This window comes from Erythrobacter sp. JK5 (assembly GCF_018205975.1).
In the GTDB taxonomy this organism is placed as follows: Bacteria; Pseudomonadota; Alphaproteobacteria; order Sphingomonadales; family Sphingomonadaceae; genus Erythrobacter.
Window position 1 is genome coordinate 57,672 of sequence record NZ_CP073577.1, and the last position, 54,429, is coordinate 112,100.

60 protein-coding genes and 1 pseudogene (2 of these 61 running past the window's edge) are annotated in these 54,429 nt (G+C 63.7%); 30 read left to right on the plus strand and 31 right to left on the minus strand.

Annotated features, from left to right (window positions below; translation table 11 throughout):
• Nucleotides 1-285, minus strand: the beginning of a protein-coding gene (dapD, locus tag KDC96_RS00270; protein ID WP_212449708.1) for a 2,3,4,5-tetrahydropyridine-2,6-dicarboxylate N-succinyltransferase. Its footprint begins 552 nt before the window's first position; only the first 285 of its 837 coding nucleotides appear in the window; the start codon lies at nt 283-285; its stop codon lies off the left edge, out of view.
• 206 nt (nt 286-491) lie between these two features.
• Here dapD and KDC96_RS00275 point away from each other — a divergent pair, with 206 nt between their 5' ends.
• Nucleotides 492-2,921, plus strand: coding sequence for a S8 family peptidase (locus tag KDC96_RS00275; protein WP_249171849.1), 2,430 nt, complete (start codon nt 492-494; stop codon nt 2,919-2,921).
• 33 nt (nt 2,922-2,954) lie between these two features.
• On the opposite strand, the gene KDC96_RS00280 is transcribed toward KDC96_RS00275, so the two are convergent.
• The 4 genes from KDC96_RS00280 to KDC96_RS00295 form a co-directional block, all read right to left on the minus strand.
• A complete protein-coding gene (locus KDC96_RS00280; RefSeq protein WP_212452237.1) occupies nt 2,955-4,028 on the minus strand; it encodes a phosphotransferase family protein in 1,074 nt (357 codons plus the stop codon).
• 35 nt (nt 4,029-4,063) lie between these two features.
• The gene (locus KDC96_RS00285) at nt 4,064-5,152 is read right to left on the minus strand and encodes a Zn-dependent alcohol dehydrogenase (RefSeq protein WP_212449710.1); all 1,089 of its coding nucleotides are present in this window, start codon (nt 5,150-5,152) and stop codon (nt 4,064-4,066) included.
• A gap of 26 nt (nt 5,153-5,178) precedes the next feature.
• Nucleotides 5,179-6,516, minus strand: coding sequence for an acyl-CoA dehydrogenase family protein (locus tag KDC96_RS00290; protein ID WP_212449713.1), 1,338 nt, complete (start codon nt 6,514-6,516; stop codon nt 5,179-5,181).
• Between the two features lie 95 nt (nt 6,517-6,611).
• Nucleotides 6,612-8,075, minus strand: coding sequence for an MFS transporter (locus KDC96_RS00295; protein ID WP_212449715.1), 1,464 nt, complete (start codon nt 8,073-8,075; stop codon nt 6,612-6,614).
• Nucleotides 8,076-8,288: 213 nt separating this feature from the next.
• Here KDC96_RS00295 and KDC96_RS00300 point away from each other — a divergent pair, with 213 nt between their 5' ends.
• The 5 genes from KDC96_RS00300 to KDC96_RS00320 all read left to right on the plus strand — a co-directional run bounded on the left by KDC96_RS00300 (nt 8,289) and on the right by KDC96_RS00320 (nt 12,895).
• Nucleotides 8,289-9,482 carry an acyl-CoA dehydrogenase family protein gene (locus KDC96_RS00300; protein WP_212449717.1) on the plus strand — a complete coding sequence of 398 codons (1,194 nt, stop codon included), beginning with the start codon at nt 8,289-8,291 and terminating at the stop codon, nt 9,480-9,482.
• 123 nt (nt 9,483-9,605) lie between these two features.
• The gene (locus tag KDC96_RS00305; protein ID WP_212449719.1) at nt 9,606-10,745 is read left to right on the plus strand and encodes an acyl-CoA dehydrogenase family protein; all 1,140 of its coding nucleotides are present in this window, start codon (nt 9,606-9,608) and stop codon (nt 10,743-10,745) included.
• A gap of 2 nt (nt 10,746-10,747) precedes the next feature.
• Nucleotides 10,748-11,554, plus strand: a complete 807-nt coding sequence (locus KDC96_RS00310) for an SDR family oxidoreductase (RefSeq protein WP_212449721.1) — start codon at nt 10,748-10,750, stop codon at nt 11,552-11,554.
• Nucleotides 11,555-11,695: 141 nt separating this feature from the next.
• On the plus strand, nt 11,696-11,965 hold the full coding sequence (locus KDC96_RS00315) for an usg protein (protein ID WP_212449723.1): 270 nt from the start codon (nt 11,696-11,698) through the stop codon (nt 11,963-11,965).
• Nucleotides 11,966-12,136: 171 nt separating this feature from the next.
• Nucleotides 12,137-12,895, plus strand: coding sequence for a hypothetical protein (locus KDC96_RS00320; RefSeq protein ID WP_212449725.1), 759 nt, complete (start codon nt 12,137-12,139; stop codon nt 12,893-12,895).
• Between the two features lie 140 nt (nt 12,896-13,035).
• On the opposite strand, the gene gmk is transcribed toward KDC96_RS00320, so the two are convergent.
• From gmk to KDC96_RS00335, 3 genes are read right to left on the minus strand one after another with little or no spacing between them, the layout of a single operon-like run.
• Nucleotides 13,036-13,698 carry a guanylate kinase gene (gene gmk, locus KDC96_RS00325; RefSeq protein WP_212449728.1) on the minus strand — a complete coding sequence of 221 codons (663 nt, stop codon included), beginning with the start codon at nt 13,696-13,698 and terminating at the stop codon, nt 13,036-13,038.
• A gap of 56 nt (nt 13,699-13,754) precedes the next feature.
• Nucleotides 13,755-14,147 carry a hypothetical protein gene (locus KDC96_RS00330; RefSeq protein ID WP_212449730.1) on the minus strand — a complete coding sequence of 131 codons (393 nt, stop codon included), beginning with the start codon at nt 14,145-14,147 and terminating at the stop codon, nt 13,755-13,757.
• Between the two features lie 49 nt (nt 14,148-14,196).
• Nucleotides 14,197-14,706: an SspB family protein gene (locus tag KDC96_RS00335; protein ID WP_212449732.1), complete on the minus strand. Its 510-nt coding sequence runs from the start codon at nt 14,704-14,706 to the stop codon at nt 14,197-14,199.
• Nucleotides 14,707-14,816: 110 nt separating this feature from the next.
• On the opposite strand from KDC96_RS00335, the gene hisB reads away from it, so the two are divergent.
• The 13 genes from hisB (at nt 14,817) to pal (ending at nt 23,551) form a co-directional block, all read left to right on the plus strand.
• Nucleotides 14,817-15,434 carry an imidazoleglycerol-phosphate dehydratase HisB gene (hisB, locus tag KDC96_RS00340; RefSeq protein ID WP_212449733.1) on the plus strand — a complete coding sequence of 206 codons (618 nt, stop codon included), beginning with the start codon at nt 14,817-14,819 and terminating at the stop codon, nt 15,432-15,434.
• Nucleotides 15,427-16,053, plus strand: coding sequence for an imidazole glycerol phosphate synthase subunit HisH (hisH, locus tag KDC96_RS00345; protein WP_212449734.1), 627 nt, complete (start codon nt 15,427-15,429; stop codon nt 16,051-16,053). The genes hisB and hisH overlap by 8 nt, the downstream gene beginning before the upstream one ends.
• Nucleotides 16,050-16,778 carry a 1-(5-phosphoribosyl)-5-[(5-phosphoribosylamino)methylideneamino]imidazole-4-carboxamide isomerase gene (hisA, locus tag KDC96_RS00350; protein ID WP_212452239.1) on the plus strand — a complete coding sequence of 243 codons (729 nt, stop codon included), beginning with the start codon at nt 16,050-16,052 and terminating at the stop codon, nt 16,776-16,778. The genes hisH and hisA overlap by 4 nt, the downstream gene beginning before the upstream one ends.
• Before the next feature lie 151 nt (nt 16,779-16,929).
• Complete coding sequence (locus KDC96_RS00355; RefSeq protein WP_212449735.1) at nt 16,930-17,211, plus strand: hypothetical protein; 282 nt, start codon at nt 16,930-16,932, stop codon at nt 17,209-17,211.
• Nucleotides 17,208-17,972 (plus strand): imidazole glycerol phosphate synthase subunit HisF, encoded by a 765-nt coding sequence (gene hisF, locus KDC96_RS00360; protein WP_212449736.1) that lies wholly within the window; start codon nt 17,208-17,210, stop codon nt 17,970-17,972. Before KDC96_RS00355 ends, hisF begins: the two co-directional genes overlap by 4 nt.
• Nucleotides 17,973-18,089: 117 nt before the next feature.
• Nucleotides 18,090-18,422: a phosphoribosyl-ATP diphosphatase gene (locus KDC96_RS00365; protein ID WP_212449737.1), complete on the plus strand. Its 333-nt coding sequence runs from the start codon at nt 18,090-18,092 to the stop codon at nt 18,420-18,422.
• Nucleotides 18,423-18,425: 3 nt separating this feature from the next.
• The gene (locus KDC96_RS00370) at nt 18,426-18,806 is read left to right on the plus strand and encodes a histidine triad nucleotide-binding protein (RefSeq protein ID WP_212449739.1); all 381 of its coding nucleotides are present in this window, start codon (nt 18,426-18,428) and stop codon (nt 18,804-18,806) included.
• A gap of 213 nt (nt 18,807-19,019) precedes the next feature.
• Nucleotides 19,020-19,472 carry a YbgC/FadM family acyl-CoA thioesterase gene (locus KDC96_RS00375; RefSeq protein ID WP_212449741.1) on the plus strand — a complete coding sequence of 151 codons (453 nt, stop codon included), beginning with the start codon at nt 19,020-19,022 and terminating at the stop codon, nt 19,470-19,472.
• A 4-nt stretch (nt 19,473-19,476) separates the two neighbouring features.
• The gene (tolQ, locus tag KDC96_RS00380; RefSeq protein ID WP_212449742.1) at nt 19,477-20,172 is read left to right on the plus strand and encodes a protein TolQ; all 696 of its coding nucleotides are present in this window, start codon (nt 19,477-19,479) and stop codon (nt 20,170-20,172) included.
• 97 nt (nt 20,173-20,269) lie between these two features.
• Nucleotides 20,270-20,719 carry an ExbD/TolR family protein gene (locus KDC96_RS00385; RefSeq protein ID WP_212449743.1) on the plus strand — a complete coding sequence of 150 codons (450 nt, stop codon included), beginning with the start codon at nt 20,270-20,272 and terminating at the stop codon, nt 20,717-20,719.
• A gap of 12 nt (nt 20,720-20,731) precedes the next feature.
• Nucleotides 20,732-21,538: an energy transducer TonB gene (locus KDC96_RS00390; RefSeq protein WP_212449744.1), complete on the plus strand. Its 807-nt coding sequence runs from the start codon at nt 20,732-20,734 to the stop codon at nt 21,536-21,538.
• Nucleotides 21,535-22,953 carry a Tol-Pal system beta propeller repeat protein TolB gene (gene tolB, locus KDC96_RS00395; RefSeq protein WP_212449745.1) on the plus strand — a complete coding sequence of 473 codons (1,419 nt, stop codon included), beginning with the start codon at nt 21,535-21,537 and terminating at the stop codon, nt 22,951-22,953. The genes KDC96_RS00390 and tolB overlap by 4 nt, the downstream gene beginning before the upstream one ends.
• A 70-nt stretch (nt 22,954-23,023) precedes the next feature.
• Nucleotides 23,024-23,551 (plus strand): peptidoglycan-associated lipoprotein Pal, encoded by a 528-nt coding sequence (gene pal / locus KDC96_RS00400; protein ID WP_212449746.1) that lies wholly within the window; start codon nt 23,024-23,026, stop codon nt 23,549-23,551.
• Nucleotides 23,552-23,566: 15 nt separating this feature from the next.
• On the opposite strand, the gene KDC96_RS00405 is transcribed toward pal, so the two are convergent.
• Nucleotides 23,567-23,719, minus strand: coding sequence for a hypothetical protein (locus tag KDC96_RS00405; RefSeq protein ID WP_212449747.1), 153 nt, complete (start codon nt 23,717-23,719; stop codon nt 23,567-23,569).
• A 174-nt stretch (nt 23,720-23,893) separates the two neighbouring features.
• Between KDC96_RS00405 and KDC96_RS00410 the strand changes: the two genes are divergently transcribed.
• A complete protein-coding gene (locus KDC96_RS00410; RefSeq protein ID WP_212449748.1) occupies nt 23,894-24,427 on the plus strand; it encodes a J domain-containing protein in 534 nt (177 codons plus the stop codon).
• A gap of 12 nt (nt 24,428-24,439) precedes the next feature.
• Here KDC96_RS00410 and KDC96_RS00415 read toward each other — a convergent pair whose 3' ends face one another.
• Nucleotides 24,440-25,264, minus strand: coding sequence for an SDR family NAD(P)-dependent oxidoreductase (locus KDC96_RS00415; RefSeq protein ID WP_212449750.1), 825 nt, complete (start codon nt 25,262-25,264; stop codon nt 24,440-24,442).
• Nucleotides 25,265-25,531: 267 nt separating this feature from the next.
• Between KDC96_RS00415 and KDC96_RS00420 the strand changes: the two genes are divergently transcribed.
• Both KDC96_RS00420 and KDC96_RS00425 read left to right on the plus strand, forming a co-directional pair.
• Nucleotides 25,532-26,488, plus strand: coding sequence for a tudor domain-containing protein (locus KDC96_RS00420; protein WP_212449752.1), 957 nt, complete (start codon nt 25,532-25,534; stop codon nt 26,486-26,488).
• 47 nt (nt 26,489-26,535) lie between these two features.
• On the plus strand, nt 26,536-27,015 hold the full coding sequence (locus KDC96_RS00425; protein ID WP_212449754.1) for a hypothetical protein: 480 nt from the start codon (nt 26,536-26,538) through the stop codon (nt 27,013-27,015).
• Between the two features lie 35 nt (nt 27,016-27,050).
• Here the strand turns inward: KDC96_RS00425 and KDC96_RS00430 are convergent, their stop codons facing one another.
• The 7 genes from KDC96_RS00430 to pdeM form a co-directional block, all read right to left on the minus strand.
• The gene (locus KDC96_RS00430) at nt 27,051-28,370 is read right to left on the minus strand and encodes a cystathionine gamma-synthase family protein (protein WP_212449756.1); all 1,320 of its coding nucleotides are present in this window, start codon (nt 28,368-28,370) and stop codon (nt 27,051-27,053) included.
• A 182-nt stretch (nt 28,371-28,552) separates the two neighbouring features.
• Complete coding sequence (locus KDC96_RS00435) at nt 28,553-29,965, minus strand: DASS family sodium-coupled anion symporter (protein WP_212449758.1); 1,413 nt, start codon at nt 29,963-29,965, stop codon at nt 28,553-28,555.
• Between the two features lie 140 nt (nt 29,966-30,105).
• A complete protein-coding gene (locus KDC96_RS00440) occupies nt 30,106-30,333 on the minus strand; it encodes a hypothetical protein (RefSeq protein WP_212449760.1) in 228 nt (75 codons plus the stop codon).
• Between the two features lie 40 nt (nt 30,334-30,373).
• Nucleotides 30,374-31,561: a DUF547 domain-containing protein gene (locus KDC96_RS00445; protein WP_249171850.1), complete on the minus strand. Its 1,188-nt coding sequence runs from the start codon at nt 31,559-31,561 to the stop codon at nt 30,374-30,376.
• A 146-nt stretch (nt 31,562-31,707) separates the two neighbouring features.
• On the minus strand, nt 31,708-32,847 hold the full coding sequence (locus tag KDC96_RS00450) for a DUF547 domain-containing protein (protein WP_212449762.1): 1,140 nt from the start codon (nt 32,845-32,847) through the stop codon (nt 31,708-31,710).
• A 331-nt stretch (nt 32,848-33,178) separates the two neighbouring features.
• Nucleotides 33,179-33,697, minus strand: coding sequence for a translation initiation factor IF-3 (infC, locus tag KDC96_RS00455; RefSeq protein ID WP_212449764.1), 519 nt, complete (start codon nt 33,695-33,697; stop codon nt 33,179-33,181).
• Between the two features lie 100 nt (nt 33,698-33,797).
• Nucleotides 33,798-34,505, minus strand: a complete 708-nt coding sequence (gene pdeM, locus KDC96_RS00460; RefSeq protein ID WP_212452243.1) for a ligase-associated DNA damage response endonuclease PdeM — start codon at nt 34,503-34,505, stop codon at nt 33,798-33,800.
• A 45-nt stretch (nt 34,506-34,550) separates the two neighbouring features.
• Between pdeM and hemF the strand changes: the two genes are divergently transcribed.
• Genes hemF through KDC96_RS00475 form a run of 3 tightly spaced genes read left to right on the plus strand, consistent with a single transcriptional unit; the run spans nt 34,551 to nt 37,933 of the window.
• Entirely contained in the window at nt 34,551-35,405 is an 855-nt protein-coding gene (hemF, locus tag KDC96_RS00465; protein ID WP_212449766.1) for an oxygen-dependent coproporphyrinogen oxidase, read from the plus strand.
• A gap of 55 nt (nt 35,406-35,460) precedes the next feature.
• Nucleotides 35,461-37,551, plus strand: coding sequence for a bifunctional (p)ppGpp synthetase/guanosine-3',5'-bis(diphosphate) 3'-pyrophosphohydrolase (locus tag KDC96_RS00470; protein WP_212449767.1), 2,091 nt, complete (start codon nt 35,461-35,463; stop codon nt 37,549-37,551).
• A gap of 13 nt (nt 37,552-37,564) precedes the next feature.
• On the plus strand, nt 37,565-37,933 hold the full coding sequence (locus KDC96_RS00475; protein ID WP_212449768.1) for a VOC family protein: 369 nt from the start codon (nt 37,565-37,567) through the stop codon (nt 37,931-37,933).
• Here the strand turns inward: KDC96_RS00475 and KDC96_RS00480 are convergent.
• The 3 genes and pseudogenes from KDC96_RS00480 to KDC96_RS00490 form a co-directional block, all read right to left on the minus strand.
• Nucleotides 37,930-38,451 (minus strand): CBS domain-containing protein, encoded by a 522-nt coding sequence (locus tag KDC96_RS00480; protein ID WP_212449769.1) that lies wholly within the window; start codon nt 38,449-38,451, stop codon nt 37,930-37,932. The genes KDC96_RS00475 and KDC96_RS00480 overlap by 4 nt on opposite strands.
• Before the next feature lie 56 nt (nt 38,452-38,507).
• Nucleotides 38,508-38,810 (minus strand): DUF1905 domain-containing protein, encoded by a 303-nt coding sequence (locus KDC96_RS00485; protein ID WP_249171851.1) that lies wholly within the window; start codon nt 38,808-38,810, stop codon nt 38,508-38,510.
• 106 nt (nt 38,811-38,916) lie between these two features.
• Nucleotides 38,917-39,971: pseudogene (locus tag KDC96_RS00490) on the minus strand (peptidylprolyl isomerase).
• Between the two features lie 243 nt (nt 39,972-40,214).
• Between KDC96_RS00490 and KDC96_RS00495 the strand changes: the two are divergent.
• The gene (locus KDC96_RS00495; RefSeq protein WP_212449772.1) at nt 40,215-40,721 is read left to right on the plus strand and encodes a tetratricopeptide repeat protein; all 507 of its coding nucleotides are present in this window, start codon (nt 40,215-40,217) and stop codon (nt 40,719-40,721) included.
• 263 nt (nt 40,722-40,984) lie between these two features.
• Entirely contained in the window at nt 40,985-41,959 is a 975-nt protein-coding gene (locus KDC96_RS00500; protein WP_212449773.1) for a nucleotidyltransferase family protein, read from the plus strand.
• A gap of 13 nt (nt 41,960-41,972) precedes the next feature.
• Here KDC96_RS00500 and KDC96_RS00505 read toward each other — a convergent pair whose 3' ends face one another.
• On the minus strand, nt 41,973-42,644 hold the full coding sequence (locus KDC96_RS00505) for an FkbM family methyltransferase (RefSeq protein ID WP_212449775.1): 672 nt from the start codon (nt 42,642-42,644) through the stop codon (nt 41,973-41,975).
• Nucleotides 42,645-42,673: 29 nt separating this feature from the next.
• Between KDC96_RS00505 and KDC96_RS00510 the strand changes: the two genes are divergently transcribed.
• Nucleotides 42,674-43,432 carry a hypothetical protein gene (locus tag KDC96_RS00510; protein WP_212449777.1) on the plus strand — a complete coding sequence of 253 codons (759 nt, stop codon included), beginning with the start codon at nt 42,674-42,676 and terminating at the stop codon, nt 43,430-43,432.
• 19 nt (nt 43,433-43,451) lie between these two features.
• Here KDC96_RS00510 and KDC96_RS00515 read toward each other — a convergent pair whose 3' ends face one another.
• From KDC96_RS00515 to KDC96_RS00550, 8 genes are all read right to left on the minus strand, one after another.
• Nucleotides 43,452-44,609, minus strand: coding sequence for a JmjC domain-containing protein (locus tag KDC96_RS00515; protein WP_212449779.1), 1,158 nt, complete (start codon nt 44,607-44,609; stop codon nt 43,452-43,454).
• Complete coding sequence (locus KDC96_RS00520; protein WP_212449781.1) at nt 44,606-45,481, minus strand: glycosyltransferase; 876 nt, start codon at nt 45,479-45,481, stop codon at nt 44,606-44,608. The genes KDC96_RS00515 and KDC96_RS00520 overlap by 4 nt, the downstream gene beginning before the upstream one ends.
• Nucleotides 45,474-46,406 (minus strand): radical SAM protein, encoded by a 933-nt coding sequence (locus KDC96_RS00525; RefSeq protein ID WP_212449782.1) that lies wholly within the window; start codon nt 46,404-46,406, stop codon nt 45,474-45,476. Before KDC96_RS00525 ends, KDC96_RS00520 begins: the two co-directional genes overlap by 8 nt.
• Nucleotides 46,394-47,533 (minus strand): DUF6365 family protein, encoded by a 1,140-nt coding sequence (locus tag KDC96_RS00530; RefSeq protein ID WP_212449784.1) that lies wholly within the window; start codon nt 47,531-47,533, stop codon nt 46,394-46,396. The genes KDC96_RS00525 and KDC96_RS00530 overlap by 13 nt, the downstream gene beginning before the upstream one ends.
• Nucleotides 47,530-48,783, minus strand: a complete 1,254-nt coding sequence (locus KDC96_RS00535) for a DUF6365 family protein (RefSeq protein WP_212449786.1) — start codon at nt 48,781-48,783, stop codon at nt 47,530-47,532. Before KDC96_RS00535 ends, KDC96_RS00530 begins: the two co-directional genes overlap by 4 nt.
• A complete protein-coding gene (locus tag KDC96_RS00540; RefSeq protein ID WP_212449788.1) occupies nt 48,780-49,823 on the minus strand; it encodes a radical SAM protein in 1,044 nt (347 codons plus the stop codon). Before KDC96_RS00540 ends, KDC96_RS00535 begins: the two co-directional genes overlap by 4 nt.
• A 1-nt stretch (nt 49,824) precedes the next feature.
• Nucleotides 49,825-50,790 carry a radical SAM protein gene (locus KDC96_RS00545; RefSeq protein WP_212449790.1) on the minus strand — a complete coding sequence of 322 codons (966 nt, stop codon included), beginning with the start codon at nt 50,788-50,790 and terminating at the stop codon, nt 49,825-49,827.
• Nucleotides 50,791-50,953: 163 nt separating this feature from the next.
• The gene (locus tag KDC96_RS00550; protein ID WP_212449793.1) at nt 50,954-51,271 is read right to left on the minus strand and encodes a hypothetical protein; all 318 of its coding nucleotides are present in this window, start codon (nt 51,269-51,271) and stop codon (nt 50,954-50,956) included.
• A 514-nt stretch (nt 51,272-51,785) separates the two neighbouring features.
• Between KDC96_RS00550 and KDC96_RS00555 the strand changes: the two genes are divergently transcribed.
• Nucleotides 51,786-52,229 (plus strand): potassium channel family protein, encoded by a 444-nt coding sequence (locus tag KDC96_RS00555; RefSeq protein ID WP_212449795.1) that lies wholly within the window; start codon nt 51,786-51,788, stop codon nt 52,227-52,229.
• A 14-nt stretch (nt 52,230-52,243) separates the two neighbouring features.
• On the opposite strand, the gene KDC96_RS00560 is transcribed toward KDC96_RS00555, so the two are convergent.
• Complete coding sequence (locus KDC96_RS00560) at nt 52,244-53,347, minus strand: serine protease (RefSeq protein WP_212449797.1); 1,104 nt, start codon at nt 53,345-53,347, stop codon at nt 52,244-52,246.
• Between the two features lie 5 nt (nt 53,348-53,352).
• On the minus strand, nt 53,353-54,000 hold the full coding sequence (locus tag KDC96_RS00565) for a hypothetical protein (RefSeq protein ID WP_212449799.1): 648 nt from the start codon (nt 53,998-54,000) through the stop codon (nt 53,353-53,355).
• Nucleotides 54,001-54,145: 145 nt separating this feature from the next.
• On the opposite strand from KDC96_RS00565, the gene KDC96_RS00570 reads away from it, so the two are divergent.
• Nucleotides 54,146-54,429 carry the 5' end (the start) of a WD40 repeat domain-containing protein gene (locus KDC96_RS00570; RefSeq protein WP_212449801.1) on the plus strand. It continues 2,908 nt past the right edge of the window, so 284 of the gene's 3,192 nt are visible here — the first part of the coding sequence; it begins with the start codon at nt 54,146-54,148; its stop codon lies beyond the right edge, outside the window.

Sequence of the window (54,429 nt, forward strand, 5' to 3'; positions counted from 1 at the left end):
GCCCCACCCGGCGAACTTGGTCGGCACCTTGTCGTAGGCGGCTTCGCCCGCAGACGCGCATTCCATGACGCGATTGTCGTTCAGACGAAAAGAGAGAAGGACCGCCTTCTTGAGCCACTGGTGGACCCGCCAACCGCCGTCGCCATCGGGTTCGGCGACCCGCGCTTCTCCGCTGTCGAGCAGCGCCAGCGCTTCGTTGACGGCATTGCGGACATCGCTGCCGGGGGTGAGGTCGGCGCGGTTTTCCCAGGCGGCTTCGATATCGGCGATCAGGGTCTCGGTCATGGTAACTCCGGCAACAGGCCTGGTGGAAAGGCCATTCAACCACGGCCGCAATGCCGCGCTCGCGCTGCTAGCGGGGCAGGAAGGGTGCGGCAAGGCCGGAACGTGGGAAATGCCGTCTCTGCTGGCGAATGCGTCCATTCACTTGTCAGCGCGTTAATCCTATGCCTATGAGCGCCCGGCTAGGGGGTTGTTTCAGGAAGGACCCGATGCCCGAATCCCTTGAGCCCGATCCCCTCGGCCATGCCGCACCCCGAATGGATCGCGCTGCGCCGATCCGGTGGAAGGTCATTGCGGGTGCCGCCGCCTGTGCCGCGTTGACAGCGTGCGGCGGCGGTGGGGGCGGGATCGCCCCGGGACAGATTGCAGCGCCGCCGCCGGTCCCTCCGCCTCCCCCTCCACCACCTCCGCCGCCACCTCCCCCTCCGCCCCCCACCAATTTCGACACGGCGGAGTTCCGCCGATCGGACGGGCCGGGCTTTCACGGCGCGGTAAACGCGTGGCAGGCCAATTTCACCGGTGCGGGCGAAGTGATCGCGGTGATCGATACCGGGATCGACAGCGACAGCCCCGAATTCGCGGGCCGGGTGCATCCCAATTCGCGCGACGTGGCCGGCAATCGCGGGATCGACCCCGACGACGATCACGGCACCAATGTCGCGCTGGTCGCAGCGGCAGCCCGCAACGACACCGGAGTGCTCGGCATCGCGTTCGACGCGCAGCTCCTCGTTGCTCGCGCCGATCGGCCGGGATCGTGCGGAATGGATACGCCGCAGGACGCGACGCTGGGCTGCGCCTTCGCCGATACCGATATCGCTGCCGGAATCGACCTCGCGATCGACAATGGCGCGACCGTGATAAACCTCAGCCTCGGCGGGGGCGGGGCATCGCAGCGCCTGCTCGATGCGATCGCGCGCGCGGCCGGTGCCGGCATCATCGTGGTGGTGGCAGCCGGAAATGGCGGCGACGGTTCCGAACCGGGGATCGATCCCAACCAGCCCGATCCGTTCGCCTCGAGCATCGTTCAGGCCGGCAACGGCAATGTCATCATCGTCGGCTCGGTCAATGCTGCTGGACAATTGTCCGGCTTCAGCAACCGGGCGGGCGATTTCGCCGGGTCGTATCTTTCGGCGCTCGGCGAACGGATTTGCTGCGTCTACGAAAACGGCCAGGTATTCGTCGAGAATATCGGCGGCGACCAGTTCGTGACGCTGTTTTCGGGCACCAGCTTTGCGACACCGCAGGTCGCTGGCGCGGCGGCAATTCTCGCGCAGGCTTTTCCGAACCTGACCGCGCAGGAGATCGTGACGATCCTGCTCGACACAGCCCGCGATACGGGCGCGACGGGTGACGATCCGGTATTCGGCAGAGGCATTCTGGATATCGCGGCGGCAATCGCGCCGCAGGGTACGACCACCCTGGCGGGGACCGGCAATACGCTGGCGCTGGCCGACGATTTCGCGCTGGGTTCGGCAGCGATGGGCGACGCGCTGGGCGGCGCATCGCTCAAGACGATCATCCTCGATCGCTACGATCGCGCCTACACGGTCGCGCTCGGCAACAACGCGCGCAGCGCCGCACAGGTTCAGCGCCTTCGCGGCGCGGTCGAGCATAGCGGGATCAGCCGCTCGGTGGCGGGTGATGGTTTCGCTGCGGCGGTGACCGTCGGCGAAGGACAGCGGGCCGCAGGCCTCGGCTGGACCGCAAACCTGCAATTGACGCCCGAAGAGGCCGACGGTGCACGGGTGCTGGCGGCGCGGGTTGCAGCGCGGATCGCGCCCGACCTGCAGCTCGGCTTCGCCGTATCGCAAGGCGCAAAGGGCCTCGTCGGACAATTGCAGGGTGCGACCCGTCCAGCCTTCGCGATCGCGCCGCAGGCGGGCGGCGATGCGGGTTTCCTCGACAGCAGCGAAGTCGCGATCGCCGCGCGGCATGCGGTCGGACCGTGGGGACTGACGCTTTCCGCAGAGCGCGGGCGCGCATGGCTTGGCGACAATCGCCGCGCGGGCGATGTGGTCTATGGTCTGCGCGAACGGCGCCCGACTTCAAGCGTCAGCCTGGCGGCGGATCGCCGCTTTGGCGGGTGGGACACGGTGCTGTCCGCCACCTGGCTGAGCGAGGAAGACACGCTCCTCGGCGCGCACTTCAACGCGGCGCTGGGATTGCGAGGCGCGGACACGGTCTTTGTGGATGGGCAGCTGGGGCGCGAGTTTGCCCGCAACTGGCGCATCGGCGCGGCCTACCGCGCCGGTCTCACAACCCCTCGCGGCGGCGCATTGATCGGCGAGGGCTCGCAGCTGTTCAGCGAGGGTTGGTCGCTCGACCTTGCAAAGCGCAATACATTCTCGTTCGGTGACAGCCTGGGTTTGCGATTGAGCCAGCCCTTGCGGGTGAGCGGCGGATCGATCGCTTTCGACCTGCCGGTTGCCTACGATTACGCGACCGAAAGCCCGATTATCGGGCGGCAGACGCTGTCGCTGTCGCCCGAAGGTCGCGAGATCATGGGCGAACTGGCCTGGGCTTCGCCGCTGGTGTTCGGCTATGCCAATGCGAGCCTGTTCTACCGCCACCAGCCGGGACATTTCGCCAACGCACCCGCCGACATGGGCGTGCTGGTCGGCTTCAACGCCTCGTTCTAGCTACTCCGGCATAAGTCTTTGTCGTTGGATGCCCTATTCGGGCATCCCGGCATCGCGCGCGAACCTGTAGGCGCGCGCGACCAGCGGCTGCACCCGGTCGCTCATCGCCTTGGCGTGGGCTGAGGACGCCGTGCCGTCGATCACGCGCTTCTTGATCCCCTGCATGATTCCCGCGAGGCGGAACAGGTTGTAGGCGAAATACCAGTCCATCGGCGGGACCGGATAGCCGGTTCGCGCGACGTAGCGCTCGACCGCTTCTTCCTGCGAGGGAATGCCCAGCGCCCCCAGATCGAGCCCGAGCAATCCGGCACGGCCATCGGCGGGGTTGTGCCAGTTGAGCATCAGGTAGCTGAAATCGGCGATCGGATCGCCAAGCGTCGAAAGTTCCCAGTCGAGCACCGCGATGATCCGGTTTTCGTCACGCGCGAAGATCACGTTGTCGAGCCGGTAGTCGCCGTGCACCACGCTGCTTTCGTGCTGCGGCGGGATCGTTTCCGGCAGCCATTCGATCAGCCGCTCCATCTGCGGCATGTGCTCGGTTTCTGAGAGCTTGTACTGCTTCGACCAGCGCGCGATCTGCCGCGCGCAATAATCGGTCGGCTTGCCGTAATCGCCAAGGCCGATTGCGTCCGGCTTGTTGAGGTGCAGCTCAGCCATCGTGTCGATCAGCGCGTGGTAGATTTCGCGCCGCTGGTCGGGCTCCATGCCGGGCAGCGCGCCGTTCCACAGCGAGCGCCCGTCGGCCATGCTCATCACGAAGAATTTCGATCCGATGACGTCCGGGTCCTCGCACAGTCCATAGGTGCGCGGGACGGGAAAGCCGGTCGGATACAGGCCGGTCATCGCCTTGTATTCGCGGTCGACCGCGTGCGCGCTCGGCAACAGCTTGCCGAAAGGCTGGCGGCGCAACACGTAGTTCGCGCCGGGCGTTTCGATCTTGTAGGTCGGGTTGGACTGCCCGCCCTTGAACTTGGTGTAGCTGATCGGGCCTGCAAAGCCTTCGACATTGGCTTCGAACCAAGCGGTCAGTGCATCGAGATCGAGCTTGTCGGCCTCGGGCACATCCACCGTGCCGACCATTTCCTTATCGAAGTCGATGTCGGGCATGCCCGTTTCGGGATTGGTCCTGTTCGTTTCTGGCATCAGTCAAACACCACCACGCTGCGCGCCGAATGTCCCTCGCGCATCTTGTCGAAACCGGCGTTTACGTCCTCAAGGCCGATCCGCTCGGCGATGATCGTGTCGAGATCGAGCAGCCCGCGCAGGTAAAAATCGACAAGGCGCGGCAGATCGACCGGGAAATGGTTCATCCCCATGATCGCGCCCATCAGCTTCTTCCCACTGAGCAGGTCCATAGCGCCCAGACCAACCTTGCAATCCAGCGGCATCATCCCGAGGATCACCGCCGTGCCTCCGCGCCGCAACGAAGCGACCGCAAGATCGGCGGAGGCCTGGCGCCCGACCGCTTCGATCGCCCAATCAACCCCGCCGTCCGAAAGGGCGAAGATCTGCTTGATCACATCGTCTGCCAGCGCATCGACGGTGTGCGTCGCACCGAGTGTTTCAGCCAGCGCACGCTTTTCCGGCAGCGGATCGGCGGCGATCACCTTGCCCGCGCCGGCAATCTTGGCGGCGTTGATCGTCGCGAGGCCAACGCCTCCGCAGCCGACCACGAGCACCGTTTCGCCCGGCGTCACCTTGCAGGCATTGAAGATCGTGCCGGCACCGGTCGTCACCGCGCAGCCGATAACGGCCGCCCGGTCGAGCGGCATGTCCTTGTCGATCGCGACGCAGGCGTTTTCGTGGATCAGCATCTGTTCGGAAAGCGCCGAGAGGTTGAGCATCTGATTCACCGGTTCCCCGCCCGCACGCGTAATGCGCGGGGGATCGTCCTTGCCGCGCCGCGTCGCTCCGCCAAGGCACAGCGCCATCCGGCCGGTGACGCAGAATTCGCACTGGCCGCAAAAGGCGCTCAGGCACGTGACGACATGGTCGCCCGGCTTGACTGTCCGCACTTCCGAACCCACCGCACGCACCACGCCTGCCGCCTCGTGCCCCGGAATGCAGGGCAGGGGATGCGGATAGGCGCCGTCGATGAAGTGCAGGTCCGAATGGCACAGCCCGCAGGCCTTGGTATCGATCAAGACCTCATGCGGGGCCGGATCGGAATACTCGACGTCTCCGATCACGAGCCCTTGGCCCGGGGTCTCCAGGATTGCCGCTTTCGCCATGTTTGGCCTCTCCCCCTGGTGTGCGCCTAGCGCGCGACGCCCATGTCGCCCGAACTGAACGCGCCGCCATCGTTGGCCGCGCGACCGGCACCGCCACGCAGGGCGTTGGCGGTCGGGCCTTCTTCGGGCACATGCTTGCCGAACTCCATCCGCGCGATCGAGCGGGCGTGGACTTCGTCGGGGCCATCGGCGAGCCGCAGCGTGCGCTGATGGGCATAGGCCGAAGCGAGGCCGTAATCCTCCGACACGCCGCCGCCGCCATGCGCCTGGATCGCATCGTCGATGATCCGCAGCGCCATGTTGGGCGCCTGCACCTTGATCATCGCGATTTCCTGCTTGGCAGACTTGTTGCCGACCTTGTCCATCATGTCGGCCGCCTTGAGGCAAAGCAGGCGGGTCATGTCGATATCGATGCGGGCGCGCGCGACGCGCTCTTCCCAGACCGAATGCTTGTAGATCGGCTTGCCGAACGCCTCGCGCTCCTGCAGGCGGCGGCACATCTTGGCGAGCGCCTCTTCGGCGACGCCGATGGTACGCATGCAGTGGTGGATGCGGCCCGGGCCGAGGCGGCCCTGCGCGATCTCGAAGCCGCGTCCTTCGCCAAGCAGCATGTTGGTGACGGGGACGCGCACGTCCTTCATCTCGACCTCCATATGGCCGTGCGGCGCGTCGTCGTATCCGAACACGGGCAGGTGACGGATGATGTTCACACCCGGCGTTTCGATCGGCATCAGCACCATCGATTGCTGCGCGTGGCGCTTGGCTTCGAAATCGGTCTTGCCCATCACGATCGCGACCTTGCAGCGCGGATCGCCGAGGCCCGAAGACCACCACTTGCGCCCGTTGATGACGTATTCGTCGCCATCGCGCTCGATCCGGGTCTCGATATTGGTCGCGTCGGACGAGGCGGTGTAGGGCTCGGTCATCAGGAAGGCGCTGCGGATCTCGCCGTTCATCAGCGGTTTGAGCCATTCTTCCTTCTGTTCGCGCGTGCCGTAGCGGTGAAACACTTCCATGTTGCCGGTGTCCGGAGCGGAGCAGTTGAACACCTCGCTGGCCCAGCCGATCCGGCCCATTTCCTCGGCACACAGCGCGTATTCGAGGTTGGTCAGGCCCGGCCCGTCGAATTCGAACGTGTCGTCGACATGGTGGTGGCTGTCATTGCGCGGCGGCATGAACAGGTTCCAGATGCCCGCTTCCTTGGCGAGCTTCTTCTTGTCCTCGATGATCTGGATGACCTTCCAGCGATCGCCCTCGGCGTCCTGAGACTTGTAGGTGTCCATGTTGGGGCGGACATGCGCTTCGATGAAGTCGCGCACGCGGTCGCGCCAATAGGCCTGGCGTTCTGTGGGTTCGAAATCCATGGGGGCGTTCCTCTCGTCGGTCCTGAATTGCAATCGAATCTGTTGCGCGCGACCGTGGCAGAGCACGGATGGCGCGCCAAGCTCTCATTTGTGCGCTAGCCCATGCCCGGAGCATGCGTTTCGGCTGCCAGGGCGGCGGCACGCGCGGCGATGCGAGCTTCGTGGTCTTCGCGGCTGATCGGAAAGCGACCGAGCCAGTAGGCGGCGATCAGTGCGAGGACGACGACCGCAATTCCGAAGGTAACGATCATGGTCGCCAGGACCTCGAACGGAACGGTTGCGGGATCGGCTCCCGTTTCGAGTTGCGAAAAAGCGATGATCTGCCCCGTCAGCGCCGCGCCCAGCCCGGTCGCGCATTTCTGCACCAGCCAGTTGCCCGAGTAGAACGCCGCTTCCGCCCGACGACCCGTGCGATCCTCGAACGCTTCGACGATTTCCGCGATCATGGACGATGCCGAGATCATGATGACCACCCCGAACATGTTCGAAAAGATCGTGAACCCGAAATACAGCGCGGTCGATGCAATCGTCCCGGTAGCGGGCCAGAAGCCGAGCACGAACATCGCGTAGGGTGCCAGCCCGATGACGAGCGCGGCGATTGCGCTGATTGCGGCGCTCTTCGGCTTGCCGAACCGGTGATGCATCGGTCCGACGATCAGAAACATGCCGATCACCGAAATCGCCAGTACTAAGGGGTATGCGGTCAGACCGTTGAGCCATTCGGGTGCCCGCTCAAATGTGACGCTGTCCAGCCGCCACACGAAGATGTTGAGATAGTTCGAGATCGAAAACGTCATTCCCTGGCTGATGTAGGCGGCGAGCCCACCGGCGGCGAAAACCAGAAATGCCTTTTCGCTGAAGGCTTCGTAGATTTCCGCGAAGGCATCCTTCAGATTGAACGGCGGGGGTTTAGTATCGGGCAGATGAGCCACGATGTGATGCTGCCCGATCGCCGAACCGAGCACAGCGATCGCCATCAGGATCGCGCCGAACGTACCGAACGCGGGATAGCCTTCTTGCTGGAGCAACCCGTTCTCGCCCGGCATGAAGACCGTATAGGCCAGCACCATCATCAGGATACCGCCCATCCAGCCCGAAAGGTAGCGATAGCGGAACAGCGTGGTGCGTTCGTGATAGTCGGATGTCAGTTCCGGGACGAGGCTGACCGATGGCACTTCGCAGGCGGACAGCAGGACGCGCACTGCGACCATAATGCCGAGCAAGCCGAGGGCAGTGGGTGCCTCTCCGCCCGGAGGAGACCACAGAACGACCCATGCGAACGCCAGTGGAATGGGCGCGGCGTAGAGCCACGGCAATCGTCGGCCCCAGCGCGTGTAGGTCCGGTCAGACATGTATCCGATGATGGGATCGACGAATGCATCGATCAGCAGTGCCGCAAGCAGGATCAGGCCGACGAGCCCTGCATCCATCCCGAGTACCTGGCTGTAATAGAACAGCAGGAAGAACAGAAAGCCGCCATCCTTCACGCCGAAAGCCACGGCTCCGAAGCCGTGAATCAGTTTGAGGCGCATCGGCAGTTTGCCCTCGATACGGCTCATAGGGCGTGACCGTGAATGACCACGCCAGCATCGAATCCCGGCACAAATCTCTCCTCAGCTCCCGTCCCGAACGTAAACGGCGAACGTTTCGCGTCAACGGAAACCGGGTGACGCTACGGAACGCTGCGCTCGTATTTCTGCGCTTGCAGGCACCCCGACTCATCCCATAACGTGAACGTCAAGTGGGAGCTTATCGAGAGGAGAGTCGGCATTATGTCCGATCTGGAAACATTCCGCACTGAAACCCGCGCGTGGCTGGAAGCGAATTGCCCGCCCGAGATGCGCGAGCCGGTGCGCGACGAGGAAGACGTCTACTGGGGCGGCCGCAACGCCAGCTTCAAGAGCGACGCCCAAAAGGCATGGTTCGAAGCCTGCCTCGCCAAGGGCTACACCGTCCCGGCCTGGCCCAAGGATTATGGCGGCGCAGGCCTGAACCCGGCCGAAGCCAAGGTGCTGCGGCAGGAAATGAGCCGCATCAATGCGCGCCCGCCGCTGTCGAGCTTCGGCATCTGGATGCTCGGCCCCGCGCTGCTGCATTTCGGCACCGAAGGCCAGAAGCAGCGCTTCCTGAACGAAATCGCGCGCGGCGAAATCCGCTGGTGCCAGGGCTATTCCGAACCGGGTTCGGGGAGCGATCTCGTCTCGCTTCAGACCTACGGCGAGGACAAGGGCGATCACTGGGTGGTCAACGGCCAGAAGGTGTGGACCTCTTACGCCGACAAGTGCGACTGGATCTTCTGCCTCGTCCGCACCGACAAGACCAACAAGTACCAGGGCATCACCTTCATGCTGTTCGACATGGCGAGCGAAGGCGTGTCGACCAAGCCGATCAAGCTGATAAGCGGCAATTCGCCGTTCTGCGAGACCTTCATGGAAGACGTCTCGGTGCCAAAGTCCTACGGTGAGGATGTTCCGGCCTATGTCGGTGAGATCAATCGCGGCTGGGACGTTGCCAAATATCTGCTCGGTCATGAGCGCGAGATGATCTCGGGCGCGGGCGGCGGCGATCGCACTGCGGCAATCGGTGCGGCGATGAAGCGTCACGCAGCAAAAGCCGGCGACGAGATCGACCCGGTGCTGCGTGCCGAGCTCGCGATGTTCGATGTCGACGCTCTGGCTTATGCCGCAATGGGCGAGAAGTTCCTCGACGAGATCAAGGTCGGCAAGGCGCATCCCGCTCAACCGAACATGATGAAATATGTCGGGACCGAGCTCAACAAGCGCCGCCACGAGCTGATGATGGCAACCGGAGGTTCGCGCGCGCTCGAATGGGAAAGCGACGAAACCGATGGTGGCAAGCCCTCGCGCAACTGGCTGCGGACCAAGGCGAACTCGATCGAGGGCGGAACGTCGGAAGTCATGCTCAACGTGATCTCGAAGCGCATTCTCGACCTGCCGGGATCGTAACAAATACAAAAGAAACCCTCGTCACCCCGGCGGAAGCTGGGGTCTAGAGCCACCAGCCCAGCGCCTGGCTGTCTGAGATCCCAGCTTTCGCTGGGATGACGAGATGGGAGAGGAAAAGAGCCAATGCCCCTTTATCACGACGACGATCAGGCCATGCTGGCCGACACGGCCACCAGCTTCATGGCCGAAGAAGGCAGCATTGCGAAACAGCTGCGCCACTGGCGCGATCGCGATTGCAAGGACGGTTTTGGCCACGAGCTGTGGAAGCAGATGGCCGAAATGGGCTTTACCGGGATGCTGGTGGGCGAGGATGATGGCGGGCTCGGCATGGGCCATGTCGAAGCCGGGATCGTACTCGAGGAAATCGGGCGCAACCTTACCCCGTCTCCGTTCCTGACTTCGTCGGTGCTGGCCGCGACCGCGCTCAAGCATGGCAGCAACGATCTCAAGGGTCGCTACCTGCCGGGCCTGATCGAGGGTGAAAGCGTGTTCGCCGTCGCGATCGACGAAACCGCCAAGCACCGCCCAAGCCGCATCGCCTGCCGGGCCGAAAAGTCTGGCAACGGGTTCAAGCTGACCGGCTCGAAGAGCTTCGTCATCCACGGCGCGAGTGCGGACATGATCGTGGTGGCGGCGCGCACCAGCGGTTCGGACGAGGACGCGGACGGGATCACGCTATTCGCCGTGCCGAAGGACGCCGCGAATATGAGCCATAACGCGGTGCGCCTCGTCGACAGCTCGGTCGCAACGCACACCAAGTTCGACGGGGTCGAACTCGATGGCGACGCGGTGATCGGCGAGGTCGATGGCGGTCGCGAAATTCTCAACGCTGTCCTCACCGCAGGCCGGGTCGGCGCTGCCGCCGAAGGCGTTGGCGTCGCGCGGGGCGCGATGGACATGACCATCGATTACCTCAAGCAGCGCAAACAGTTCGGCAAGCTGATCGGCGAATTCCAGGCGTTGCAGCACCGCGCCAGCCACCTCTATTCCGAAGTCGAGATCGCCCGCGCTGTCGTGATCAAGACCCAGCAGCTGCTCGACGGCGGCAGCGAACAGGCTGAACTGATGAGCTCGGTCGCCAAGGCCAAGGTCGCCAAGGCCGCCGGCCTTGCGGTCAAGGAAGGCGTGCAGATGCATGGCGGCATCGGCATGACCGACGAATACGATATCGGCCTCTACATGAAACGCGACCGGGCGCTGCAGGAATTCCTCGGCGATGCGTATTTCCACGCCAACCGGGTCGCCGAAATGAGCGGGTATTGATCATGGACCTTCAATCGCTCTTCAGCCTCGATGGCCGCGTCGCCCTCGTCACCGGCGGTTCGCGCGGGATCGGCAAGATGTTCGTCGAGGGCCTGCTCGCGGCCGGTTGCGCCAGAGTCTACATCTCGGCCCGCAAGGTCGAGCAGATGGACGAGACCATCGCCGAGTTCGGAGAGGACAAGGTAATCGGCATCCCCGCCGACCTGTCGCAGATGGAGGGTATCCAGCATCTCGCCGACGAGATGGCGAAGCGCGAGAAAAAGCTCGACATCCTGATCAACAATGCCGGGGCCGCATGGGGCCAGCCCTATCTCGAATTCAACGAGGCCGGCTGGCACCGGACCATGGACCTCAACGTCAAGACGCCGTTCTTCCTCACCCAGAAGCTGCACGACCTGCTGGTCGCGGCGGGCAAGGGCGACCACCCGGCCAAGGTGATCCACGTCTCCTCGATCGACGGGCAGCGGATCAATCCGTGGGAAACCTACGCCTACCAGGCATCGAAGGCGGGTGTGATCCAGCTGACCCGGCGAATGGCCGCGCGGCTGATCCAGGACAATATCGTCGTCACCACCATCGCGCCGGGCGCGTTTGCCAGCGAGATGAACAAGGCTGCCAAGAACGCGCCCGACGCCAGCGCTTCGATGATCCCCGCCAAGCGGATCGGCTCGGCCGAGGACATGGCAGCGGCTGCGATCTACCTGTGCAGCCGCGCGGGGGATTATGTCGTCGGCGAAACGCTCACCGTGGATGGCGGGGTGGTCAATGCCGCGCTGCCCAACATGTTCAACGATCCCTCCGGCGGCTGAGTCTCTCCCGCATGGGCTGGCACTCTCGCAGCGAGAGTGCCAGATTATCCTGTTGAATCAGGGCTTTGACAATATTGACCGCGTTTAAGCGTTTTGACAGCTTTTCCATGGTTTCATGATCGTTGAAGGAGCGAAGCGTTTATGGCGGATCGTGATTTCGAACTTCAGCTGAAGGGCTACGGCCTGCTGACGGCGGAAATCTTCTACTTCCTGCCGGACTACCCGTCGCTGTTGCAACAGTATGTCTGGCAGGAATACGACGAAGCACCTGATTACCCGGTTCTTTTCGGGTTTCTCGATCACTGGCGGCGTGAAATCGAGGCGGCGATCCACTCGGTCCGCATCGCGCACGACCGCTCGCTCGGAGCGCGAGAAATCCGCAAGGTCGATGGAGTGTTCACGCTGCAGTAGCGGCAGAAGCCCTGCCGCAGCGGTTCACGCCGCGTTGATCGGACATCGCCGAACTGATATCCGTTCGGCTATCGGGCGCAGAACATGTGCGGAGCCTCAAACAGGGCCCGTCGTTTTGGCGCGAGAGGCCCGATCGACATGCCATTCACCTTCACACCCGGCAACATCATCGTGGACGAGACGTCCGATTTCGCGGCGCGCGCGCACAGCGGATCGGGCACGGGCAACTGGCCGGACAGCCGCCAATGGCTCGACGCAATGCGATCGCTGCTGAATCTCGCGAACCGGAGCGTCGGTGCGAGCCAAAGCGTCGGCCATATTCTCCTTCGGCAGATCCAGCGGCATCGACCGGCAAACCACGAAGTGCGAATAGTCCGCAGCCCGGCAACGAGCTTTGAGGTCTGGACCGATGGCCCGATCCAAACGTCGACCCGGCCACCGCGATGGACGACCTACGTTACCTTCTCGCCGCACTCGGCCCGGACGCAAGGGATACCCCTGGGACCGAACGACAATGGCGTGTCGATCCTGGTTCACGAACTGACGCATGTGTACATGAACATGAACGGCGTGGGTGGGGTGCAAAGGCGGCGCGACGGAAGTCTGTCGGAAGTCGGTGCCTACGGCACGTCGGCCTATCCCAACCACAACGAATTCTGCGCCACGACGGTCCAGAACATGCACCTGTCCCAGCACGGGGTGGTCCTGATGGACGGCTATGGTGACACGGCCGACGATCCGCACATCGAATCGACGCCGGCGCAGACCAGCAGGCTCAGCAGCATGGGCAGGAGTGCGGTGACGCAATTCGACCGGGCCGGGTTTCTGGCCGCCAATCGCGTGCCGCTGGATTTCCTGCGGCGCAGGCTGCCGGACTTCACCCGGGCGCTCGGCCGACTGCCGATCCAGTTCAATCCGTTCGCGCCGTAGGATCTGTTTCTCTCGGGACGAGAGCCGTACGGTCGAGAAAACCGCGCCAGAGCGTTCGGGAGTGTTTCGGGGTGGGGGGCAGCGAATTTCGCAAGACTTTACCTGCCCCAGGCCCTGCCTCAGGGGCGTTACGCTCGCCTCTACCCGCCCATCAGCTCCCGTACGAACGGGATCAGCCCGGTCTGGCGCGTGCGCCGCATCCGTTCGGCATCGAGAATTTCGCACACACGTTCGAAGCACTCATCGACGTCGTCGTTGATCACGACGTAGTCGTATTCCGCCCAGTGGCTGATTTCCGCCCGGGCGCGTTCCATGCGGCTGTCGATCACGTCGTCGCTGTCCTGCGCGCGCTCTTCGAGCCGGCGGCGCAATTCGGTGAGGCTCGGCGGCAGGATGAAGACGCTGACCACGTCCTGCTGGTCCTTCTGGTAGAGTTGCTGAGTTCCCTGCCAGTCGATGTCGAACAGGTAATCCTGCCCGTCCTTGAGCCCGGCGCGGATATGCCCCTTGGGGGTGCCGTAGCGGTGGCCGAACACCTCGGCCCATTCGTAAAACTCGTCTTCGTCGATCATCCGGTCGAATTCGGAATCGTCCACGAAATGATAATGCACGCCGTCTTCCTCGCCCGGACGCGGCGGCCGGGTGGTCGCGGAAACCGACAGTTTGATATCGGGATCGGCGGCGAGCAGCATGCGGGACAGCGTCGTCTTGCCCGCGCCCGAGGGCGAAGACAGGATGAACAGCAAGCCGCGACGATGCAGCTTGTCGGTGGATTTGAAATCGGTGGTTCTGGCGTCGCCCATGGGCCCCGATGCCGCAAAGCGTGGGCGAAAATCAAGGGCGCGACATCGGTCCGCCCTCAGTCTTCCGCGATTTCCTTGCGCCGTCGGCGCAGCTGGAGCGCCCTGCCGCGATCGTACAGCGCCTTGAGAACGAGCCCTCCAGCCACCACGCCGAGGCCAACGGGTGACCGGGTGGCGAGCTTGCTCGCGCTGTAGAGCCCCAGCGTCGTGATGAGCGTGCGACCGTCGAGAAGCTCCTGCGCCTGTTCTTCGTTGTCGGCGCTGGCCTTGGCGACCCGCTGTTCGATCTTGCGGCGAAACAGCGTCGATGCACCGCGGATCACGATGTCGGCGATCAGCAGGTTGGTCGCGGGATTGGGGCTGGGGACGGTCAGGTTGCCGCGCGTGTCGTTCGCTTCGGCCTGCTTCACGAGCTGCTTCGAAAGGCGATCGGGGCGATGCTTGGCCATATCGTTCCTGACACGTTCGGGACCGGGGAGCGATCCGAAACGCTCGTCGTCACTTTTTCCGGCCGAAATCGACGGTTACGACGTTCGAACCGTCGCCGTCGTCTTCGGGATCGTCACCGTTCGAGACCGGGCGATCGCTCAAATCGTTCTCGGCGTCCTCGTGTTCCTCGGGTGCCAATTCCACGACTGAGGCCTGGAATTGCAGTCCGAAATCGACTGCCGGATCGACGAAGGCCGTGATCGCCGCGAACGGGATCGAAAGCTTGGCAGGGATCTGGTTGAACGACAGCCCGACCGAAAACCCGTCGTCCCGCACTTCGAGCTCCCAGAACTTGTTCTGCAGCACGATCGTCATCTCGTCGGGGAAGCGTTCGCGCAGGTGCGGCGGGATCGAGACGCCCTGCGCCCCGGTCTTGAAGGTGATGTAGAAGTGGTGATTGCCGGGCAGCTCGCTGCCGCCCTGCTCGATTTCCCCGAGCACGCGGCCGACCACGGCGCGCAGCGCCTCCTGAACGATCTCGTCATACGGGATCAGGCTATCGGGGGTCTCGTCGGTCATGACGCTGTGAATCGTGGCGAGGGTCGGGGCGCTGGTCAAGCGTTTCGTGATGCAGCTTGCATATTGTGCACCGGCTTGCGTCAGTGCACGACAGGCCTATAGCGCGGGACATGTCAACGAGCCCTGATATCGCCCCCCGTACGGGCACGATCGAGCGCAAGACCGCCGAGACCGCAATCGCGATCGCGGTCAACCTGGATGGCACCGGCGCTTATGAGGTTTCGACCGGGATCGGCTTCCTCGATCACATGGTCGAACAGTTCTCCAAACACTCGCTGATCGACGTAAAGATGACCGTGAAGGGAGACCTTCACGTCGACCAGCACCACACGACCGAGGATTCGGCGATCGCGCTGGGTCAGGCGCTGTCGGAGGCGCTTGGCGACAAGGCCGGGATCGGGCGCTACGGCAGCGCCTATTCGCCGATGGACGAGACGTTGAGCCGCGTCTCGCTCGACATTTCCGGGCGGCCGTTTCTGGTGTGGAAAGCGGGCTTCACGCAGGAAAGACTGGGCGAATGGGACACCGAGCTGATCGAGCACTGGTTCCACTCGGTCGCGCAGACCGCCGGGCTGACGCTGCATTGCGAATTGCTCTACGGCACCAACAATCACCACATCTGCGAGAGCCTTTACAAGGGGTTCGCCCGTGCGATGCGGATCGCGGTCGAACGCGACCCGCGCAAGCGCGGCGCGATCCCGAGCACGAAAGGGCAGCTCGGTGGCTGAAGTCGTCGCTCTCGTCGATTACGGCGCGGGTAACCTGCAATCGGTCTGCAACGCGCTGAAAACGGTCGGGGCCGAGGTCACCGTCACTTCCGATCCCAACATCGTACGCGCCGCGGATCGGATCGTGCTGCCCGGGGTCGGCTCGTTCAAGGCGTGCGCCAGGGGTCTGAGGGCGGTCCCGCACATGATCGAGGCGATGACCGAGCGGGTGCACATCGGCGGCGCACCTTTTCTCGGCATCTGTGTGGGCATGCAACTGCTGGCGGATCGCGGGCTCGAACACGGCACAACGAGCGGGCTTGGCTGGATTGCCGGCGAGGTGCACCGCATCCGACCCAGCGATCCCGCGATCAAGATCCCGCATATGGGCTGGAACGACGTCGCGATCATGCCGCATGCGCGGCGTCATCCGGTGTTCGAGAATGGCGAAGCGTATTTTCTCCATTCGTATCACTTCGCGGCGGACAATCCTGCCGACGTCGCAGCCATGACCGATCACGGCGAGGGGTTGGTCGCCGCAGTCGCGCGCGGCAATGTGCTCGGCGTGCAGTTTCACCCGGAAAAGAGTCAGGCCTTTGGCCTGGGAACGCTCGAACGGTTTCTGGAGTGGCAGCCGTGATCGTCTTCCCCGCCATCGACCTGAAGGGCGGCGACGTCGTGCGTCTGGCCGAAGGCGACATGGACCGCGCGACGATCTATGGAGACGATCCGGCGGCGCAGGCGATGCTGTTTGCCGATGCGGGGGCGGAGCATCTGCATGTCGTCGATCTCGACGGCAGCTTCGCGGGCGAGGGGCGGAATATTGAGGCGGTCAAAGCGATCGTCGAGCGTTTTCCCGGTCACGTCCAGCTCGGCGGCGGTATTCGCGACGCCAGGGCAGTCGAAGGCTGGTTCAACCTTGGCGTATCGCGCGTGGTGATGGGCTCGGCTGCGCTCAAGGACCCCGAATTCGTGAAGGACATGGCGAAGCACTGGGAAGGCGGGATCGTCGTCGCGGTCGACGCAAAGGACGGCATGGTCGCGACCGAGGGCTGGGCCGAAGTGTCCGACGTGCCGGTTGTGGATCTTGCCCGCCGGTTCGAGGATGCGGGCGTCGCCGCGCTGCTGTTCACCGATATCGGCCGCGACGGGCTGCTGAAGGGGGTGAACATCGACGCCACGGTCGAACTCGCGCGTAAGGTCGATATCCCGGTGATCGCCAGCGGCGGGGTGAAGGGCCTGGACGACATCCACGTCCTGTCGCTCCACGCGCACGAGGGGATCGAAGGCGTGATTACCGGGCGCGCGCTTTACGAGGGCAAGCTCGATCTCGCGGCGGCGATTGCGATGGGGGCGCGGGGGTGACTACAAAATCTCGTCATTGCGAGCGGAGCGAAGCAATCCATGGACCAATCGCGTCGACTCAGATCAACGGGCCATGGATTGCCGCGTCGCCTGCGGCTCCTCGCAATGACGAAATGAGTGAGATCGGAGCAGTGAACGCCACATGCGCCTGATGGGATTCCTCTTTCTCGGCCTGACCTTCCTCGCGGGGATCACGGTCGGCACGATCGAATACGCGATGATCAATGTCGTGGTGTTCCTCGCGCTGGCGCTGCTGGTGGTGAAGTTCGTGGAGCCGCGCTTCGGCACCAACGGACTGGTCTACGGGATGGCGGGCGCGTTCTTCGCGAGTTTCCTGTGGCCCCATGCGATGATTGCCTTTGCCGACGATTGCGAGGGCGATGAATGCCTCGCTCCCGAAGGAGAAGTGACTGTGGTACTGATGCCGGTATGACAGTCCGTATCCGCGTCATTCCCTGTCTCGACGTCGCCGATGGGCGCGTGGTGAAGGGCGTCAATTTCGTCGATCTGAAGGATGCGGGCGATCCGGTCGAGCAGGCGCGCGCCTATGACGCGGCGGGGGCGGACGAGCTGTGTTTCCTCGACATCTCCGCCACGCATGAGGGGCGCGGGACCTTGCTCGATATCGTCCGGCGCACGGCAGAGGTGTGCTTCATGCCGCTGACCGTGGGCGGCGGGGTCGCGTCGGTCGCAGATGCGCGCGCGCTGCTGCTCGCCGGGGCGGACAAGGTCGCGGTCAACAGTGCGGCGGTGAAGCGGCCCGAGCTGGTCGCGGAAATCGCGAAGAAATTCGGTAGTCAGTGCGTCGTGGCGAGCGTCGATGCGCGGCGCCAGGATGCAGGTTCTTGGGAAATCTTCACCCATGGCGGACGCAAACCGACCGGGATCGACGCGGTCGAACATGCGGTGAAGCTGGCCGACCTCGGCGCAGGCGAATTGCTGGTCACCAGCATGGACGGCGACGGGACCAAGGCCGGCTACGATCTCGAGCTCACCCGCACCATTGCCGACGCGGTCGGCGTCCCTGTGGTCGCCAGCGGCGGGGTCGGCACGCTCGATCATCTGGTCGAAGGCGTGCGCGACGGCCATGCCAGCGCGGTGCTGGCTGCCTCGATTTTCCATTTTGGCGAATACTCGATCGCCGACGCACACCAGGCGCTGCGCGATGCAGGCCTGCCCGCGCGCGGCGATTGAAGGTTTCAATTATTGAAACTTCGTCATTGCGAGCGTAGCGAAGCAATCCATCACCTGACGTTTGCACCAAGCACCTCGCATCGGTCGATGGATTGCCGCGTCGCTTCGCTCCTCGCAATGACGAGACTTCAAGTGTCCGAAATATTAGCGCGCCTTGAAAAGACGATAGCCCATCGGGCCGCATCCTCGCCTGACGAAAGCTATGTTGCGCGGCTCAACGCGAAGGGCCTGCCCAAGATCGCACAGAAGCTCGGCGAGGAAGCCACCGAAGCGGTGATCGCGGCGGTCTCCGGCAGCAACGAGGAACTGGTGGGCGAAAGCGCCGACCTGCTGTTCCACCTGCTCGTGCTGCTCGACGCCAAGGGGGTGTCACTCGATCATGTCCTCGCCGAACTCGAGCGGCGCGAAGGGCTGTCGGGCATCGAGGAAAAGGCCAGCAGGAGCGAATAGACCATGCCGATCGATCCGACGCTTCCCTATGACGACGACAATATTTTCGCCAAGATCCTGCGCGGGGAAATTCCGTCTAAGACAGTCTACGAGGACGACTGGGCTTTCGCGTTCGAGGATATCAACCCGCAGGCCGAAGTCCACACGCTGGTGATCCCCAAGGGCAGATATGTCAGCTGGGACGATTTCTCGACCAAGGCTTCGGATGCGGAAATCGGCGGTTTCGTGCGTGCGGTGGGCGAAGTGGCGCGGATGAAGGGCCTGGTCGAGCCGGGATACCGACTGCTCGCCAATGTCGGCGCGCACGGCGGGCAGGAAGTGCCGCATTTGCACGTCCACATCTTCGGCGGGCAGCCCCTTGGTCCGATGATCATGCGGCTTTAGTTTGTTTTTCCGCACGCCATCCGGCGTGCGAAATCCTCGCTCATGCGACCTGAGGGTCGCGTCGCTGCGGGCGGGCGGTCGCCCTTGCGGTCGCTGTGCGACCGATTTTTCGCTTCAGATCGACTCGGAAACCGCTCGTTTCGCCGCCGTTCAGGATATTGATGGAAATGGCGGCTTTGCAGCGATTCCTCGCTGCGCTAGGTGGCTCTCGCAATGGTTAACCCCAACCCTCCCGGTGGCGTTTTCGACGGTTCGCGGCATCTCTATGCCGTGCGCGTCTATTACGAAGACACCGACCTGTCGGGCATCACCTACCACGCGAATTACTTGCGCTGGTTCGAGCGCGCCCGATCCGACCTGCTGCGCATGCTCGATATCGACCAGCGCGCCGCGATCGAAGCCGGTGAGGGCGCCTATGCGGTCACCGAGATCCACATCAAGTATCTGGTCCCGGCCAAGCTCGACGACGATATCGTGATCGAGACCACCTGCCACGACCTGGGCGCGGCGAGCGTGCGGATGGAGCAGGTCTCGCGCCGGGGCGACGAGGTGCTGGCGAGTGCGCAGGTGCGCGCGGCGTTCCTGACGCCCGACGGCCGGCCGCGCCGCCAACCCGCCGACTGGCGCTCATCCTTTCGCAACTTCATGAACCACGGGAATTCCTGAACCCATGCCTTTCGATCTCCTGGCCGCCGCAGCCCCCACCCGGCTCGACCCGGTCGAACTGTTCCTCGACGCCGATATCGTCGTGCAGGCGGTGATGGCGGGGCTGATCCTCGCCAGTATCTGGGTGTGGACGATCATCGTCGCGTTCACGTTGCGGATCGGCGGTCTCGAGCGGCGCTCGCGCCATTATGAAGCCGATTTCTGGGAAACCACCGACCGCGACGCGGTGTTGACCAAACAGCAGCGGCGGGAGGTTCCGGCTGCACGGGTGGCCGCTGCCGGTCTCGACGAGTGGAAGCGGTCCAAGGCCGGGCCGTCGATCGACCGTGCCGCCGCGCGCGACCGGATCAACGCGGCGATGGAAAGCCAGGTCGCACTGGAAGCCGACGAGCTTGCCGACCGGCTGGGCTTTCTCGCGACCACCGGTTCGATCGCGCCGTTCGTTGGCCTGTTCGGCACGGTTTGGGGCATCATGAACAGCTTCTTCCAGATCGGATCGCAGGAAAGCTCGTCGCTCGCGGTGGTCGCTCCGGGGATTTCCGAGGCGCTGTTTGCGACCGCGATCGGTCTGTTCGCGGCCATTCCGGCGGTGATCGGATACAACCGTTTCTCGGGCCGGGTGAACCGTTATGAGGCCCGTCTTCAGCGCTTCGCAGACAAGGTTCATGCGGGCCTGAGCCGGGATCTGGATAGAGCGTGATGAGCAAGTCGCCACATCCGTTCGTGTCGCGCGAAGTCGAAACACGCTCGCGCCAACGGTTCTCGACTTCGCGCGAACCGAACGGAGGGTTTGGCTGATGGCCATGGGTCTCGCCTCCTCCCGCCGTGGTTCCGGTCGCCGTTCCCGCCGCGCACCGATGGCGGAGATCAACGTCACGCCGTTCGTCGACGTGATGCTGGTGCTGCTGATCATCTTCATGGTCACCGCCCCGCTGCTCGCGGTCGGCGTACCGATCGATCTGCCCGACAGCCGCGCCAATCCCGTCGAACAGACGCCCGAGCAGGTCACCGTGTCGATCGATGGCGAGGGGCGGATCTATATCGACGACAGCCCGGTCGAAGTGGGCGGATTTCCCGAAGCGCTGGCGGCGATCGGCAGCGGCGCGGACGGTCAGCAGCGCAAGATCGTGCTGCGCGGCGACCGCACGCTCGATTACGGGCGGGTGATGGCCGTGATGGGGGAGCTCAACCGGGCGGGCTTTACCTCCATCGAACTGGTCACCAGCGGTTCAGTTACACCGCCATAGCGCTTGCACAGCATGGGAGAGACCGCGACATTTCGCCCTGAGGACAAGGCCGGCCTGCTGGTCGCGCTGGTGCTGCACGTCGCAGTGGTGGCCCTGTTGCTGTTCCAGCCCGCTCGTGACGAGATCGTCTTGATCCCGGAGCGCATGACCGTCAGCCTGGCCAGCGACGTCAGCCTCGAATCGACTGCGCCCGACCCGGTGCCGGAAAGCCGCGCCGCGATTGCCCCGACGCTGGGCGAGGAAGTGGCCCCCGATCCTGTTTCAGAGCTGCGTGAAGCGACCCCCGAAGCGCCACCGCCCTTGCCCCCGCGCACCGCCGCGACCGCGCCGCGCACGCAACCGACGACCTCGCCGCGGCAGCCGGCCCGCACGCCGCCACGTGCAACGCCGACCCAGCGCGCGGCCAATTCCGGCGGCAGCCGCATCGGCGAGGATTTCCTGCCCGGACAGGGCGGATCGACCACCACCACCGAAACCCGTATCCCGGCCTCGCAGATCGGTTCGAGCGCCAAGGCAAGTATCCAGCAGGCTTTGGCCCGGCAGGTGAAGCCGCACTGGTCTGCACCGCAGGGTGTCGATGTCGATCAGCTGGTTACACTTCTCGATTTCGACCTGAACGAAGATGGCAGCCTGAAGGGTCGACCGCGACTGCGTGCACAGTCGGGTGTCTCCGATTCCAATCGTCCCCAGGCAAGCCGACATGTCGAGAACGCCATCCGCGCCGTGCAACTCGCCGCGCCGTTTGACCTGCCCGACGAATATTATAACGCGTGGAAGTCGATCCGCGGCGCCCGCTTCGATAGGAACCTGTCACGATGAAAGTCAGTCTGATCGCCCTAACCCTGCTAACCACGGCGTTTTCGAGCGCGGCGCTGGCGCAGAACCAGGATCTCGGTGGCCCGGTAGGCGAGGGCGGCGAGGTCGAAACGACCGGCACGGCGGCGTCCGGCGAACAGGGTGAGGAGGAAGGGCTCAGCTTCACCGTCACCGACGAAAGCGCGTGGTCGGATATCGGCATCGCAATCCCCGCCTTTGCGACCGATCGCGATCGCCCAACTCCGGCGAATTCGGGAGGGACGGGCGCATTGGGCCGCGAAGTGGCGCGCGTCATCACCGCCAACCTCCAGAACAACGGCCTGTTCAAGCCGACCGGCCCGGACAGTCTGCCGAGCCCCAACTTCCCGCAGATCACCGCGCCTTCGTGGACCACCTGGAGCGGGCGCGGCGCCGAGATGCTGGTCCACGGCTATGTCAGCTCTCGCGACGACGATCGCCTGGTGGTCGGCTGCTATCTCTACGACGTCGCGCTCAAGAACGAGCTGATCCGCGAAGGCTGGGTCGTGCGCCCGGCCGACTGGCGCCGCGCTGCGCACAAATGCTCCGACCTGATCTACGCGCGGCTGACCGGCGAAAGCCCGTTCTTCGACAGCCGTATCGCCTATATCGCGGAGACCGGTCCGAAGGACAAGCGAGTCAAGCGGCTCGCGGTGATGGACAGTGACGGCGCGAATCACCGGTTCCTGACGCTCGGCAGCGCGACCGCGCTGACGCCGCGCTATTCGCCGGACTATTCGAAAATCCTCTACCTCTCCTATGTCGACGGCAACCCGCGCATCTATGTCTACGACATTGGCAGCGGGCAGCAGACGCTGGTGACCGAGAATCGCAACCCCACGCTGGCACCGCGCTGGTCTCCCGATGGACGTCACATCCTCTATTCGATGGCGGTGGCGGGCAACACCGACATCTACCGTGTCCCGGTTACCGGCGGGCAGAGCGTGCGGCTGACCGATACGCCGGGGATCGATATCGGCGGGTCCTATTCGCCCGACGGCAGCAAGATCGTATTCGAAAGCGACCGCTCCGGCTCGCAGCAGTGCTATGTCATGGATGCCAACGGCACCAATCAGCGCCGGATCAGCTTTTTCGGCGGGCGTTGCGCGACACCCGAATGGAGCCCGCGCGGAGACCAGATCGCCTTCACCCGCATCGCCGGCGATTTCAACGTGGCGGTGATGACCCCGGGCGGCGGGGGCGTGCGCGTGCTCACCAATGGCTGGCAGGATGAGGCCCCGACTTGGGCGCCCAACGGCCGCATCATCCAGTTCTTCCGGACCGAACGAAATTCGGGCCGGTCATCCCTGTGGCAAGTCGACCTGACCGGTCGCAATGAGAGGAGACTGCCGACGCCGGTGGACGCGTCGGATCCGGCATGGGGCCCGATCCGGCCCTGAACAGCGTTCAATCATTCAACCGGACCGGCAAATCCTTCTCGCACATCCGGTCCGTTTAGGGAGTAGCACCATGACCAACCGATTTTCCCGCAAGGCCGCTTTCGTGGTCGCAGCCTCGGCGCTTGCGCTCGGGGCTTGCGCAAAGAAGCCCCCCGAAGAGCTCCCGCCGGCACCGGTCGATACGATGCCGACCCCGGCTCCGACGCAGACGCAGACCCAGTCGGGGCCGGTCGTCGGCAGTCAGGCGCATTTCGAAAACGCCGTCGGCAGCGCGACGGTGATCTATTTCGATACCGACCGCTTCAATATCGACAGTCAGGATGCCGCCGCGCTGCAGGCACAGGCGCAATATTTCGCGCGCTTCCCGCAGCTGACATTCACCGTCGAAGGCCATGCCGACGAGCGCGGGACGCGCGAATACAACCTCGCGCTGGGCGAGCGTCGGGCCAATGCAGCCAAGAACTATCTTGTCAGTCTGGGCGTGTCGGCCGACCGTATTCGCACGGTCAGCTACGGCAAGGAGCGGCCCGTGGCGCTCGCATCGAACGAAAGCGCTTGGGCGCAGAACCGCCGCGCAGCGAGTGTGATGATCAACTGACGGGTTGAGAGGAGATCAGCCGGGCAGGCCGGGCGCGAGCTCGGTCTGCACCACGGCTACGGGCGTGGATTCGGCGCTGTCGAAATCATCCGACACGGTCACCAACACGCACAGGCCCGCCAGCGCAATCACTGAAAAGACGCTTGAAATGGCAAGTTGCTGGCTCATGTCGCTCCCTTTGTGCGGTCGCCGGTAACGGCAATATGTGAACAGTCTGTTGCAATGCAACATTTCAACGCGAAACCTGTTCCCATTTCTTTGCATTCGCTGCCAGGTCGCCTAGATTAGCGATGCTATGCGCTCGACCAACGTCATTCCTGCTGTACGCCACGGCGAATTCCGGTGAGCCGGGTGAAACGCTCGAACGACTGGGGCTTCCCGCGCTGGCGGGGCTACGATGCCTCGCGTGAAGCCACCACGGTGCGGCTGTGCGACCGGCACGGCTGCGAAGAACGGGGCGATTGCCCGGCACCCAAATCCCCCAACAACCCCGAGCGCTGGCACTTCTGTCAGAAGCACGCCGCCGAATACAATTCGAAGTGGGACTATTTCGAAGGGCTGGAAAAGGCCGAGGCGGAAGAGCGCGCCAAGGCCGAACGGGCCGAGAATGCCGGCTATGCCGAAAGCGCGCACTACGGCTGGGCCGGATCGGGCGACGGGTCGCGCAGCGCGGATGAAATGCGCGCGCTCGAACTGCTGGAGCTTGAGGCGGACGCCGATTTCCCGACGATCAAGCGGGCGTATCGCGCCAAGGCCAAGGAAGTGCACCCCGACGTGAAGCCCGGCGACGAGAAAGCCGCCAAGCAGTTCCAGGCGCTCCAGGTATCCTACGAAGTGCTCCGCGCTGCCGAGGAACGGCGTGAGTGGAAGGGGTAGGGCGCGAGGCTGCTATTTGGAGCCCGGCCCGGCAAATCCCTTCCCTGCCGAATTGATCTCCGGCGCCGGGTTGTCGTTCCACCACGCCACATCGGTCCATGGCCGCGCGTCGACTTCGTGAGTCCAGCAATTGCGTGGCTGCTGTGCGAGGTGCCAGTAGGTTTCGGCCAGCGCGCCGGGATCGATCACGCCGTCCTCGCCCTTCGCCGCCTTGAACGGCTCGAACTTATCGCCGAGCAGCTTGCCGAGCGTATCGGGCGCATCGACCGCGCCGTCGACCACGATATGCGCGACATGGATGCCTTGCGGACCGAATTCGGCGTTCAATGTCTGGCACAGCATCCGCCGCCCGCCCATCGCGGCGGCGTGGCTGTGCTGGCCGGCATTGCCGCGCACGGCTGACGTTGCGGAAGTGACAAGCAGCGATCCCTTGCCGCGCTCCACCATTGCCGAGAAGGCGGCATGGGCCAGACGGAACACGCCGTAGCAGCCGAGCCGCCAGCCCAGTTCGAACGTCCGGTGCGGGGTGTCGTGCAGTGTGCGGTTCCCGATCTGCGCGCCGAGATTGTAGAGCGCGACCTCGATCGGGCCGATGTCGCGCTCGACCCGCTCGACCAGTTCTTCGATCGTGCCGTCTTCCGCGGCGTTGAGGAGCGTGCCGCTTGCACTCCCGCCCGCAGCGTCGATCTCGCCGACCAGCCGGGCCAACCCGTCTTCATCGGAGCGCCTTGCGAGGACTGCGTGATATCCGCCCGCCGCGAACCGGGCGGCGGCATGGCCGCCAATCCCCGCTCCTGCACCGATGACGAGAAAGACAGGTTTGCGCTTATCGGTCATCTCCGGAACTCCTTGCATGATTGCGCTGCGCCACCGTGGCCTTTTGGGAATAAGCGATTGAACGTGCTATCACAAATCGAAGGCCATCCGCGTTGTTCATAAAAGTATACGTAAAGATGAACAAATACTGCCGATGCTATTCAGCGTCGGGGCACGGATGATCCGGCATAGCCGTGTGCGTCGTCGGCGATAGGGCAAATCAATCACCCGCCGGGTCAGGCAGGGGTCGCATCCTTATCCATCCCCAAGGGGGACGATGGAGGAAGTATGCGCAATTCAACGCTGGCAGCAGCGCTCTGCACCGGCCTGATGGCCACGGCGATCGCGCTTCCGGCACCCGCGCTGGTTCAATATGCAATCGGAATGGACCGCGACGACCGCAATCAGGTCGAACCGCGTGAATGGGACGAAGGCGACGTGGTCTTCGTCAATCGCAAGGGCGATGACTGGTGGTACGCCGCCAAGATCACAGGCCGCGCCGGTCCCGACTACACCGTCCAGTTCCAGCACGGCGAAACCGGTCAGGCCAGTGCGGTCCACATCGCATCGGTGCGGCTCGAGATCGGCGACCGCATCGAGATCCGCGGCTTCGGCAACCGGTTCGTGCCGGCCACTGTCGGCGGGCGAGCCGACCTCAGGTACGGCTTGGTCATCGGCCCGCACGAACGCGGCAAGCGCTACGCGATGGTTCCGGGCAGCTACCGGGTGACGACCCAGCAATTGCTCTCGCCACCCCCACCGCCCCCTCCGTCGATCGAGAACACGGTCAAGGTCTGCAACCAGAACAGCGAGACCGTGCATTTCGCGCTGCATTACTACCTGTTCGACTACGCAGGCTTTTCGGAAGGCTTGTGGAGCGTCGCTCCGGATCGCTGCATGGTCGTCGACCTGGGCGAGCGGCGCAGCGCGCTGGGTTTCGATGGCTCCTATTTGGGCGGTACCGTCCACATCTATGGCGAGACCGACGGCATCCTCGGCAGAGCGATCAAGAAATCCTGGCCGCGCAACGACACCGGCGTCGACGGACGTGCAAGAGATATCGATCGTCACTGCATCGGCACCGATCCTGATCTCAAATTCGCCCATCGCAGCGGGCCGAGATCACCCGACGATCGTATCCGGGTGAATTCGCCGGGCTGCGTCGGGAGTTTCCAGATCGAAGGGATGGTTAAGCTGCGCGCGAATGCGCAGGGCCAGCACTACTACGCTTTTGAGGGCTTCTGATGCCCGAACTTCGGCCACCAGGACACAACTGCAAGAGGGGACTGTCAATGAACATCAAGGACCTGAAAATCGCCGGATCGCTTGTTGCTGCCATCGCATTCACTGCCTGCGCACCGCCATCGCCCGATATGCCGGTCGGCGACACGATCGAGAGCGCCGGCAGGGACGAGCCCGATCCGATTCAGGTCTTCGATCCGGAACGCGTGGTGGTCGGTGGTCTCGGTTTCGACGGTGGCGAATATTCCGCAATCAAGCTCGGGCTCTATTCGCCCGGACCCGGCCCCGTCTACCTGATCGATTCGCAAACCGGGACGGTGATCGAGGAGCTTGGCGAAAGCTGGTTCTTCGACCGGGTCATATCGATCAAATGGACCCAGGGCGAGGAACCCGAATATTGTCCGTCGATCGAAGTCCGCGCCGAATTCTACGTCGGGGCAGGCCCGACCGCAGCGCAGAATTTCGAGGTCGCCTACCTTATCCAGCCCAGCAGATCCGGTATCGTCGACGTGCGCATGATTGAGGAATAGCGCGGGTCTCTGACGGGGGGTGGAGGCGGTCTGGTTCAGACCGCCTCCAATGCCAGTTCGAAATCGGCGATCAGATCGTCGGCGTCCTCGATCCCGATGCTGATCCGCACCAGATTGTCGGTAATGCCGAGCGCTGCCTTGCGCGCGTGCGGAACCGACAGGTGCGTCATCGATGCCGGGTGGCTCGCGAGCGTCTCCGTACCGCCGAGGCTGACCGCGAGCTTGGCGATTTTGAGGTTGTCGAGGAACCGGAAGCATTCCGCCTCGCCGCCCTTGATGAAGACGCTGAAGGTCGATCCTGCGCCGAGGCAGTGCCGGTCATAGATGTCCTGCTGGCGCGCATCCTCGATCATGCCGAGATAGCCCAGCCCTTCGACCTTTGGGTGGCGCTTCAGGAAGGCGCAGACCTTCGCCGCGTTCTCGCCCGCGCGCTGCATGCGCAACTCGACCGTTTCGAGCGAGCGCAGCAACATCCAGGCGGTGTTGGGGTCGGTGATCCCGCCCATCGTGTTGCGCAGCGCGCGGATCGCGTCGATAAACCGCTTCTTGCCCGATACGCTTCCCGCGACGAGGTCGGAGTGGCCGCCGACATACTTGGTCAGCGAATACACGACGAGGTCCGCGCCGTGCTCCAGCGGGCGCTGCCACAGCGGGCCGAGGAAGGTGTTGTCGATCGCGATCGGGCAGCGATCCGCATCGAAGTGCTTGTCGCGCGCCGCTGCGACCGCCTCGACATCGACCAGCGCGTTGGTCGGGTTGCCAGGGCTTTCGAGGTAGATCAGCGGCACTTCGCCGCCCTGCGCCTCGGCCTGCGCCTTGGCCTTCTCCATGACTTCGTTGAGCTGCTCCGGCGTCGCGCCGGCGGGGAAATCGACATAGGTGACGCCGTATTTGCTCATCGTCTTGGCGACGAAACCCTCGCTCGCGGCGTAGAGCGGGCCGGAGTGGACGATCACGTCGCCCGCCTTGCACGCAGCCAGCATCAGGATCGCGATCGCAGTCATCCCGCTGGAAAAGCTCAGCGCCTCTTCCGCCCCGTCCCATATCGCGAGCCGGTCTTCGAGGATTTCTTGGTTCGGCGCATTGAAGCGCGAGTAGACAAGCCCTTCCGCGCCGCCTTCCCGCTGGCCGGTGATGCCTTCGAAATGCCGCTTACCCGCCGCCGCATTCTCGAACGCGAAGGTCGAGGTGAGGAAGATCGGGACCTTGAGCGATCCTTCGGACAGGGTCGGGTCGAAGCCGTAGCCCATCATCAACGTGCTGGGCTTCATCGGCCGCCCGTTGATTGTGGTGACGGGATCCTTGGGCTTGCGGCGAGGCGTGGGAGTGTCGGTCGCGTCGATAGCGTCGGTCATGTGCCGAATACCTTCCTATGCATGCGCTCCCAGGAAGGCAGGAGCCGTTTGGGTCCGGGCGGGGCGCCCGCTTCTAACCTCCGCAGAAGCGCCTCTCCCCACCGGCCCGTGCAATGGCGCGTGAATAAAGCAGGGTAGTTTCAGGTGCAACCTGTCTGGACGCCGATCTGCACGGAGCAATCTCAGAATGCCGCAATTGCCCACACCATCCCGACGATCAGCCCGATCCCGATCAGGTCGAGCACCAGCCCGGCGCTTACGAGCCGCTCGATCCTGAGCCGTCCGGTCGACCACGCAATCGCATTGGGCCCGGTTCCGGCTGGGAGGATGAAGCCCCAACTCGCGGCGAGCGCGGCGGGCATCGCAATCAGGATTGCATTCTCGCCCAGGCCCAGCGCGGCGGCCAGGCTCGCGACCACCGGAATGATCGCGCTGGCGGTTGCCACGTTGCTGGCGAATTCGGTCACCAGCACCACCATCGCGACGATCGCGAGCGCCATGAGGATCAGCGGCACCGCCTCGAGCGGAAGCAGTGCATTGCCAAGCCATGCTGCGAGGCCGCTCGCCTGCATCCCGGCAGCCAGCGCGAGCCCGCCGCCGAACATCAGGATGACGCCCCACGGCGCGCGGTCGGCCTCTCTCCAGATCAGCAGCGGCCGGCCCGTGCCGTCGGGCAGCAGGAACAGCGCCAGGGCGGCGAGCACGGCGATGGTCCCGTCGGTCCAGCTGTCTTCGGGCAGCAGCGGCGCGACCCAGCGCTGGCTCATCCACAGGATAAAGGTGATGGCGATGATCGGCACCAGCCGCTTTTCGGCGCTCGACCACGGGGCGTGATCGTCGATCGCCTCACGCGCGGCGCGCACGTCGAACGGGTGGGCCGCGACGCGCTGGACCCGCGCGATGATGAATGCGGCGAGCGGAACGCCGACCAGCACAATGGGCGCGCCAAACGCCATCCAGCCCGCAAAGGTAATCTGCAATCCGATCATGTCGTCGAGCAGCGCGACCGCGATCCCGTTGGTGGGCGAACCGACGATGGTGCCGAGCCCGCCGATGGTCGCGGCGAAGGCGATGCCCATGGGGAGCGCGCCTGCCAGTCCGTCTTGCTGGTCGCCGTCGAGGCCACCACCCGACAAAACAGCCAGCGCCATCGGCATCATGATGAGCGCGGTCGACGTGTTGGAAATCAGGTTCGATAGCAGCGCCGCCGAGATCATGAAGGCGAGCAGCAGCCGCGTCGGTCCCCCGGTGGTGCCGATCGCCTTGAGGATCGCCAGGCTCAGCCGCCGGTGCAGCCCGGTGCGCTCGATCGCCAGCGCGATGAACGCCCCGCCCAGCAGCAGGAACAGGATCGGCGCGTAATAGGCGCTCGCCGCCTCGCGCGCACTCATCACTCCGCACAGCGGCAGGATCAGGAACGGCAACAGGGCGGTGGCGGTGAGCGGGATCGCCTCGGTCATCCACCAGGCCGCCATCCAGACCACCAGTCCGGCGACGAGCCATGCTTCACCATCCATCCCGGCAGGAGGCGATGTCAGCGCGGTGATCGCAAAGGCAAGCGGACCGAGGATCAGCCCGATCCGGCGGGCAGTCATGACGGGATTCCCCCTAGGCGTGAATGCCGTATGGGTTACCAACCCGGCGGGCGGATCGACAAGGGCGCGGCAGGCACCACCCCCGGAAGATTATTCCACTCCCTTCGTCTCGCCTCGATCGTAAGCGCCCTCGCCATTGATCACATGCAGGTGCGTACGCCGTGCCCGCTTTGCCGGTCGATCTTCTGCGCGCACTTCTTGATCAGGCGCTGAGTCGCCGGATTGATGCGGATTCGCTGCGGAAGGCAGCTCCGGACGTCTGGCGTGACAAAGTTCTGGTCCGAGCATTCCACGCAAAGAGCGTCGAATCCCGGATTGCGCTCGCCGCGCGCGAGATCGGCTCCTCCGGGTTCGAGCACGCGACCCAACGATCGCCGTGCCATATTCGACCCCCGGACTTTTGCAGCCCTATTCGACCTCTCCCTTGTCCCGGGAGTCGCCGGGCAGATTGATATTGCTGAACGTGACCGTGCCGGTGCGCAGACCTTCGCGCTCCATATACTCGAATTTCTGCTGCCGCTGCGCCAGCAGCGCCGAGACCCCGCGGCCAAGCTGCCCGTTGGAGAACCACGCATTGGCGCGCGCTCCGCCCGACAGGTCGGCGATGTCATGTTCGTAAACGCTCGCATCGACCCGGTCGGTCCGGTCGAGAATTTCGGCTACGTCCTGATTGGCGTAGTCGCCGATATGGCTGCGAAGGTCGCGCTCGAAATCGCCGAAGTAGAACGGCGCCGCTTCGGCAAACACGGTCGAAACCTGCATCGTCCCGCCATATTTCTGCACGCCGCGCAGCGAATTCACGAATTCGCGCGCGCTGCGATCGAGCAGGTTCGAGATTTCAGCGGCCTGGAACGCCTTGCGCTGCAACGCAGGGCCGCCGATTTCGCCGCGCCAGAAGCCGTAAATCACCTTTGGATTGCGCCAGTTGGGATAAACTATCCGCGTGCGAATGTCCCTGGGGCTCAACGCGATGCCGCGCACGGTGATGAATTTCGCCTCGTCCAGCGGTACGCCGTCGAGCAGGATTTCGCGCGGCTGGCGGATCGGCCATGCGCGCGCGATCTGTTCGACCATCGCGACATTGTGCAGGTTCATCCAGTAGGCGAGCTGTTCGTTGCGTGGCAGCGACTGGATGTCGAGAGTGTCGGCTACGCTTTCGAGATCGCGGCGATACTCGGTGAAACTCGCCTTTACCTCGTCGTTCATGAATGTGAAACCGACCAGCGACCCTTCGAGGCGATAGCGCGAATTGTGCCCGAACCGCCGCCGGGTACCAAGCGCGTTGTCGAACTCCTGCGGCTTCTTGCGCAAGGATGGGCCCATCGAGACCACGAGATAACTGAGCGCTTCGCTCCAGATCGAATAATCGATCGTATGGTCGATGGGATTGCGGCCCGGAGCGAACATCGCGAGCGGTTCGGTGCTGTTGGCCAGGGTGTCCTGCGACGATGGTTCCGAGTTCGGCGCTTGTGTGGACGGAGCAAGCAGCCCGCTCTGAACTGCGGAATCACGGGCCCCTGCCGGACCGGTCACCAGAGCAATTGCGGCGGCAATTCCTGAAGCCCTGACCATGCAGGCGCGCAGCTGTACGTGCATTCGATATCTCCACCGACCGATAAGCCCTTGTCGCGCAAGGATTGTGTCGGGGCAAGTTGTAACATCAGATGAACGCCACATGAAAAGCGGGCCGCCGACTCGTGGTCGGCAGCCCGCACCAGGTTTCAGTCGTCGAAGGCGCCGGTCTATTCGACCTGGCCGTCATTTTCGCCTTCGTCGGGCAGTTTGATGTTGCTGAAGGTCACAGTCCCGGTCCGCCCTTCGCGGATGATCTTCCTGAACTTTTCTTCGCGCTGGGCCAGCAGCCGGGCCATGCTCTGCGGAATACGGAAGCTGGCCGAAACGCCTTCCGCGGACTGGATGTTCTGGTAGGTCGGCTCGCGCAAACCGCCCGCCAGATCGGCGATGTCGTATTCGCTGATCGAAGCGCGGGTCGCGGTTGTGGCGGCGAGAATCCCCCGTACTTCCTCTTCAGCGAACTCGGCGAGATGCGCGCGCACGTCAGCTTCGAAATTCGGGAAGAAAAAAGGTGCGGACTCCTGGTAGATGGTCGACACCTCGAGAGTGTCGCCAGCCTTTTCGGTTCCACGCAGGGAGTTGACGAACTCGCGCGCCCCGCGATCGAGCAGCCGCACAACGTTTTCGGCGTTGAAGGCTTCGCGCTGGATCGACGGGCCGCCGATGTCGCCGCGCCAGAAGCCGTAGATGACCTTGGGGTTCTTCCAGTGGGTGTAGACGATCTTCTCGCGGATATCGCGCGGGCTCAACGCGATCCCTTCGACCGTGATGAACTTGGCGTCATCGAGCGGCACGCCATCGACCATGATCTCGCGCGGCTGGCGCACCGGCCATGCATTGGCGATCTGTTCGACCATCGCGACATTGTGCAGGTTTATCCAGTAGGCCAGCTGCTCATTGCGCGACAGCGCCTGGATGTCGATCTGGCTCGCGGTGGATTCGAGATCCTTGCGGTACTCGGTGAAACTCGAGCGGATTTCCGGGTTGAGGAACGAGAACATCACCCGCGAACCTTCGAGCCGGTAGCGCGAAACGTGCCCGTACTGACGCCGCGTGCCGTAGCTCGGATCGGGGCGGCCCGCACTTTCGCGCAATGACGGGCCCATCGATACCACCAGGTTCTTCATCGCCTCGTCCCAGATCGAGTAGTCGACCGTGTCGTTGTTGGGATTGGCGCTGGGGGTGAAGGTTGCGAATTGCGGGTCCACCGCAGCCTCGGCGATCGCGGGCGTAGCCATCGCGAGCGTGCTGGCGCCGAGGATCGCGGCAAGCTTGGGGAGTGTCGAACGCGGGAGAAGTGTCGTCATCGCGGGGGGCCTTCCTGATCGTGCGGGCCCTTCTTGCCGGGGCCATCGCGGCGGGTGAACGGTCAAAAGGTGCAGGGCGCGATCGGCGCAATCGGGGGTATGCCGACCTGCGCCCTGTGGAATAGTCTATAGCTCACAACATAATACGCGTGTCGCCGCCAATCGGTTGCAGTGTGTTATTCATCGAATACACTTGCTTCTTGCCGACGCCCTGAGGCGCCGGGCGGCGGACGTCCGTCCGCCCTGGCTACGCGGCATGAGCCACGACGCACCTTCAGGGCGCATCAGCGAGGACATCGCAGCCCCGACGGGCTGCGTAACACAGCGATTCCTATTTCGGAGCGAGCACCATCAGCATCTGGCGGCCTTCGAGCCGCGGGAAGGCTTCGACCTTGGCGATCTCCTGCACGTCGTCCTGCACCCGCTTGAGCAAGTCCATGCCGAGATGCTGGTGCGCCATTTCGCGCCCGCGAAAACGCAGGGTGACCTTTACCTTGTCGCCGTTCTCGATGAACTTGTTCACGTTCCGCATCTTCACGTCGTAATCGTGCGTGTCGATGTTGGGACGCATCTTCACCTCCTTGATGTCCTGCGTCTTCTGCGTCTTGCGCGCCGCATTGGCCTTTTTCTGGGCTTCGTAGCGGTATTTGCCGACATCGAGGAACTTGCACACCGGCGGGTCCGCATTGGGGGACACTTCGACGAGGTTCAGGCCCTTTTCGTTGGCCTGCTCCATCGCTTCGCGGGTGAACATCACGCCAAGGTTTTCGCCTTCGTCGTCGATGACGCGGACCTTGGGGACCTGAATGAAATTGTCGTAGCGAGGGCCGCTTTTAACGGGCGGGGCCATCGAACGCCTAGGTGGACGGGCTATGTGTGTTCTCCTGTTGCTGCCTGAATCTTGAGTGACGCCCATGTAGGAGCAAATCTGCGGGAATTCTAGCGGAGTCTCATGCTGCTTCGCGCCACAGGGGAAAGCTCACCAGTTTGCCTTTGGCCGGCAGTACCGCGTCGATCGAATTTGCCGGCTGCAGCGCCCTGAGGATTTCGGGTGCGCCAGCATCCATCCCGCCGGTATAGGCCCCGAAGGCGGGCAGGATCATGCGGTCCGCGCCGTACGTGGAGCGGCTCACCACGCCGCATGGCCGCGCAATATGGCGGTCGCGCACTTTTACGCGCATCTTGGGGTGATAGTGGCCAGACAATTCGGGTCGCGTCTCCCCCCGCTTCGCCTCATGCCGCAGCATGATGCCGGACAGCTCCAGCTCCTCCACCAGCGTCGCCCCGAAGGCGCGGTGCATTTCGCCGTCATGATTGCCGGTGATCCACACCCAGTCGAGCGCGCGGGTCAGCACGTCGAGCATTCCGGCGGCATAGGGATCGAGTCTGCTCGCGCCCGCATCGTCGTGGAAATTGTCGCCCAGCGTGATCACCCGCCGCGCGCCGGTGGCCTTCACTGCATCGGCCAGCCGCTCCAGCGTTTCGCGGCTGTCGTAGGGCGGCAGCATCTGACCCGTCTGCGCATACCAGCTGCCCTTTTCGAGATGCAGGTCGGCGACCAGCAAAGCGCCCTCGCGCGGCCAGTAGAGCGCATTGCTCCTGAGCAGGACGAGCTCTTCTCCGGCTAATTCCAAGGGTGCGAACGAAACGGGAACCATGGCTTTCACTTGCCGCGCCGGACCGGCTTTGGCAAGTGTTCGCGCATGGATTGGGAACCAAAGACACAACGAGCGCGCGAATGGTTCGAGAGCCTGCGCGACCAGATCTGCGCCGCTTTCGAGAGCATCGAGCGCGAAGCGGGCTCCGATGCAAGCTTCGCCTACACCCCGTGGCAACGCGAAGAGGACGGCAACGATGGTCCCGGCGGCGGGGTGCAGGGCCTGATGAAGGGCACAGTGTTCGAAAAGGTCGGGGTCAACGTCTCGACCGTGCGCGGCAACTTTCCCAAGGAATTCGCCGCCAGCGTCAACGGAGCCGATCCCGACAATCCCGGTTTCACTGCAACGGGAATCAGCCTCGTCGCGCATATGGCCAACCCGCATGTGCCCGCCGTGCACATGAACACCCGGTTCCTCACCACCGGAAAGGCGTGGTTCGGGGGCGGCGCGGATCTCAACCCGCCGATCCCGTACGAGGACGACACCGCGGAATTTCACGCCAGCATGCGCGCCGCCTGCATGGCGCACAACCCGACCTACTACGAACGCTTCAGCAAGTGGGCGGACGAATATTTCTATCTTCCCCACCGCGAGGTCCATCGCGGGGTGGGGGGAATCTTCTACGATCACCTCGAATGCGACGATGACCCCAGCTGGGACCGCAACTTCGCGTTTACGCAGGATGTCGGGAAGGCGTTTCTCGACATCTACCCCAGGCTGGTGAGAAAGCGAATGCACAGCGATTTCACCGCTGAAGACGAAGCGCAGCAGCTCGAATATCGCGGCCGCTATGCCGAGTTCAACCTGGTCTATGATCGCGGCACGATCTTCGGCCTCAAGACCGGCGGCAATATCGACGCGATCCTGATGAGCCTGCCGCCTCGGGCCACGTGGAGTTGACGCGCAGCGCGCTTAGCTCTTGCAGGCACGAACGGGCGAGCGCACATTGCTGTCAATGCTGCGCCAGTACGAGCTTGTAGAAAAGGTCAAGGAATACGACCCCGACGCCGATGAGGCGGCGCTCAATCGCGCCTATGTCTATACGGTGCAGAAGCACGGGACGCAGAAGCGCGCCAGCGGCGATCCCTATTTCAGCCATCCGGTCGAAGTCGCCGGGCTGATGACCGATCTCCAGCTCGACGTGCAGACCATCATCACCGCACTGCTGCACGACACGGTCGAGGATACGCTGGCAACGATCGAGGATATCGAAGCCAATTTCGGATCCGACGTCGCGCGATTGGTCGACGGCGTGACCAAGCTTTCGAAGATCGAGGCCATGCCGGAGAACGAGCGCGCGGCCGAGAACCTGCGCAAGTTCCTGCTTGCCATGTCCGAGGATATCCGGGTGCTGCTGGTCAAGCTGGCCGACCGGCTGCACAACATGCGCACGCTGCATTTCATCAAGTCGCCCGACAAGCGCCAGCGGATAGCGCGCGAAACGATGGACATCTACGCGCCGCTCGCCGAGCGCGTCGGCATGTACGAATATATGCGCGAGATGCAGGAACTGGCATTCAGCGAGCTGGAACCCGAAGCCTATTCGACCATCACCAAGCGGCTCGAACAGCTGCGCGGGCAGGATGGCGGGCAGGTCGATGCGATCGCGCTCAAGATCAAGCAGGCGCTGGCCGAAGCGGGTCTCATGGTCGAAGTGTCGGGCCGCGAGAAGCACCCCTATTCGATTTGGAAGAAGATGGCCGAGCGGCACGTCAGCTTCGAACAGGTCACCGATATCATGGCGTTCCGCGTGCTAACCGACAGCGATGCCGATTGCTACCGTGCAATGGGCGTGCTGCACACCACCTGGCAATTCCTGCCCGGCCGGTTCAAGGACTATATCTCGACCCCCAAGTCGAACGGTTATCGTTCGCTCCACACATCGCTGATGTACGAGAATTCGATGCGGGTTGAAGTGCAGATCCGCACCCGCGAAATGCATCGCCGCAACGAATTCGGGCTCGCCGCGCACTGGGCCTACAAGCAGCACGACGAGGCCGATGGCGAAGTCGGCTGGCTGCGCGACCTGATCGAAATCGTCGATGCCAGCCACGACGCCGAGGAACTGCTCGAGCACGCCCGGCTGGCAATCTACCAGGACCGCATTTTCGCCTTTACCCCCAAGGGCGGGCTGTTCCAGCTGCCCAAGGGCGCGACTGCGGTCGATTTCGCCTTCGCGGTGCACACCGATCTCGGGCTGGCTACGGTCGGGGCGAAGATCAACGGGCGGCACATGCCGCTGCGCACCCGGCTCGAAAACGGCGACGTGGTCGAGATCATCAAGGGCAGGAACGCCGAGCCGCAGCTGTCATGGCTCGGTTTCGTCGTTACCGGCAAGGCGCGGGCCGCGATCCGCCGCTCGGTGCGGCTCAAGGAACGCGCCGAGGTCGCCGAAATCGGCTCGAAACTGTTCGACGAAATCGCCTCCAAGGTTCCGGCGCGGATCGGAAAGAAGGCGATCCGCGTGGCGGTCGAACGGCTCGGTATGGAAGAGCCAGAAGATCTGATGTTCGCGATCGGCGCGGCCAAGCTGACCGATCGCGAGGTGATGGAAGCGCTGGTGCCGGGCTGTACCGCAGAGTTCGAAGACGATTACGACTGGTCCAAGCGCGAACGCGCGATCTCGATCCGCGGGCTCACGCCCGATGTCGGCTACACGCTCGCCACTTGCTGCCATCCGGTGCCGGGCGACCGGATCGTCGGGCTGCGACGCAAGCAGGAGCGGGTGGAGGTGCATGCGATAGACTGCCTCGAACTGGCCAGCGGGATCGATGCCGATTGGCTCGACCTGTCATGGGGTCGGCGCTCGCACGGTGCGGTCGGGCGGCTCAGCGTGACGCTCTACGACCGGCCGGGGACACTGGCGGAAATGGCGGGTATCTTCGCGCAGAACATCGCCAACGTGACCAGCCTCGAACAGACCCAGCTCGATCATCCGTTCACCACTTATGAGATCGATGCCGAAGTGCAGGATCTGGCGCACCTTATGCGCATCTTGAGCGCGCTTCGCGCCAGCGACGCGGTTGCGCAGGCGGAACGGATCTGAAGGGGGGCAGCTGATGGCAATAATCGGGCTCGACCATATCCAGATTGCCATTCCCGAGAATGGCGAGGACAGGGCGCGGGAATTCTATGGCGACCTGCTCGGCATGCATGAAGCGCCCAAGCCTGCCAACCTTTCACCGACCGGTTGCTGGTTCGAACGCGGATCGGTGAGCCTGCATATCGGCGTCGACCGCGATTTCGTGCCCGCGCGCAAGGCGCATCCCGCCTTGCTGGTCGACGATCTGGAGACCTTGCGAGAGCGGCTGGAGACGGCGGGACACGCAACCCACGACGACAAGCCGGTCGAAGGCTACGCGCGCTTTTTCACCTTCGATCCGTTCGGCAATCGCATCGAACTGATGCAGCGGGTCCCGCCTGCCTAGCCGCGGGCGAAATAGAGCACCACGATCACGATGATGATCGCATAGGTCAGCCCGCCGAGGATGATCGCGATCGGATTGAACGCCGGGGCCAGCGTCGCCTGCGCCATCTGGCCCAGCTGGGTCAGCATCTGCGGCCAGGTGTATGCGACGAAATCGCCCTGAGACATAACCGAGACCAGCTTCTTGTTCTCGTCGACGATCGGCAGGCGGCGAAAGCGCTCGTTCGACATCATCTGCAGCCACGGCAGGATCTCGTCATCCTTGCTCGCCATGCGCACATCGCTGGTCATGACTTCGCTGACCGGGGTGGTCTTGGGATCGCGGCCTTCACCGATCACGCGGCGAAAGATATCGCGCTCGGTCATCACGCCCAGCACGTGGTCTTGCGCATCGGTGATGAAGATCGAGCCGAAATTCTTCTCCGCCATCTGCGTCACCGCTTCGAATACGGTGGTTTCGGGCGGACAGGTGAGCGGCGGGGCCTTGCTGGCGAATTCGGTGCGGTCGGCAATTCTCATGATGCGTATCCTCCCTCGAGTTACTTAGCTTAACGTTTGTGGAGCGCGGTCTGTTCCTAAAGCGTCAATGTGACGGTAACCCGATCGTCTTCGGCGAGGTCTTCAGCCCGCATGACCTTCTTGCTGACGAGCAGGATCCATTCGGACTGCTTGTCCTGCGGGAAGACCGAGCTCTTCCATTCGGTGTCGCCGATCCGTGCGGTGACCTTGACCGATCCAAACCCGCGCTGCTTGCCGAATTCGAGACGATGGAGGCGCGCATGCATGGCCAGCGCCTCGGCGTCCGAACCTTCGAATTGGACGAGATGATAAGTCCCGCGATCCCCCTGCCAACGGCGCAGGGGGAGGGTGGCGGTCATCTTTTCCGTCATTGCGAGGAGCGAAGCGACGAAGCAATCCAGAGCCAAGCACGAGACGCTCTGGATTGCCGCGGCGACTGCGTCGCCTCGCAATGACGATTTCGGGTCACTGCGCTGCCACTTCTCGGATGGGGACGGGGATGTTGCAGATATCCGCCCCGCCGGCGGGGACGATGAAGAACGGATCGCGGCGGTTGGCGCGGGCCTCGGCGTACTTGGCGAAAGTCTCGCTGTCGGTGGAGAGGTATTCGTAAGCGGGTTGTTCGCTCGCAGGCAGGTCGGAAGCGACGCGGATCGAAAGGATCGGCGTGCGCTTGTCCGCCTCCTCCTCGGTGTAGAAACCCAGCGCACCCGACCCGCGCGGCAGCGAGGAGAGGTGCTCCATCCCGCTGATGATCCGCCCGACCAGCGCGATGTTGCGATCGAGATGGCGCGGCGCGTGGCCGATCACGGTGTAAAGCTCCGCGCCCGAGCCGGTGTCGGGCGAGTAGGAGCGGCCCACGCCGACCATGCCGTAGCAGTGGACGGGCCACATAGAGCGGTCGTCATTTGAGGTGCCGACCGGCCAACCGCGAACAATGGTCGATAACTCAGCGTATCTATCGCCAAGGGTCAGCGGCTCTCCACCTATTTGCGAAAGAATATCTCCAATTGGGTTTTCAGAGTCCATTCCCCCGGCCAAGGCTGCGATCAGAAATGGAACCTCGAATTCTTCTTCGTTCGAGATGACGGATTCGGCGGGAACAGCATACTCATCCTCCCCATCACCTTCAGCTCCTCGGGCAGCGGCTTGGTCTCGGTCTCTCCGCTCTCCGGGTTGTCGTGTCCCGGATCGCCCCATTGCACGACGTAATTGTCCTGCACGCGGTTGACGCTGATCCCGTCGTACCATTCGGCGCGGGCGAGGGCGCGGATGTTATCAACCCAGCCGTGCGAGAACGGCGCGGGCATAAGCTGGATCACCACCTTGCGCTCGTTGCCCTCGGCATCCTGAGCAAGCGTCATCACCAGCAGGTCCTCAGCCGGGATCGCGACCCATTCGCTCTGCGGCGCGGCGTCAACGATCTGGTTCGGCGAAGGAGCCCCTTCTGGTTCCTCCTGAGCGGAAGCCGGAAGGGCGATTGCGAGAGCCGTCAAGGCGGCGAGCAGTGGTTTGTTCATCCGTGATGTGTGGCATTCGGCGCGATGCGCCGCAAGGCCGACCGGCCGCCTGCAGCGATGCGACCTTCAGGTCGCGCGAGCGAGGAAAGAAAAGGAAACGCCCTAAACAAAAACCCCCTTCCGCGCGTTTTTGGGGGCGGAAAGGGGCTCTTGGAGAGCAGCGTTCGCAGGGAATGCCATTCCGCGCAGCGCTGTCCAATGCGACTCGTTTACCATAATCCCGTGAGGCGAACCATCGGGCAAATGGCAAGCCGTCGCGCGTGGCCACCGGCCCGGAGCACAGGCGCGGTCAAGCTGCCGCTATCCCCGCATCGAACGGCGCTGTCCGAGCTGGCTGCCAATCGGCCCGCAGACGCGCTCGCGCACCTCGACCGCGGGGCCGAGCAGTTCGGCGATCACCTTGGCAGCTGGCTGGCATCCGGCTGGGCCTATTTCCTTGCCGGAGACGTTGCCACTGCACGCGCGCGGTTCGAAAAGGCGCTGGAACTCGACGACACGTTCGGGGAAGGGCACGGCTCGCTCGCCGCGCTCGACGCGATGGCGGGGGATTTGGAAGCGGCCAGGCGCCGGATGGAAATCGCCCGGCGGCTCGACAACCAATCCTTTTCAGCCGCGCTCGCGGGGATCGTCATCGCCGAGGCGGAAGGAAACCCCGACAGGGCCAGGCGGATCTTCGAGATCGCCTCAAGCCAGCCGCTGTCGCATGACGGCAAGACGCTTGCCCAGCTGCTGACCCGCGCCGCGCTTTAGCCTCTGTGCCACATTTCTGAACGGTCGCGGCGGGTCAAAGAATAGCAGGGTCAGGGGACTCCATCGTTGTTGTGGCGAAATATCGGGCGCAAGCATGGATACTCCAGTCTTCCGTATCCAATACAGGCTAGCCATTGCGCTGCATATTTCCGGTTAGGCATTTTTAGCCAATCACGGCATGATTGTTCTTCGGCGATACCAACTTTCACTGTGATCTCCGCGCCATTTACGCTACTGTATGACGCAAGCATCGGAGTGGTGGCATGGAACAAGGGCTTCGCGGAGCGATTCTTGCAGGCGGACGCGGCACCCGCATGGCTCCGTTGAACGAATTCTTCCCCAAACCGCTGCTCCCGATCATGAACCGGCCGCTGATCGAGTACCAGATCCTGGCGATGAAGAAGCTCGGCATCGATCAGGTCACGATCCTGATCGGACACAAGGGATATCTGATTTCGCAGGAGCTCGGCGACGGCGCGCGGCTGGGTGTGCAGATCACCTATGTCGAACAGACCGAGGCGCTGGGTATCGCGCATGCGCTGGGCCAGCTCGCCCCGCATATCGACGGACCGTTCGTGCTGATGCTCGGCGATATCTACTTCGTCGAGGACGACCTCGGCGACATGGTGCGCATCTATCACGAATCCGCCTACAGCGCGGTGCTCGCGGCCAAGCGGGTCAGCGATCCGCGCGAAATGGCGAAGAACTACGCGATCCTGACCGATCGCAAGGGCAGGGTGACCCGGGTCGTCGAAAAGCCGCGCGAAACGGCCAGCGAACTCAAGGGCGTGGGTCTCTACCTGTTCGACGCCACGATTTTCGATGCGATCCGGCGAACGCCGCGCACCGCGATGCGCAACGAATACGAACTGACCGAAGCGATCCAGATCCTCGTGGAATCCGGGGCCGACGTGCGGGTTTCGGCCTGCGTCAAGGACGATCTCAATCTGACCAGCCCGGCCGACCTGCTGGCCTGCAACATGAAGGTCATGGCCAACTCCGGGATGCGGCAATGCATGGCGGAGGGCGCGCACGTCCACCCCGGTGCGGTGCTCCAGTCCTCGATTGTCGGGACCGGAGCACGGATCGCGCACCCGATCGCCATCCGCCGTTCGGTGATTTTCGCCGGCACGATCATCGATACCGACAGCGATCAGGACGGTATGGTGATCTCGCCCGGATGCGCGGTCGATGTGCGATCGCAGTTTACCGACTGGCCATCGGCCTTGGTGGGATGATCGGGGCGGTGCTTCATCGTGTCGCGACGAGTCCGTCGATGACCCGGTTGGCAAGGAACAGCGCGTTGCCCCAGGTCCAGCGGGTCATGGCGAGGTGAGCCATGCGAAAGCCATATCCCCGCATCGCGTCGATGATCTCCTCGAGGCTGCTGTCGCCCCGGTAGAGCCCGCCCCAGCTAACCTCGATCCAGATGTAATCGATCTGTCGGAGCGTCGCGGTGGCGCCCGCCAGAACGTCGAGTTCGGCTCCCTGCACATCGAGCACCAGGGCGTTGCACCGTTCGGCCACGTCCGCACTCGCGATTTGCAACAGCCTGTCGAGCGTGCGGGTCTCGATCTTGCTGCGCGTTTCGAACTGCACTTCGGGGTGCACCGCGCGATGCCCGGACGGTTCGAGCAGCGAGGAAGACAACCCTTCGTTGCTGGCCACATGCCAATCCAGCATGGCGCCGTCCTCGCGCCAGCACGCCGCCTGAAGCGCGACGAAACCGGGCTTGCCTGCATCCGACACTTCGCGCTCGAGTGCGCGAAACACCTCCTCCTGCGGTTCGACGAGAACGGCCGACCGGATCCCCCGCGCGGCATACTCGCTTACTTCCTGTCCGGAATTGGCCCCGACGTGGATGATACCGCGCGGCAACATGCCCATTCGTCCGAAGGTGAAATCGAGGAATTCGCAGGACATCGACCTTACCTCCGGCTGGTGCGGTCGCGATGACGCACGGCCCGCCTGGCACCTGGGACCGGGTCGTTATCGTCCCGACCTATGCGCGCAACACGGCGTTCCTGCGCGATTGCCTCGCCTCGCTTGCCGGTTACCGCGCGGTGCCGATCCTGCTGGTCGTGACTGCGGCCAGCCGCGAATCCGTCGCGGCGGCGACCGCGATTGCCGACGAGTTTCCCGGCACGGTTGCGCGCATCGAAACGCTCGAAGCCGACACGTCCGAATTGGGGGGCCTTCACGTCGCCTGCCGATGCACCAGCGCGCGGGAGATGTTCCTGTTGCACGACAGTTGCGAAGTGCTCGATCACGGCCTCTTCCGGATCGCATTCGACGAGCTGTGCGGATCGGCCGTCCCGATGCTGCGCAGCTACGGGCTGGTGTGGACTTCGTGCCTCGGAAAGTATCGCCGTGCGACGCTCGACCGGATCGATCCCGCGCTGCTGCTTCCCGGCGGACGTCTCGAAGCGATGGAGGCGGAGATCACCTTTACGCAGGCGTATTCGCGGGCGGAGCCGCAGCTGGTCGACTTTCCCGAGCCCATGCGCGAGACCGACGAGATCGTCGCGCGTCATGGCAGGGACAACCACCTGATGGCCAATTCCTACCTGAGGAAATGGAAGGCCAGCTGGTCGATCGATCATGTCTTTCGCTCGGCGCAGCAGGGCGCGCGGGACCCCGCCCGGATGCAGAGCGAGACACGCATGAGCCATGCGATCCTCGAAGAATTCTTCGGCAAGCCCAAAGATTGAGCGGGAGGTTCGCAAGGCGTCATTCTTCGACGACAATTTCGATGATCCCTTCCGCGACCATCCTGATCGCGAGCGCGGCACTGGCCTCCGGATCGTTGGGATTGATCTCGTCGATCGTGAAAACCGTCTTTTCGGCGAGGTGAGCCAGTTCGGGCAGGATCGCGGCCCGGCCCGAATCCCGCATGCGCAACCGGGTATCGCAACTGGGGCGGAGCCCCAGGACGGCTCCGGTCAGCCCGTGCGATCTGGGTTCGGGCGGGTTGATGCCGTCGCCCACCGCCATCCGGTCGAGTGGACCATTGCCGCATCGGCCCATCATCTGCCACAGCTTGTGCGCGGCTGCGACTTCGTTCAGTTCGCCGGTTTTCGCCGAAGTCCGAGGGTCGATCCTCACGCCCCGGCGGAAATCGAGTTCGCTGGCGGCATCGCCTGCCAGCATGCGCAGCACGTCGCTCCACGTCGGTATCCTCAGGCTGATGGTCAGGTGCAGCGAGGCCTCGCGCTCGGTCGTCTCGGCGCAGTGCGGGAAGCCGCGGGGAATATACAGAACATCTCCCTGACCGAGCGTGAAGCTCTCGATGGGCTCGTGGCGATCCGACAGATCGAGCGTTGCAAGTTGGCTTTCGGTAGGAAGCTCGATTGCGGGATAGGTCACCTGCCACGCCTTGCTGCCGACGATCTGGCAAACGAACCCGTCATGCGGATCGCAATGCAGCGCGAGCGCGCGCGATCCCGGCGGCGTCAGATAGGCATTCGCCGCGACCGCGCCGCCGATCGCGCTGGCGAGCCGGCTGCAATACGACCGCACGCGGGGATGCCAGACCTGCAATCCCTGAAACAGGATCGATGCCCCGGTTTCGTACAGCGCCACCACGTTGTCGGGCAGAATTCGGGTCGCTAGCCGCGCATTGGTGCTACCCAGGTCACCGCAGAAGGCCTCCTTCGCCACGGCCGCGCCATCGCGCATCACGCGCACCTGCGGATAGGCCAGCAGATAGTTTTCGAGCGCCTCCTCGAGCTCGGTCAGAGTCACCAGTTCCTGCGGCTTTCGGACATCGGGGCGGTCGGCAGCCGGGAGATGGAAATATTGCTTCTCCCAGAATTCGTCGAAAAACCGGTCTTCGCCGAGCGGTGCAATCAGCGAACGGAGCGGATCATCCTCCGGCGCGGCTTTCACTTCTCTAGAGGTCGATCGGAACTCCACCATTTGCCGTCATCCCCACCCGCCGGTGCCGCCATCCGCTCGATCTTTCGCCGCGCGTCGGTCTCGCTCGCGCATCCGACCAGATTGGGTGCGCACGCCAGCCGATCGTGGATCGTCCTGACCTCGTCGAGAAATGCGCTCTCGCTTCGCATCCGCTGGAACTCGTTCGCCCCATGCAGGCGATACCGCACGAGCGGGTCGGCCATCAGCGCGATCCGCCGTCCGAAGGATAATCTGAGCCACGCCTCCCAGTCCGATGTCCATCGCAGGTCGGACGAAAACCCGCCCGCTTCGACCAGCGCATCGCGCCGCACCATGGCGCTGGACAGGCAAATCGGCGCGCTGCTCAGGATATCCTGCGTGGTGAGCTCGACGACGGGGTCTGTGGCCAGCGCTTCGATCATCGCATGCCAGAGGATGAGGCTGGGGTCGGGCTGCCCGGTCTGCACGAGCAATTCCGGGACCGTCGCAATCAGATCGAAATGCGGAGACGCGCGGACGGTCTCGATCTGCCGGGCGAGCTTTTCCGGGTGCCAGATGTCGTCCTGATCGCAAAAGGCGAGCCAGCGTCTGTTCGTGTTCGCGATCGCGAGATTGCGTGCCGCCGCAACGCCCTGCGCGCCCGAGCCCGGCGTATCCAGCTGTCGGCGACATTGGGGGCTGCGACGGACCCATTCTTCGATGATCGCGCGCGAGCGATCCTGCGATCCGTCATCGACAATCACGGTTTCGAACCCGGCGAAGGTCTGGTCGTCCAACCCCGCCAGCGCCTCGTGCAGGAACGGTTCGCCGTCGTGCACGGGGACGATCACGCATACTTCGGTATGGGAGCGTCCGTCAGGCATCGACAGGTGCCTCCGCCGCGAAAATCCCCGATGCCGTATCTGACATGGCCAGCAGGCACAGGTCGCATTCGGTGGCGAACCTGCGGTCGCGGGCGAGCTCGGCCAGGCGAGCCTTCTGCGCCTCGTCCAGAGTATCGATGAATCCGCCACCGACCATGCGCACAAAGGCCTCGTTGCCCTCGAGCGCGCCGAAGCGGCGGGCAAGGTCGCCTACCGGCCCCTTGATCGAGATCGGGCTGTCTTCGACCGACGAAGCCCAGCAGCAGCCGTGCAGGTCTCCCGACTCATCGATGAAGGCGTTGCCTGCAACGCAGCTTCGCTTGATCGCTTCGAGGTCGCCGGGCGAGTTAACCGGCGGCGACAGTTCAAGGCTTTCCTCCAGCAACGCATTTCCAACGCCGACCACCGGCATGACATTGATCATTTCTCGCGCGAGATGGGGTGCCATGTCCTCGATCGCCGCCCGGCCCTCGGCCTCGGACGCGGCGGATACCTGCAGAACCGGGGTGAAGCCGCGCGCCTTCGCCATCCGGATCGCGCGCAGGTAATCTTCGCGCTTGAGAAACTCGAGGTGATACTTGTCGTAGCTCAGGATCAGCAGCCGCACCGGGCCGATGCTCGACAAGAGCCGCTCCGCCGTGCGCTCGGCGCGCGCCCAGATCGGTGCAGTCACCACCGCCGGGATCAATCCGCGAGCGGCCGCGGCCTGCGCGCCGACCGCGATCAGATCGGCGTTCAGCGTCGGCTCTCCGCCCGCGAACAGCGCGATCTGGTAGCTGGCGGTATCGATCGCCTCGATCATCTCGGTCAGGCGCGCGGGTGACAGCGCCGTACCCCGGCTGTGGTCGCCGTCCGAAAACCCCAGCGAGCAGTGCCGGCATTTGAGCGGGCACGTCTGGTTGATGTTGATCGTCACGGAACGCATGCGGGCTCCTTGTGCTGCATCGCACGTTCGAGCGCACAGTCGATCGGCGGGAGTTCGAGCACGCGCGAGCGATACTGCCGCCGCTTGGCGGGAGCCGCGGCGAGCGCTTCCAGGATGGCTGATGCGAGGTCCGTGTGCCGAGAAAGATCGAACAGCTGCATCGCATCGAGCAACGGATTGTCGGCGACCAGCGGGTCGAGGAACCGGCGATACCCGATCGGCCAGACCCAAAAGGGCGCAACCTCGCCGCCCGACGAAGCGATGAGGCAAACCGGGCGGTCATGCGCCAGCGCCAGCGCATTGGTGGTCGCCGAAAGATTGCACGACAGCACCAGGTCGCAGTCCCTGATCTGCCCTATCATTGCGCTATGCTCCAACTGCCCCAGCCACTGATAATTGCTGGGCGGGTGAGGCAGGGGGGTGGGGCCGACATGGACCAGCCGGGCTTGCGCACCCAGTCGATCGAACGCTTCGCGGATGCAGCCGGTAACCCTGCGTGCCAGCTCGTTCGCCGGTTCGGCTCCGCCAAGGAATTGCGATTGCCAGTCACCGGTCGCGAACAGCACGCGCGCAGCACCGATCCGGCGGTTCGGGTCGGAAAGCGGGACCGGCTCGCCCGTTTCGAGTGCACAGAAGCGATGTCCGCCGCCATCGGGTTTCGCGATCGGCACAGGCACCAGTCGGGCCAGCTTGCGATGCCACTCCGCCAGCATCGCCGCGTGATCCCCGCGGTAGATCGGTTGCGGCGGAAGCCCCGCCACATCCTGCACCAGACCGGTTTCCGCGCTATCCCAAACGTCCAGCGTCGCAGAAGGAATTCGGTCGAGGTAGAGATCCTGACCCTTGCCCAGCAAATGGGCGCTCGATTGCAGGTCGAAATGCGCGATTGTATCCGGATCGAACCGCCGCACGAGGTCATCGATCGTCGCGCGATCGATCGCTGCAATCCCGGTCAGCGGGACGATCTCGGCCGCGATCCCTTCGAACAGCGGCAGCGCCTGCCGCGCGACGGCGACCACGGTTTGCTGCCCCTTGCGCGACCGGTTGCGCGCGAGCTGCGCGGCGTATCCCGCTCTGCCCCAGCTAGCCGGATGCGCCGCGACGACAAGGATGGGAGCCGCCTTCATGCCAGAACGTCCGCAACGAGGGGTTCGGATCGCGACCTTGCCGGGGGCAACCGACCGACCGGAGGAAGTTCGTGCGCCCAGTCCGCATAGGCAGCGAGGTCCGCACGGGCATCGGCACGGGTGGCCTCGTCTAGCAGCAATGCGCCGAGCTGCTCGCGCATGCCCGCGAGATCGAGATAGTCGGCAAAGCGCAAGGCCGAGGTATAGGGATTGTCGGCCAGCACGGGGTCGACGAACCTGCGATACCCCAGCGGCCAGAGATGGAAGGGGAAGGCGGGGAGGCTGGCATCGAGCCATTCGCGTTGTCCTTCATCAGCGTCGTGGAGAAATTCGGGTGGCATGTCATCGCGGGTCGCGGCGCGGATCGAGCCTCCGATCACGAGGATCGGCACACCGTCGGCGATGGCGCGCACATTGGTGCTGGCGCTGACATTGGCGGTCAGCAGCAGATCGACCGAAGCGACCAGGCTCTCGAACCGCTCGGGCCGCATCGTGGGGAGCCAGACCTGCTGGCGCCCGAGCCCGAAATCGAGTTTCTCGGGACCGACATGGACCAGCGCGACATCGCTGCCGAACGCCCGCAGCTGGAGGCCGATCAGGCGCGGTAGGGCCTGCTGCAACCGTCGCGCGCTCTCGTCCTCGTAATGGGCATGCTGCCAGCCCGCCGTGCACACCAGCACGATCCTGCGATCGTCGGCGTTGAGGTCGCGGCGGATGTGACGCCTGACCTTGCGAGCGAGCTTGAGCGGTTCGGGGACGACCGAAAAGGGCACCGCGTCGCTCGATCCGGTGCCCATCGGAACCGGTTCGAGCCGACCGGCGAAATCGGGGCGCCAGTCCGGAAACGGGCGGCGTGTGGTGCCGTACAGGTCGATCACATGCCCGGCCCTGGCCGAGCACCACGTGTCGATGGCATAGATCGGCACGTCAAAACCGCCGAACACCGCCGCGAACTCCTGACCGCTCCGTTCGAGCGCGAGGGTCGTCGTAAACCAGTCCCCCAACACGATTGCGTCCGGCCGGAAATTGCGGACCGAGCCGCTCAGGAAGAACTGCATCATCGGCAGCACATGGTCGGGGATGATCGTTGCCGGCTGCGCGGCATCCTGCAGCACTTTCGTCGCGCATTCATGCGCCAGGAAATGCGTCGTGTGCCCGGCTGCGCGCAGCTGCGACGCCAGCTCGACCGCATGGCGCGTTTCGCCAAGCCCCTTGGGCGTCAGGCACAGAAAAAGGATCCGCCCGCTCATGCGCAGACGGCCTCGGTTTCGAACCACTCGTGATCCTCGACGGGCGCTTCGCGCAACGTGAGCACCAGCCTGGCATTGATCCGCGCACGAATATCCGGCTGTCGGGTGTATTGCCTGAGCGCCGCCGCGCCTTCGGGTGTCGACAGGACCGAGAAGCACATATCGCATGCGCAGGTGAAGGCTTCGCGGTCCAGGGCCCGGCGAAGATCGGGGGTGGCCTCGACGACTTCGGCGACGCCTTTCGGCCCGTGCACCCGCAGGAACTGGTAGTCGGCGCGCCGCCGCACCCGCGCCATCATCTGCCCGAAGCTTTCTTCGGCCAAGTTGCCCAGCCAGTAGGGGATTTCGCGCATGTCGCGGTGCGCGCCCGCCTTGCCGACATGGCAGGCAAATACGTTGCCGTCGGGATTGACGATCGGGGTATCGAGCCAGCAGCGCATCGCATAGTCCGATTGCGACAGGCCGAGCCGTTCGTCCTCTCCGCGCAGAAGCTTCTTGGTGAAGGGGGTGGGGATCACGCGCTCTTCGATGATGTCGAGCCGGTCGCCGTACTCGGCATACCACGATTTCACCCGCTCGAGATCGGCGGTGGACGAATAGGTGATGACGATCGACACCGTCCCGACTCCGGTCGCGAGACTGGCATCGATGGCGTTCCGGACATTCTGGACCGGCACTTTCAGCTGGTGGTAGACATCGGTGCTGAGATAGATCTGTCCGAGCCCGCGGAGCCGGTTCATGCGATCGAGCGCGCAGTCGCGATCGCCGGCCCAGAACGAGCTGGTGAAGACTGCGGTGCCGACACCAGCGCGATGCGCTTTCCGGACCGCCGCTTCGAGCGTCTCGAACCGTTCGAAGCTTTCGCCGCCGGTGAAGATGATGGTCGGGATTCCGTAGTCGCCGATATCCCCGATCCAGCGCAGCAGCGACGCCTCGTCGGCATCCTTGTCCCGGCTCGAGCCGAGAAACCCGCAATGGGCACAGCCGACGTCGCATCCTTCGGTGGTGCTCACCAGGATCGACTTGAACCGCGTTGTCATGTCAGCGCGCTTCCGCGGCCATCGGCGCGCGGACTACCGCGAGGTCCGGGTCCGCTGCGGCGACTTCGGCTTCGGTCAGCGGACGGATTTCGTCCCAACCGAAGAATTCGACGTATTCGCCATAGACCCCGCCGCAGATCGATTTCCCGGGGCACTTGCTGCATTTCTCGCCCTGGATGCGCATCTCGAACCGCATGAAATCGTCGTAGTCTTCCAGCACCTCTCCGCGCATCAGCATCCTGATCGCGCGATATTCGTTGTGGAGGTGCAGTTCGTCGCGGCCGTTTCCGGTGACGACGCAGTGCGGGAACCCTTCGAGCGTGACGGTGCGTTCGGCTCCGCGTACGATGTCGATCGCGTCGTCGAGCGGCGGGAGGATCTCGGTGAGCATTGGCATCATCGTCGCGCGGGCGATGCGCGCGCTGCCGACCGGGTGCATGTTGGAAATGTTCACGTGATCGACGCCGATGTCGCAGGCGAGCCGCGCAATGTCGGGCAATTGCAGAAGGTTCTGATATGTCACGACCGTGTTGGTGCGAATGTGAATGCCCTCGGCATGCGCCATGCGCATTCCGGTAACGATCCGGTCGAACGAGCGGCGATGGAAGGTCTGCGCCTCCTGGGTCTCTGCATCCGCGCCGTGCAGAGACACGATCAGCTTCGAGACATTGGCGGCCTTCAGCCGATCGAGCATTCCCGGTTCGGCAAGTCGCACTCCGTTGGTCTGAAGGTGAATCTCGCGATATCCGAGCTGGCGGATCAGTTCGATCGTCTCGAAGAACCGCGGATAGATCGTCGGCTCACCCCCGTGCAGGTTCACCACGTCGAACTTGCCCGCATTCTCGTGCAGGAAGCCCTCGATGTCGGCGCGGCGGATGGTGTCCTTGGTGTAGAGCGGAGACCCCACCACGCAGAACGAGCATTCGCTGTTGCACAGGTCGGTCAGGTGAATGCTGATACACTTCATTGCTGGATCCCGGAATTGCGGCGCGGCATGGTCCGGGGCGCGGGGAAGACGGGGTGCTGTCACACCCGCGCCTCTTCCCCGGCGCCCGGCCATCCGGCCCGACCGTTGCGGCAGTCGTCACCGGCGAGGGTAGTCGGCCCGTCACCGGGTGACGGATCGGCGATCAGGCGTCGTAGGAAAACGAGTTCGCGAGATCGGCCTTGCCCGGGATCGTCAAGATCGCGCCGATTTCGGCATCGCTGAAATTGAACGTACCGCGGAAACGTTCCGGATCCTTCATCAGGGCCTTGGCAAAGGTTTCGTTTTTCGAAGCGATGCGCATCGCGTCGCTCATGCCCAGGCGCTCGGTGTCCCGCTCGGGCTCGTCGGCATCGATGAGATCGCGGATCAGCGACGGTTGGCGAATGATCGCCCGCGCCAGCCGTTCGTCCGTATTCACCAGCTTCACGGCATCGGAGAAAGTCAGTTTAGCCTTGGACATGGGGTCGCTCCTTCTTTGAAAGGGAAAGTAAGGTGATTTGTGCGACCCTTGGGGTTCAGTGTTAGCTAATTTGTGTTTACCCAATATTTCGTTCTACTGCGATTCCTATACAGTACTGAATAATATAGTTGAGTCAAACAGAGTCTAGAAGAATTTCCGTTTCAGACAGATCATGAATAGAAACGAGAAACAAAATTTCGTGACTCTGGATTCAAATATCCGGTTATTGATCGCAATATCTTGGCCTAGTATAGAAATCCTTGATGTGGTGAAGATATTTTCAGGCACTGAAGAAGAGTCGCTGCACCTGCGGCGCATTCCACGACCAGACCGGGTGAGGCCATCTGCCACGTCCGGGTGCGAGATAGCGCGTCGAATGGCGGCCATGGCTGAGCGCCAAGATGTTCGGGGCGCTGCGCATCTTGCCAGCCTCAGCCGTTGCTGCGAGTGTGGCCATTACCGAGACTGCGGGCGAACGGGCCGCGCTCGCGAAACGGGTCTGCGTGGGGGGCTAATGCATCAGGTCATTGCCGGCATTGCGATCTCTGCCGTGCTGGTCGCGGCCAGCCTGTACCTGCATTTCAGCGTCTTGCGGGCGATGAGCGGGCATTTTGCCCGGGCCAAGACAGCAATCAAGCGTCCGATGATGACGGTGATGACCGTCATTTTCTTCACCCATCTGGTCGAGATCACGCTGTTTGCCGCCGCGTTCAACATCATGGGCCACGTCGGCCTGGGCAAGCTGTCGGGCGCCTACAACTCGACCGCGGTCGACTACTTCTATTTCTCGATCGCGACATATTCGACCCTGGGTATCGGAGACATCGCTCCCGATGGTGCCATGCGAATGGTTGCCGGTGTCGAGGCACTGGCAGGCCTGTTGCTGATCGCGTGGAGCGCGTCTTTCACCTACCTGATGATGGAACGGCTGTGGGCGAGTGGAGAGGACCGCGAATAGCCTTCCCGGCGGCCCTATCGCCGCCAAACACCCGGTTCGATGCCCACTTTCGCCGTTTCGATCCACAGCGAGTAGTGGGACACATCGACATAGACGCCCGGCATGTCGGGCATACCGCATCCCTTGCCCCACGATACGAGGCCTACAAGCCGCTCGGTCCCGTCCGAGCGCTTGGTGATCAGCGGGCCTCCGCTGTCTCCCCGGCATGAATCGCTGAAGACGTCGTCTTCGCCGTCGCGAGCGCGGCCCAGACCGCAAATCATCCCGCGCGCAAGGCTGCCCTTGAGCGCCGAATACTTCCTGCATTCCCGGTAAGAGAGGTATGTCACCCCGACATAGTGCAGGCTTGACGGAGAACGCTGGAGTTTGCCGTCCTTGTCCAGCCGCAGGTTCTCCGCGCCATGAACGAGCGGACCCGTCACCCCCCAGCCATACACTTCGAGCGGCCGGGCTCTGAGGCTTGCCTCTCCGTAAAGCTCGCGCTTGAACAGGCGGATGCTTTTCAATCGGCCCGACTGGATCGACCCGCGCTTGCCGCGCGTGGTTATCCGGATCAGGGCAATGTCATGGCTCTTGCCGCCGGGCTCGTATTTGCGATGGATGACGACTGCATCGATCGGATAGGTGGCTCCTCCTCCGCTGATCGATTGCGTGCCCATCCTTACCCGGCGATCGGTGAGGACATCGTTGACCTTGTCGCCCACGAACGGTTTTCCGGCAACGCAATGCGCCGCGGTAACGATCCAGAGCTCGCCGAGATAGGCCCCGCCGCAGCGGTGATTGAGCTCGTAATCGTTGCGTTCGTTCAGGTATTTCTTTGCCTCGCCGCCCGGATTGCGTGAAGCGATGGGCGACAGCGTCGCGTCATGCCGTTTTTCGGCAGCGGTGTAAGGCACGGTGGAGTAGATCTGCACCTGCCAGGGCGCAGCACCCGGAGGAGCCTCCGACCCCAGGATGATCGGCTCCGCGCCCTTCGGTGGATATTCGTCGCCCTCATCCTCGGGCAGGACCTGGTAAACGGATCGGTCCTCATCTTCAGGCTCAGGCGGTTCGGGTTGGCTGGAGCCCAGCGACAGCCCGCCGATCGCAAGCAGGGCGAGAAATCTTGGCAGCGCCATCCCGCCTAGTCCCCTTCCGCCCTGCTGCTGCATCTGGCGGCGCGCTGGGCGGCGGTTTCACCGCTGTCTGGGACAGGTGTCGAGCTCATCTGGAAACGGTTGATTTCGGCTGGCGACATCCAGTGCATGCGATCGGCGGGTGCCGCCGCGATGGTGAACCAGTAGAATTCGGGCGAAATCCCGATCGCCTTGAAATAATCCAGGAAATCCTCGTGATCTTCGTGATCGCGAGGCACATCGGTTGCCTGATAGGCCGGCGGTCCGGCGTCTTCCCAGCTGTGCACGCCGATGCAGGCGCCCGGCTCGATGATCCGGTGCCGCCCGGCGAGAAAGAAATCGGTCCCGCCCGAGGCGACCAGTCCATCACCCGGCACCACGGTGGTAAAGCCGTCTCGATGCAGCTTCCATGCCGTCCCCAGGTATTCGTTGTCGTCGTCGGACCCGGGTACGAATTCCATCACCAGTACCCTGATGGCGGGATGATCGCGGCGGACGCGATCGATATGGGCTCCGGTTTCCGGAACCAGCGTCCCCTCCGCGACGAAGTAGCCGTCCTGCGGCGTCAGTTCGAACGGCTCGAGTTCGTCCTGAGACGCACTGGCGGTGAGCAGTGCGGCGACCGGCAGCAAGGCCAGAGCGTGTCGAAAAAGCATTGTCCCCCGGAATGCGAGCGCCTTCGTGCCCTTGACAGGCTATAGCAGGTTTGAAAGCGTGTAAAACGGCACGTGGAGGGCGGGCCTTATGGCAATTTTTTCAGTTGCTTGCCGGAATATCCTCCGATCACCAGCGGTGATTGGCGTGTCTTTTCTCGTCCTCCTCACTTCGTGCAACCTGTTCGATGAACTGGAAGCGGTAGCCGAATACGGGCCGACGCCGGTCGACCTGCAGCCAAAGATCGTGCTGCAAAGCCTGCCGACCAAGGGCATCGAAGTCGCAGCGTGGACCCCGAACAGCGACTATATCATCACCGCCGTCGGCCCAACCCGATCGATTGCGATCTGGGAAGTGGAAACCGGTCATATTATCGATCGGCTCAGAATGCCGGCCGAACCGGGGCGAACAGGTGCGCTGCTGCGTTTGAG

What these genes read in the sequence shown, in the direction of transcription:
- KDC96_RS00535 (WP_212449786.1), bottom strand. Translation starts at nt 48,783, where the DNA reads ATGAGCGGGCGGATCCTTTTTCTGTGCCTGACGCCCAAGGGGCTTGGC.
- KDC96_RS00425 (WP_212449754.1), top strand. Translation starts at nt 26,536, where the DNA reads ATGAACATCAAGGACCTGAAAATCGCCGGATCGCTTGTTGCTGCCATC.
- KDC96_RS00445 (WP_249171850.1), bottom strand. Translation starts at nt 31,561, where the DNA reads ATGCACGTACAGCTGCGCGCCTGCATGGTCAGGGCTTCAGGAATTGCC.
- KDC96_RS00500 (WP_212449773.1), top strand. Translation starts at nt 40,985, where the DNA reads ATGGAACAAGGGCTTCGCGGAGCGATTCTTGCAGGCGGACGCGGCACC.
- KDC96_RS00315 (WP_212449723.1), top strand. Translation starts at nt 11,696, where the DNA reads ATGGCGGATCGTGATTTCGAACTTCAGCTGAAGGGCTACGGCCTGCTG.
- KDC96_RS00405 (WP_212449747.1), bottom strand. Translation starts at nt 23,719, where the DNA reads ATGAGCCAGCAACTTGCCATTTCAAGCGTCTTTTCAGTGATTGCGCTG.
- KDC96_RS00365 (WP_212449737.1), top strand. Translation starts at nt 18,090, where the DNA reads ATGACGAGACTTCAAGTGTCCGAAATATTAGCGCGCCTTGAAAAGACG.
- KDC96_RS00540 (WP_212449788.1), bottom strand. Translation starts at nt 49,823, where the DNA reads ATGACAACGCGGTTCAAGTCGATCCTGGTGAGCACCACCGAAGGATGC.
- hisB (WP_212449733.1), top strand. Translation starts at nt 14,817, where the DNA reads ATGTCAACGAGCCCTGATATCGCCCCCCGTACGGGCACGATCGAGCGC.
- KDC96_RS00550 (WP_212449793.1), bottom strand. Translation starts at nt 51,271, where the DNA reads ATGTCCAAGGCTAAACTGACTTTCTCCGATGCCGTGAAGCTGGTGAAT.
- pdeM (WP_212452243.1), bottom strand. Translation starts at nt 34,505, where the DNA reads ATGGTTCCCGTTTCGTTCGCACCCTTGGAATTAGCCGGAGAAGAGCTC.
- KDC96_RS00560 (WP_212449797.1), bottom strand. Translation starts at nt 53,347, where the DNA reads ATGGCGCTGCCAAGATTTCTCGCCCTGCTTGCGATCGGCGGGCTGTCG.
- KDC96_RS00415 (WP_212449750.1), bottom strand. Translation starts at nt 25,264, where the DNA reads ATGACCGATAAGCGCAAACCTGTCTTTCTCGTCATCGGTGCAGGAGCG.
- KDC96_RS00565 (WP_212449799.1), bottom strand. Translation starts at nt 54,000, where the DNA reads ATGCTTTTTCGACACGCTCTGGCCTTGCTGCCGGTCGCCGCACTGCTC.
- KDC96_RS00330 (WP_212449730.1), bottom strand. Translation starts at nt 14,147, where the DNA reads ATGGCCAAGCATCGCCCCGATCGCCTTTCGAAGCAGCTCGTGAAGCAG.
- KDC96_RS00375 (WP_212449741.1), top strand. Translation starts at nt 19,020, where the DNA reads ATGGTTAACCCCAACCCTCCCGGTGGCGTTTTCGACGGTTCGCGGCAT.
- KDC96_RS00450 (WP_212449762.1), bottom strand. Translation starts at nt 32,847, where the DNA reads ATGACGACACTTCTCCCGCGTTCGACACTCCCCAAGCTTGCCGCGATC.
- KDC96_RS00300 (WP_212449717.1), top strand. Translation starts at nt 8,289, where the DNA reads ATGTCCGATCTGGAAACATTCCGCACTGAAACCCGCGCGTGGCTGGAA.
- hisF (WP_212449736.1), top strand. Translation starts at nt 17,208, where the DNA reads ATGACAGTCCGTATCCGCGTCATTCCCTGTCTCGACGTCGCCGATGGG.
- KDC96_RS00505 (WP_212449775.1), bottom strand. Translation starts at nt 42,644, where the DNA reads ATGTCCTGCGAATTCCTCGATTTCACCTTCGGACGAATGGGCATGTTG.
- KDC96_RS00355 (WP_212449735.1), top strand. Translation starts at nt 16,930, where the DNA reads ATGGGATTCCTCTTTCTCGGCCTGACCTTCCTCGCGGGGATCACGGTC.
- KDC96_RS00435 (WP_212449758.1), bottom strand. Translation starts at nt 29,965, where the DNA reads ATGACTGCCCGCCGGATCGGGCTGATCCTCGGTCCGCTTGCCTTTGCG.
- tolB (WP_212449745.1), top strand. Translation starts at nt 21,535, where the DNA reads ATGAAAGTCAGTCTGATCGCCCTAACCCTGCTAACCACGGCGTTTTCG.
- gmk (WP_212449728.1), bottom strand. Translation starts at nt 13,698, where the DNA reads ATGGGCGACGCCAGAACCACCGATTTCAAATCCACCGACAAGCTGCAT.
- KDC96_RS00290 (WP_212449713.1), bottom strand. Translation starts at nt 6,516, where the DNA reads ATGGATTTCGAACCCACAGAACGCCAGGCCTATTGGCGCGACCGCGTG.
- KDC96_RS00420 (WP_212449752.1), top strand. Translation starts at nt 25,532, where the DNA reads ATGCGCAATTCAACGCTGGCAGCAGCGCTCTGCACCGGCCTGATGGCC.
- KDC96_RS00430 (WP_212449756.1), bottom strand. Translation starts at nt 28,370, where the DNA reads ATGACCGACGCTATCGACGCGACCGACACTCCCACGCCTCGCCGCAAG.
- KDC96_RS00285 (WP_212449710.1), bottom strand. Translation starts at nt 5,152, where the DNA reads ATGGCGAAAGCGGCAATCCTGGAGACCCCGGGCCAAGGGCTCGTGATC.
- tolQ (WP_212449742.1), top strand. Translation starts at nt 19,477, where the DNA reads ATGCCTTTCGATCTCCTGGCCGCCGCAGCCCCCACCCGGCTCGACCCG.
- KDC96_RS00545 (WP_212449790.1), bottom strand. Translation starts at nt 50,790, where the DNA reads ATGAAGTGTATCAGCATTCACCTGACCGACCTGTGCAACAGCGAATGC.
- KDC96_RS00480 (WP_212449769.1), bottom strand. Translation starts at nt 38,451, where the DNA reads ATGAGAATTGCCGACCGCACCGAATTCGCCAGCAAGGCCCCGCCGCTC.
- KDC96_RS00370 (WP_212449739.1), top strand. Translation starts at nt 18,426, where the DNA reads ATGCCGATCGATCCGACGCTTCCCTATGACGACGACAATATTTTCGCC.
- KDC96_RS00305 (WP_212449719.1), top strand. Translation starts at nt 9,606, where the DNA reads ATGCCCCTTTATCACGACGACGATCAGGCCATGCTGGCCGACACGGCC.
- KDC96_RS00280 (WP_212452237.1), bottom strand. Translation starts at nt 4,028, where the DNA reads ATGCCCGACATCGACTTCGATAAGGAAATGGTCGGCACGGTGGATGTG.
- KDC96_RS00275 (WP_249171849.1), top strand. Translation starts at nt 492, where the DNA reads ATGCCCGAATCCCTTGAGCCCGATCCCCTCGGCCATGCCGCACCCCGA.
- KDC96_RS00495 (WP_212449772.1), top strand. Translation starts at nt 40,215, where the DNA reads ATGGCAAGCCGTCGCGCGTGGCCACCGGCCCGGAGCACAGGCGCGGTC.
- KDC96_RS00470 (WP_212449767.1), top strand. Translation starts at nt 35,461, where the DNA reads ATGCTGCGCCAGTACGAGCTTGTAGAAAAGGTCAAGGAATACGACCCC.
- KDC96_RS00335 (WP_212449732.1), bottom strand. Translation starts at nt 14,706, where the DNA reads ATGACCGACGAGACCCCCGATAGCCTGATCCCGTATGACGAGATCGTT.
- KDC96_RS00510 (WP_212449777.1), top strand. Translation starts at nt 42,674, where the DNA reads ATGACGCACGGCCCGCCTGGCACCTGGGACCGGGTCGTTATCGTCCCG.
- KDC96_RS00555 (WP_212449795.1), top strand. Translation starts at nt 51,786, where the DNA reads ATGCATCAGGTCATTGCCGGCATTGCGATCTCTGCCGTGCTGGTCGCG.
- pal (WP_212449746.1), top strand. Translation starts at nt 23,024, where the DNA reads ATGACCAACCGATTTTCCCGCAAGGCCGCTTTCGTGGTCGCAGCCTCG.
- KDC96_RS00385 (WP_212449743.1), top strand. Translation starts at nt 20,270, where the DNA reads ATGGCCATGGGTCTCGCCTCCTCCCGCCGTGGTTCCGGTCGCCGTTCC.
- infC (WP_212449764.1), bottom strand. Translation starts at nt 33,697, where the DNA reads ATGGCCCCGCCCGTTAAAAGCGGCCCTCGCTACGACAATTTCATTCAG.
- KDC96_RS00310 (WP_212449721.1), top strand. Translation starts at nt 10,748, where the DNA reads ATGGACCTTCAATCGCTCTTCAGCCTCGATGGCCGCGTCGCCCTCGTC.
- KDC96_RS00520 (WP_212449781.1), bottom strand. Translation starts at nt 45,481, where the DNA reads ATGCCTGACGGACGCTCCCATACCGAAGTATGCGTGATCGTCCCCGTG.
- KDC96_RS00295 (WP_212449715.1), bottom strand. Translation starts at nt 8,075, where the DNA reads ATGAGCCGTATCGAGGGCAAACTGCCGATGCGCCTCAAACTGATTCAC.
- KDC96_RS00390 (WP_212449744.1), top strand. Translation starts at nt 20,732, where the DNA reads ATGGGAGAGACCGCGACATTTCGCCCTGAGGACAAGGCCGGCCTGCTG.
- KDC96_RS00530 (WP_212449784.1), bottom strand. Translation starts at nt 47,533, where the DNA reads ATGAAGGCGGCTCCCATCCTTGTCGTCGCGGCGCATCCGGCTAGCTGG.
- KDC96_RS00525 (WP_212449782.1), bottom strand. Translation starts at nt 46,406, where the DNA reads ATGCGTTCCGTGACGATCAACATCAACCAGACGTGCCCGCTCAAATGC.
- KDC96_RS00475 (WP_212449768.1), top strand. Translation starts at nt 37,565, where the DNA reads ATGGCAATAATCGGGCTCGACCATATCCAGATTGCCATTCCCGAGAAT.
- hemF (WP_212449766.1), top strand. Translation starts at nt 34,551, where the DNA reads ATGGATTGGGAACCAAAGACACAACGAGCGCGCGAATGGTTCGAGAGC.
- KDC96_RS00485 (WP_249171851.1), bottom strand. Translation starts at nt 38,810, where the DNA reads ATGACCGCCACCCTCCCCCTGCGCCGTTGGCAGGGGGATCGCGGGACT.